Consider the following 54,213-nt stretch of genomic DNA (forward strand, 5'->3'; position numbering starts at 1 on the left):
ATACGCTGCCGGCGAAGCTGCTGTTGAAGAAGCGCTGTCGCGAATTCTCCGTTTCCAAGCAACACACTAGCCTGAACCAGACTTTACGAGTGTGGGCCCTGGGCGTCAAACGACATCCAAGGCCCACACTCGTAAATGGACGGTTCGTGCCCTAAGCTCCGAACCGAATCGCGGTGCCGACCGAAATGCCAACTCGAGTCTGTAGATTTTCATCGACAACAGCAACGGGTTCTGCTGTGGAATCTACGGAAAGCCCAAGCTCCGTAAGCACGTCTTCCTCTGCGCCTGCAAGATCGAGCACGAGCGCCGAGATTGATTCGATCATTGGCGCTTCGAGACCGGCAACAGCGCGGCTAATTGCCGACCGTGTCGCCTGTGTAAGTGGCGCTGTTCCCGTGCCTCGTAAAGCGACGCGCGAGGTCGTGTAGGCGACGCCGTCACCTGATAGCGCTTCGCCGATAACCTGGTCGCCGTCGAGGCGTGCGCGCAGTTCGAGCACGCTACTGGTAGATGCCAATGCCTTCGTGGCGAAGGGGAGGGGAATGCCCGAAGGGGCACCACCGTGATCATGCTGATCAGGTGATGCCCCTCCGAATGAGAACTTCAAATCCATGAAGTCCAGGATACTCCTGGGAGTTACGCGTTTGCTGCGAGAACCTCTGCGAGCTCCGACGCGGGGAGCTCAGGGAATGCCTGTGCAACGCCAACGTTGGTGATGTTGCCCTCGAACGCGTTCAGACCCTTAGCGAGTGCTGCGTCTGCGTTGAGTGCCTTTGCCCAGCCCTTGTCGGCAAGTGCGACAACGTAGGGGAGAGTTGCGTTGGTGAGTGCAGCGGTCGAGGTCTCGGGGACCGCACCGGGCATGTTTGCAACGCAGTAGTAGATCGAGTTGTGAACCTCGAAGGTTGGGTTGTCGTGCGTGGTAGCAACCGAGTTCTCGAAGCAGCCACCCTGGTCGATAGCGATGTCGACGAGGACCGAGCCCTTCTTCATCTGAGCAACCATTGCGTCGGTGACGAGCTTGGGTGCCTTCTCACCGGGGATGAGGACCGAACCGATAACGAGATCGGCTTCCTTGAGTGCCTCGGTGATGTTGTGAGCGTTCGAGGTGCGGGTCTGGATGCGACCGTTGAACTCGTCCTCGAGCTGCTTGAGGCGGGGGAGAGCGATGTCAATAACGGTGACCTCTGCGCCCATACCGTAAGCGATACGTGCAGCCTGCTCACCAGCAGCGCCGCCGCCGATAACGACAACCTTGCCGCGGCGGGTAGCGGTAACGCCACCGAGGAGGATGCCACGGCCGCCGTTTGCCTTCATGAGCGAGTAAGCGCCAACCTGAACCGAGAGACGACCAGCGACCTCAGACATGGGCGAAAGGAGGGGGAGCGCACGGTTAGCGAGCTGAACAGTCTCGTAAGCGATTGCGGTGGTGCCCGACTCGAGGACAGCCTCGGTGAGTGCCTTATCAGCTGCGAGGTGCAGGTAGGTGAAGAGCACCTGACCCTTACGCATCTTGCTGTACTCAGAAGCGATGGGCTCCTTGACCTTGAGGATCATGTCCGACTCGGCCCAGATCTGGTCTGCCGACTCGACGATCTTCGCGCCAGCTGCCGCGTACTCCTCGTCGGTGATAGCCGAACCGAGGCCTGCACCAGCCTGAACGAATACCTCGTGGCCACGGCGAGCGAGCTCGAATACGCCTGCCTCAGTGATGGCAACGCGGTTCTCGTTGTTCTTAATCTCGGTAGGGATACCGACGCGCATGTTTTTCTCCAATTATTCAGAGTTGCTAAGTAGGGAAACGAAGCTTCCACCGGAATTTTAACCCGTATTGTGAATACGCGCTAGATTTCGGAAAAGTTCTCTTCATCGTGAAGTATATTCGATATCGTCGGTGAAGCATCGAATTCTCTGCGAAATCCGCACAAATTGCGGCTTTTGTAGAGTTGGGAAATGTGAAGTGCAAAGGAGGACACGTGTTGGAAGGGTCAAAGCAGACAAGCCGGGCCGCTGATCTTGATGAGGTAGACCTCAAGATCGTGCATGAACTGCAGCTCAACGGGCGCATCACGAATGCAGAATTGGCGGACCGCGTCGGCGTCGCGGCTTCCACCTGTATTGCGCGAGTGCGCAACTTGGTGACGCGTCGCGTGATCACTGGTTTTACCGCAACAGTTGATCCGCGTGCGGTTGGTCTTGATCTCCAAGTGCTTGTGAGTGTGACGGTACGGTCGGGTGCCCGACAGCTCATCATGGAGCTGAGCGATTCGCTTCGCGCTCAGCCCGAGGTCATGCAGCTGTTCTTCCTTGGTGGCACTGAAGACTTCATCATGCATCTTGGAGTACGTGACTCAGATCACGTTCGTGACTTTGTGATGGAGAACCTGTCGACTCACCCCGCAGTTTCTGCGACGCGAACGAGCATCGTATTCAGTCACTTTGCGAACCCAGTATCCATCGGCGCGATTGATTAGGCGGATCGCGTAGACCACAAGGGCGGGTGTAGTTTATCCAGACTGCACCCGCCCTCTATCGTGTGTGTATCTCGGAATTGGGTGCCGAGTGCTGAACGCTTATTTTCCTCAGGCACCAGCTAGTGTTCTGCGGGTGGCGTGAGGCGGTTTTCGTGCGCATCAAGCGCGCGTGACACTTGCTGAAGGGCGCGAGAACTATAGCGGCCAATTGCTCGCTCTTCGAGGAGTGCCGCGCGCTGCGCTTCAAGCGAGACGTTTGCGAGGCGCAGATATGCCTCAGCCGGAGATTCCTGTGTGGACGGGAGATTAGGATCCATCGGGTTCAGCGCTATCGCGAGAGGGGCCAAAGCATTTTTGCTGCTCACTCGCGCACGTTCTGCAATGAACTCCGGGGTAGTGGGGCCACCAGCGGCTGCTTCCTTTTCGATCTCATCGTCGATTGCGTTAATGCCAGAAGTCATCAGGTCGCGGCAGAGTACAGCGAGTTCTGAACGGTCATTGCCTCCCACCCCCTCAGGCCAAAGCCGACGGATCAGCGCAGGCAGTGTGAGACCGTGGAACAGTAAGGTCACTGTCGCAACGATGAACGCGGTCAGGACGATCTGCTCCCGGAATGGGACCTCGGTCGGAATTGACTGTGCAGCAGCGAGCGTGACTACGCCGCGCATGCCTGTCCAAGAGAGGAGCATGCCGTCGCGCCAACCGAGTTGGGCATCACGTTCGTGCGCTGCATCGGCGGCAGAGCGCTGGGCCATTCGCTCTGTGCGGGAGAGCCGCGCGGGGGTCGTAGCTGAATGAACCTGCATACGCTTGACGATGAGGCCCAGTCCGCGGCTACGGTACTCGATGCGGCGAGCAGTGCGTCGCATGATCCAGATGGTCGGCACAACAAAGAGTGCTCGGCACCCGATGAGGACGCCAACGAGCACAAAAGACACGAGGATCACGGTGTCGAGATGGAAATCGGAGTCCCCAACGCGGTCCACGAGGCCGTGTAACTCGAGGCCCATCAACAAGAAGACACCATTGTCTAAGACGAATTGGATGGTTCGCCAGTTCAAGCGCTCGTTCGTGCGCGCTATGGCACTGAACTTCATCGTTGCGTGATGACCGGTGTAGAGACCAGTGACCACGACGGCAAGCACACCAGATGCGCCAAGCTCTTCGGCAGGGATGAACGCGAGGAAGGGCACAGCAAATGAAACCACCGTGTCGTATACGGGGTTCTTGAACTTTGACCGTACCCAAACTGTAATGATGCCAATGCAAAACCCAATGAGCACGGCAGTTGCAACGGAGTAGCTGAACATGCCAACTGCTGGCATGAATGCGAAGCTGCCCGACAGCGCGATCAGCGCTGTTTTCAGCAGCACCAGTGAGGTGGCGTCGTTGACGAGGCTTTCACCTTCAAGAATCGAGACGATTCGGTCAGGCATTCCGAGACGCTTGCCAATTGCGGTTGCCGCGACGGCATCGGTCGGGCTGATCACTGCGCCGAGTGCAAACGCAACGGGAAGTGGCACCTGCGGTACAGCCCAGTGCAGCGTAAGGCCGACAACCAGCGTCGTGATGATCACGAGCACGACAGAGAGGCCGATGACTGGTCTGAAATTTCGTCTGAAGTCGATGAGGGGCACATTGACTGCCGCCGCGTACAGTAGCGGCGGCAGCACGCCAACAAGGATGATCTCAGGTGACACCACAACGCTCGGCATGAACGGGAGATAGCCAATTCCAATGCCGAGGAGTATGAGTATCAGTGGTGCCGCGACGCCGATCCGCGCACCAACAATGGAACCGGTGATCAGCACGATCACGACGATGATTGAAATGAGCCCGATCTCCATTGCTCTAGCCTACGGGCCTACTCCCTAAGCGGAAACAGCACCGACCGTGATTTCACGAGCTTCTTGATCGTGGAACACGCTCCAACGTGCGACATCACGCTCGAGTTCTCGCGCGCTGACTTCATTGCCTGGGAAGGGGAATAGGTAGACGCGCTCGCGCTGTTTGGGGTCCCGCTTCCAAGTAGCAATGGTTTGCCCGTCACGAATAACAGTGCCTGCAAAGACGCCATTCTTGCCGGGTACCACATAGTCAATTCCGCCCGGAATGAGCTGCGGCTCCCGAATGCTGTAGCCAAGCAAATGCTCATCGAATGGTGCAAGAAGCAAAGCTTCGGACGGCGGGGTAATCTCTGCATCGAGAAGCGATGGCGCAAGCCAAGCTTCGCCCGCTGCACCGGGGATAGCTTCGCCGTGCTCATCAGCGAAACGGGCGGTGGCGAGGCGGCCACTCTCAACGGCTGCCGTGAGCCCGCGTTTTACCTCACGCATACCCAAGCCCGACCACCAAGCGATGTCCTTCGCGCGGATGGGCCCACGAGCGACCGGATACCGGGCGGCGAGCTCGAGGAGCGCTTCATCTTCATCAAGCGCCCGAGCGGTTGGCAACCAGCCAGCTGCAAGTACCAGTCTCGGCTCAGCAAGATCTCGCACGGGTCCAAGGGTTGCAAGGCCGTTTTGGCACAGCCACCAGATGAGGTGATACCGCCAGTTTGATTGCCAGACGATTCCTGCTGCTGTCCAGGCATCAGAGAGCTCGTTACGATCGAGGCCTCCAGCGGCAGCAATGCGGAGAGCGTCAAGCGATACCCCGACGAGCTGATCGAGAATTTCGTCACTCATCCCGAGAATCTTGCGACGCTGCGGGGCACTCGCCAATGCCCGCTTGTTTGTTAGAGACTGCAACCAACCAATGTCAGTTGCCGCAACCAAATGAATCGTGCCGCGCATCGGCCAAGAACGCACGAGCTTACCTGCGTTGAGGGCATCTATGACGGACTGCTGCGAGGCCCCGGCTACCCGACGCCCAAGCGCCCATCGTGATGCATGCCAATCTTGTCCCTGCACTGCGAGCATGCGGGCTGCTACAGCACTGACGTCAGAACCCAGGCCGGCATCGGGCGCGTTGAGCCCTTGCGCTTCGGTGCGAAGCGCTCGGACATGCTGTTGCGAAAGAAGTTCAGCCATATCGCAAGTGTAAAACCGGCCAGTGACATTTGGGCGTCCTGCGTTGGTGTGGATCCGCCACAACCGTTGCGGCCTCCCACCAGAAGGCGAAATGTCGGTGGTCTGTGGGAAGGTTATTACGAACATCCCGCGAACGAGTCGCAAGGAGCGCGCATGCATGAGATTCAATGCCCACACTGTGGCAAAGCATTTACCGTCGATGAGGCGGGCTATGCGCAGATCTTGCAGCAGGTGCGTGACACTGAATTCGACCAGCAGCTCCACGAACGTCTCAAGCTGATAGAGCAAGAGAAGCGTCAAGAACTTGAAATCGCGAAGGTCAAAGCTGACGGCGAACTACAACAGGCGACCGCAACGAAAGACGCCGAGATTCAGCGGCTAGAGGCGCTCGTTACCGCCGGAGAATCAACGCAGAAGATTGCCATCGCAGACGCGCTCGCCGCAGTTGAGAAGGAGCGCGACAAGGTCGCGTCTGAGCTTGCTGAAGTAAAGGCGACTCAGGCGGCTCAGGCCGAGCTCGTTGAGGCGCGCTTCTCCGCACAGCTCCAACAGGCAGAGGCAGTGAAAGCCTCTGAGATTGCTGAGCTCAAGGCACAGGTAACGGCCGCGGCCACTGAACAGAAGCTTGCTGTTGCCGAGGCCGTCGGTGAAGTAGCGAAGGAACGCGATGAGTTGCAGGGAGACCTGAAACGGGCAAACCTTGAAAAGGAACTGGCCGAGCGTTCGATTACCGAGCGCTTCGAAGTGCAACTCAAAGACCGTGACGACGCGATTGAGCGGCTCCGCGATATGAAGTCGAAGCTGTCCACCAAGATGATTGGTGAAACGCTTGAACAGCACTGCGAGAATACGTTCAATCAGATCCGTGCGACGGCCTTCCCGAACGCGTACTTCGAGAAAGACAATGATGCTCGTTCTGGGAGCAAGGGCGACTACATCTTCCGTGATTTCGATCCCAGCGAGCTTGAAGTTGTCTCGATCATGTTCGAGATGAAGAACGAAGCAGACACGACCGCGACTAAGCATAAAAACGAAGACTTTCTCAAAGAACTCGATAAAGATCGAAATGAGAAAGGTTGCGAGTATGCGGTACTCGTCTCGATGCTCGAGTCTGACAGTGAGCTTTACAACACTGGTATCGTCGATGTTTCGCATCGATACCCGAAGATGTACGTCGTTCGGCCACAGTTCTTCTTACAAATCATCACCTTGCTGCGCAATGCGGCAATGAACGCAATGAGCTACAAAGCCGAGCTTGAGCTCGTGAAGGCTCAGAACATCGACATCACCACTTTTGAGAGCGAACTCGATGATTTCAAAGGCGCATTTGGGCGTAACTATGATCTTGCATCGAGGCAGTTCCAGGAAGCCATCAAACGGATCGATACCTCGATCGCTGAGATGCAGAAGGTGAAAGATCAGCTGTTGAAATCCGAGAACAACTTGCGCCTGGCAAACGACAAGGCGCAGGGGGTTTCGATTAAGAAACTCACCCGGGGAAACCCGACCATGCAGGCAAAATTTGCGGAGATCGAGCGAGGCAGCGCCTCCTCGGCTGACGCGTAGAAAGCAGGAACAATCCATATGAATCTGGGAGCAGTCCTCGAGAACTCCAAGTTCACCGAGCCAGATGAGATTTTCGCTGCCTTCGAAGCCTGGGCGCTCGAAGAGCGTGGCCTGAGCCTCTACCCTGCCCAGGAAGAAGCAGTGCTGGGCATGACGCTCGGGTCGAACGTGATCCTGGCAACCCCGACCGGTACGGGCAAGTCCATGGTGGCGCTCGGCGCTCACTTCGCGGCGCTCGCTGAGGGGCGCCGTACCGTCTACACGGCGCCGATCAAGGCGCTCGTGAGCGAGAAATTCTTCGACCTGGTCGAGATCTTTGGTCCTGAGCGCGTGGGCATGGTGACCGGTGACGCGGCCATCAACCCTGATGCGCCGATCATCTGCTGCACGGCCGAGATTCTGGCGAATCTCGCGATTCGTGACAAAGACGTCGACAACACTGAAGCTGGCGGCTTCACTCAGGTCGTCATGGACGAGTTCCATTACTACGCAGACTACGACCGCGGCTGGGCATGGCAGGTGCCGTTGTTGCTTATGCACGACGCTCAGTTCTTGCTTATGTCGGCAACGCTCGGTGATGTCACCGACCTGGCCGCTGATCTGGAAGACGCGACCGGTCGCGATGTTGAACTCGTGACAGGCGTTGAGCGCCCAGTGCCCTTGAGCTTCCGCTATGAGGTCGCACCAGCTCAGGAAGTTGTTGAGCAGTTGCTCGCTGATAAAGAGGTGCCTGTGTACCTCGTGCACTTCAATCAATCGCATGCCGTCGAGCAAGCACAAGCCCTGTCGAGCATCAAGATTGTAGACCGCGCAGGTCGCGATGAAATTGCAGCGGCAATTGGTGATTTCCGTTTCTCAGCTGGTTTTGGTCAGACCCTGTCGCGACTTATCCGCTCAGGCATCGGCGTACACCACGCTGGCATGCTCCCCAAGTATCGCCGACTCGTTGAGCAGCTGGCACAGCGCGGCCTGTTGAAAGTCATCTGCGGCACCGACACACTTGGTGTGGGCATTAACGTGCCGATCCGCACCGTACTCATCACCGCGCTCACGAAGTTTGACGGTGAAAAGATGCGCCGCCTGTCCGCTCGTGAGTTCCACCAGATTGCTGGCCGCGCAGGCCGCGCGGGTTACGACACCGAGGGCGACGTCGTTGCCCTTGCTCCCGAGCATGAGATCGAGAACGCGAAGTCTGCAGCGAAGGCGGCTGCGAAGTCAGCCGGTGGTAAAAAGGCGAAGCCAGTCAAGAAGAAGGCTCCGCCTCAGGGCTTCGTCGCTTGGAACGAGCAGACACTTGAGAAGCTCATCGCGTCAGAGCCGGAGCCGCTGGTGAGTCGCATGCGTGTGACTCACGCAATGGTGCTCGGCGTGATCGGACGCGGGGAAACCTGGCAGGGTGAAGCTCTCAACACGATGCAGATGCTCATTTTCGACAGCCATGAACCAAAAGCGAAGCAGTTTGAGCATGCGCGTACTGCGATCAGTATCTTCCGTACGTTGCGCAACAGTGGCATCGTCGAGATCCATGAAGAGAATGGCGAAAAACTGCTGCGCCTCACCGTCGATTTGCAGGCGAACTTCGCGCTCAACCAGCCGCTCTCACCATTTGCAATTGCAGCGATCGAGCTCCTGGAGCCTGAGTCCGAGACATATGCGCTTGATGTCATCTCGGTGATTGAGTCGACCCTTGAAGATCCGCGTGCCATCCTGCGTGCGCAAGAGCACAAGGCGCGCGGCGAGGCAATCGGGGCGATGAAAGCAGATGGGGTTGAGTACGAGGAGCGTATGGAGCTACTCGAAGAGATCACCTACCCGAAGCCGCTCGAAGAGCTGCTTGGTGAGGCCTACGACGCCTACGTCCAGGAAGTCCCGTGGGCGCGTGATTACGAGCTGAAGCCGAAGTCGGTCGTTCGTGACATGATCGAGCGTGCATTTGGGTTCCGTGACCTTGTCTCGTACTACGAGCTCGGCCGTGCGGAAGGCGGCGTACTCCGCTATCTCTCTGACGCGTATCGGACGTTCGAACGCACGATCCCTGAGAGCGCAAAGAACGAGCAGCTTGAAGAGCTCATCGAGTGGCTTGGCGAACTCGTGCGGCAGGTCGACTCGAGTCTTGTCGACGAATGGACAGCCGCGTTCAACCTCGAGCAGGGTGTTGACGCCGCTGCGATTGAGCAGGCCAACGAAGCTCGCGATTCCATCGCGCCGCCCACCGCCCGTAGCCTGCTTGCAAACGAGCGCGCATTCCTCGTGATGGTGCGCAACGCACTATTCCGACGTGTCCAGGCGGCATCGTTTGAGCGCTACAAGGAACTCGCTGAACTCGACGGCTCGCACGGTTTCGGTGAAGAGCAGTGGCGTGACGCACTTGACGCGTACTTCACTGAGTACGACGAGATTCTTATCGATTCGAACGCTCGCAACGCTGCCCTGGTAGAACTCGATCGTGGAGACGACGTTTGGCGCTTCCGACAGGTGCTGCTTGATCCCAACGGCGATCGTGATTGGGGCATCGAAGGCGAAATTGATCTTGCGGAGTCTGAATCGCAAGGCGAGCCAGTGATTATCGTGCGACGCGTTGGCCCGCTGAGCGACGCGGCGTAGCGAAGGCTTCGTGCACCCGGCGGGTGCGCCTCACGAGCTTCGAACAGACAGATGAATAGGATGACGACCATGACGCTGACGCCAGAGCACTTCCTCGCAATCGCCGATCATACGCTTCTTGCGCCCGGTACGACACCGGACGAGCTTGCGGAGTTCATGGCGCAGGCGGTTGGTCTCGGTGTCACTCGTGTGTGCGTGAGCCCGTCATTGCTGCCAGTCGAAAAGCGCGGTCTTGAAATTGTGACGGTGGTGGGTTTCCCATCGGGAGCTCACCATTCATCAATCAAAGCTGCCGAGGCACGCCAGGCGATCGCTGACGGTGCCGACGAGATCGACATGGTTGTGAACGCCGCATTCGCGCACACTGGTGACTGGGCTAGCTTGGAAGCCGAGATCCGGGCAGTTCGCGAGGAGGTGCCGGGGCCGCACGTGCTTAAGGTCATTCTTGAAACTGCAGCGCTTACACCAGATCAGATTCGTGCGGCGTGCAATGCTGCGGCTGCAGCCGGGGCTGACTTCGTGAAGACCTCCACCGGGTTCAGCCCCGCGGGTGGCGCGACCCTCGAGGCGGTACGAATCATGGCGCAAACCGTCGGTGTGGCCGGCGGTGGGGCGCTCGGAGTGAAAGCCTCAGGGGGCATTCGGACAGCCGACGACGCGCGAGCCATGTGGGAAGCCGGGGCTACACGGTTCGGAGTCTCTGCGACCGAGGCAATCATCGCGGGCTGGAGCGCAGGCGACGCAACCGCAACTGAAACACCTGCAGAACGGGCTGGCTACTAAAAGTGAAACTCGTGGTACAGCGCGCAAGCCGAGCGAGCGTCACTGTCGAAGGCGACATACTCGGCAGTTTTGACGAGCAGGGCCTCGTCGTGCTCGTGGGAGCGACCCACGAAGACACGCCTGAGACTGCGGCGCGTCTCGCAGAAAAGGTCTGGAATCTTCGGGTGCTCGACGACGAACAGTCGTGTGCGATGCGCAACGCACCCATCCTCGTCGTGAGCCAGTTCACGCTATACGGTGACGTGCGGAAGGGCACCCGCCCTTCGTGGAGCAAGGCTGCGCCCGGGGCCGTCGCAGAGCCACTCGTCGATGCCTTCGCAGCTGCCCTTCGCGCGCAGGGCGCAACGGTCAACACTGGCCAATTTGGCGCCTACATGCAGGTCGAACTCGTCAACGACGGCCCGATCACCCTCGTGATCGACAGCGACATGTGGAGTGAGCCTCGCCGCTAGGCGATCCGCCCTACCCAGCTAGGCGGTGTCTTCATCGACCCAGTCCATTGACTTCGTTACGGCCTTCCGCCACTGCCTGAGCAGGCGGTCGCGTTCCTCAGCGGGAAGTTGCGGCTCCCAGCGTCGACCCTCCTGCCAGTTGCTGCGTAACTCGTCCGTGCTCTGCCAGAAGCCGACCGCGAGGCCGGCCGCATACGCGGCACCGAGCGCGGTCGTTTCAGCCACTTGCGGCCGCACGACCGGCACCCCGAGCATGTCGGCCTGAAACTGCATGAGGGTATCGTTCGCGATCATGCCACCGTCGACACGCAGCTCAGTGAGCGCGATGCCCCCGGCCGCCAATACATCTGCGTTCACCGCGTCGAGTACGTCACGGGTCTGATACGCGACAGCTTCAAGTGCCGCGCGCGCAATATGGCCGCGATTCGAATACCGGGTCAGACCGACAATAGCCCCGCGAGCATCTGGACGCCAGTATGGGGCAAACAGCCCAGAGAATGCCGGCACGAGATAGACGCCACCGTTGTCTGCCACGGTGCCGGCAAGCGGTTCTATTTCTGACGCGGCGCGGATCAGTCCAAGCTGGTCACGCAGCCACTGCACGAGCGAACCAGTGACGGCGATCGAACCCTCGAGTGCGTAGTGCGCGGGAGCGTCGCCCAGCTTGTAGGCGACCGTCGAGAGGAGGCCGTTGCCAGATTGTACGATCCGCTCGCCGGTCTGGAAAATGAGGAAGCAGCCGGTACCGTAAGTGTTTTTAGACTCACCAGCTGAGAACGCGGCCTGCCCAAAAGTGGCCGCTTGCTGATCTCCGAGAATGCCAGCGATCGGAACGCCCCGGAGCAGCGACGAATCGGCAACCGTGCCGTAGACCTCTGAAGAAGAGCGGATTTCGGGCAGCATGCTGGGCGGAATATCGTACGCCGCAAGCAACTCATCGTCCCATGTGAGGGTCGCGAGATCCATGAGCATGGTGCGCGAGGCATTCGTCACGTCCGTTGCATGTACGCCGCCATTTGCGCCACCGCTGAGGTTCCAGAGCACCCAAGTATCGGTCGTGCCGAACAGCAGCTCGCCTTTCTCCGCGCGCGCCCGAGCGCCAGGAACCGCATCGAGGATCCACGCGATCTTTGACGCCGAGAAGTAGCTGGTGAGGGGGAGCCCGGTTCGTTCGCGGAAACGATCCGCGCCCAATGGTGACTGAGCGGCAAGCGCATCAACGAGCCCCTGTGTGCGAGTGTCTTGCCACACGATTGCGGGGTGAATGGGCTCGCCCGTTGCCCGATCCCAGACCACTGCGGTCTCGCGTTGGTTCGTGATGCCAATGGCTGCAATGTGTGCCTCGTTGAGTTCAGCCTTGCCGAGGGCAGTGCCAATGACCTCTTGCACATTCGCCCAGATCTCGAGTGCATCGTGCTCAACCCATCCCGCCTGTGGCATGTGTTGGGTATGTTCACGCTGGCCAACCGACACGACCTTGCCGGCGTGGTCGAACACGATCGCCCGGCTAGAAGTCGTGCCCTGGTCGATCGCGAGAACGTGCGTGGCCTTCGAATTCACCATTCCGTCATCCTCCCACGCCAGGCTTACCGAGTGTGACTCGGTGCGCGTCCCGCAGTGTCGCGGTAGCGCGTTCGACTTCTTCCCGCTGCGTGTGTTCGTCCCAGCCGAGATCGGCTGCGACCGCGGCCGCAACCTCTGTGAGCGTCTCGGAAGTGACTCCGCCTCGGAACGCGAGTGACGTGCGGCGCAGCAGCAGGTCATCGAGGTGTACGACGTGCTCAGATCGGGCGAGGAACGCGAGCTCCTCGCGGAAGTAGTCCGGGTGCGTGGCAATCGGCGTTGGGTCGCTCGGCAACGCGGCAAGCACCTCGCTTGCGCGCGTGCCGTACCGATCGAGCAGCATTTCGATCGTGAGACGATCATGCTGAGATCCCTGCTTCGCTACCCACAGCTTGCGAGCTGCAGGGCCGGTCGGGAAGCCAGCGCCGCCGCCGATGGGCGTGGTGCGGGTGTGGTTTCGGCGATCCGCACCCAGGAACGCGAGTGTCTCGTCAGCGAGGTGTTCTGCAAGCGCGCGGAACGTTGTCCACTTGCCGCCTACCAGGCTCAGCGTGCGTACCGACCCGAGCCAGCCGTGCTCGATGCGATAGTCGCGCGAGACAAACCCGGGCAGGGTGTCATCGTGACGGGGGAGCGGGCGCACGCCAGAAAAGGTGTAGACAATGTGTGAGCGATCGATGGTAATCGTTGGGAACACGTGAGCAACAAGGTCGAAGAAATAGTCAATTTCGGCGTCGGTGCAGACGTTTGTCGCGTCGGCCTTGGCTTCGATGTCGGTCGTACCTACGAGCACGCGGTCTTTCAGCGGGTAGATCAGGACGATCCGGCCGTCTGAGTGCTCGAAGAAAATCTCGCGACCGGCTGTTGCTTCGAGGAGCTCGGGGTGATCGAGCACGATGTGCGAGCCCTTGGTGCCGCCCATGTACTGCGTCGGTCGGCCCAGTGCGGCGTTGGTGGCGTCAGTCCAGGGCCCGCTCGCGTTTACGATCGTGCGGGCGGTGAAGGAGAATTCGTCGCCCGTGACCGTGTCTCGAAGTATCGCCTTGCCATCTGTAAAGCCTGCAAGCGCGGTGTAATTCGCCGCGCGTGCGGTGGCATCTTCGGCGCCCGTGCCCGCGCCTGAGCCCGTAGTCAATCCGTCGGCCAACACATCGAGTGCGAGCCGCTCGGGGTCGTGCATCGATGCATCGTAGTAACTCGCCGTGTACTTGACGCCTCCGTTCAGGCGAGGGAGCGCGCGGATCGATTGTGAACGACCGTGGAACTTATGGCGCGGAACCTGACCACCGTCACGTGAGAACGTGTCATAGATCAGGAGACCGATCTTGATGAGAACCGCCCCACGCTCGCGCGGCTTTCCGCGACCGTGTGTAATCAGGAGCCTGAACGGCGCAGTGATAATGCCGGAAAATGTCGAAAAGATCGGAATCGTCGTGAGGAGCGGTTTCACGTAGTGTGGGGCGTTCTTGATGAGTCGATTGCGCTCTTGCACTGCCTCGCGTACGAGTCTGAATTCGCCGTTTTCCAGGTAGCGGATCCCGCCATGCACCATGTGACTCGAGGCGGCTGAAGCGCCTGACACGTAGTCATTCTGCTCAACCAGGGCAACATCGATTCCCTGCAGTGCGAGTTCGCGGAAGGTAGCGAGGCCGTTGATGCCACCGCCGATAATGAGAACCTCGGCGTGCGGGCGCGCGCGAAGTGCAGTGAGACGGTCGGAAGAATGCTTGGCAGTCATGGTCAATGATCTCCTCTGCTCGCGACAATGCGGCCGTAGGGCTGCTTTAAGCCTAGCGAGAGATGTCGGTCGTGTGTGGTGCAATAGAGGCATGACGAAAACAGATCCTGCTTGGCGGCACGAAGCATCAATTCTGCACGCCGACATGGACTCATTTTTCGTCTCGGTTGAACTTCTTGAGCGACCTGAATTGATCGGCACACCGGTTGCTTCGGCGTTCGACGGTGAACGATCAGTGGTGTCGAGCGCGAGTTACGAGGCGCGGCGCTTCGGGGTGCGCTCCGCGATGCCGGTTGCGCGTGCAAAACAGTTGTGTCCGCAGATCGTTCTGATTCCGCCAGACATGTCGAAGTACGCGGCGGCTTCAAAGCAGATCATGCAGATTTTCCGCGAGTTCACGCCGCTCGTCGAGCCGATCAGCGTCGATGAAGCCTTTCTCGACGTTGCCGGTTCGGTGCGGTTGTTTGGTTCGCCGGTCGAGATAGCCCGCCAGATCCGTGAACGAGTGCGCGAGCGCACCGGTCTGCCCGTCTCGGTCGGCCTCGCCGGTACGAAATTCATTGCCAAGCTTGCGTCGCAGCGTGCCAAGCCAGACGGTCTGCTTGAAATTCCACCAGCGCGCACTCTCGAGTTCCTACATCCTCTCCCAATTGGCGCCATGTGGGGCGTCGGAGCAGCGACCGAGCGGGCCCTCTCCGGGCGTGCAATCCACACCGTAGGTGAACTTGCCCGCGAGCCGCTTGAATCGCTCCGTCGCATCGTCGGCAACGCCAGCGCTGAAAAGCTGCACGCGCTCGCCAACGGTCGCGATGTGCGTTCGGTAAACACGACGCGTGTGGAGAAAAGCATCGGACACGAAGAGACATTTGCCGTTGACGTTGCCGACCCCGTCGTACTCGAGCGCGAGCTGCTTCGGCTTTCAGCGAAGATCGGTGAGCGACTGCGTGACAAAGCGTTCGTTGCCCGCACAATCGCCATTAAAGTTCGGTGGTCGAGCTTTGAAACTGTCACGCGTTCAAAGACTCTCGCTGATCCGACAGACGCGACTCAGCGCATTTACAGAACCGCGAAAGATCTCTTTGAAGAGTTTGGCGCTGCACGAAGGCCGGTTCGCCTCATCGGTGTGCGCGCAGAACAGCTCTCGCTCGGCGGCGGTGCTTCCACCGCGCTGTGGGACGACGACGAGCAGTGGCGTGCGGTCGATCAGGCGGTCGATGAAGTGCGCGGTAAGTTTGCTGGTCTTGGACTCACCCCGGCAAGACTGCTTGGCGGCCGTGGCAAGGTCGTCGATCCGCGCTCTTTGCGCACCCCTGACAACCTAAATGAGTGAGCGAGTGTGCTGAGTCGCGAACGCTGAGCTCAGCGCTGGCCTACGCCATATGATCTGGCAAATCGTCAGAGACAGTTTCGTTTGCGTCGTCGTCGTGCAACACCTCGACGAGAACAACGATTGACTCGAGCAGACCAGCGAGCCAGTCATAGACCATGACGGTGCCACGGGTCTCTTCGTCATCAATGAGGGTGTCGTGATCTTCCTCTGACTCGATGCCAATGCGAGCCGCAAGGGCAATGCGCAGCGACGTGACCGTGCGGAGCCACGGAAGCAGGGTCGCCTCCGTGATGATGACCTCGATAGATGATTCTGGATCCGCGCGCCCGAGACCAAGATCACCAGTGACCTGCATGGCATCTTGCAGCTTGCGGTTAATAAGGCCTTGCTCGGTGACGCGGCGGAACTGCGCGGCGTCATCGGCGTCCTCAAACGCGTTGGGGAAGAGCGCCGCGAGCGCGGGATCTTCAGGGAGCTCGTCTGATCCGCCAACTTCGAGGCTCGCAAAGAGCGGGTCGGGATCAAGGGTCGTGCTGCTGTGGCTCTGAACAAGGCCAATCAGCTGACCGACGAGGTGGTCGAGCATGCTCGCCTCTTCGGCCTCGAGCATGAGTACCAATTCATCGCCGCTGGTGTACATTCGCATGGGCTAGCCGACCTTCTGAACGGTTGCGGTGAGACCGTAGCCGTGCATTGCTTCGACGTGCATTTCCATGGCTTCGCGACTCCCCTCGGCTACGGCTGCGCGCCCCTCGGTGTGCACCTTCAGCATGAGCTCTTCAGCTTGGTCCTGTGAGAATCCAAAGTAGGAACGAAACACGTAGCTTACGTACGTCATGAGATTGATGGGATCGTCCCAGACGATTGTCTGCCACGGTTGCTCTGGAGTGAGCTGCGCGGAGTCTTGCGTCGACGCGGAACGCTCGGCGATTGCGACCATCTATCCCCACCCCAATTCATGAATTCGTTCTTCGGTGATGCCGTAAAAGTGCGCGATCTCGTGCACGAGTGTGATTCTGATTTCAGCCACGAGTTCATCGAAGTCTGCACAGTGTTCGAGTAAATTCTTGCGGAACAAGATGATGCGGTCTGGTTCTTCACCGTACCCGTATATGCCGCGTTCTGCCACAGAGAAGCCCTCGTAGATGCCGAGAACGTCACTGCCGTCATCTGGTTCGTCCTCGATGAGGAAGATCACGTTGTCGAGTTCGGCCATCATCTCGGGATGGAGAGAATCGAGTCCGTCGGCGACGAGCTCTTCAAACGATTCAGCGGAAACTTCGAGCATGGTCTCACCCTATCGGCGTCGCTCGGGAAGCAGGGGAGCCGCGCTACGGGACAAATTGGCGGGTTCGGCGGCGCCGGCTTCTGCGTTCATTTCGGCGCGGATCGCGCGCACCGCATCGCGCCCGGCACGGTTCGCGCCAACCGTTGATTGGGATGAGCCGTAGCCAATGACGAACAGGTGTGGTTCATCGAGCGAGCGGCCATTGCCGACTCGAATCCCACCTTCGATTGTGCGTAGCTGGAGCGGCTTCAGATGTCGGAGTTCGGCGTGGAAGCCTGTCGCCCACAGGATGACGTCGGCCGGCTCAAGGGAGCCATCTGGCATTCGGACCCCGTGCGGCTCGATGCGCGTGAACATCGGGTGCGCGTTGAGTACGCCGCGCTCTGCTGCCCGAAGCACCCAGGGCGCCTCAAACATGCCAGTTACTGAGGCGACACTGCGCGGGGGAAGCCCTGCGCGCGTGCGCTCTTCCACCTCGTCGAGTGACGCGAGAATCTGCTGCTGCGTGAAATGCGGTACCCATTCTGGCGGGGTGCGAGTCACCCAAAAAGTATCGGTGTACCGCGATACTTCTTCAAGTAGCTGGGTCGCCGAGATGCCGCCACCCACGATGACGACGCGGCGGCCAACGAACGCCTCGGGGGCGACGTAGGTCTGCACGTGTAGCTGCTCGCCCGCAAAGTCAGCGGCGCCTGGATAAAACGGAACGTAGGGTCTGGTCCACGTTCCCGTGGCATTGATGACGTACGCTGCGGACCAGTCGCCTCGCGATGTCTCAATGATGAAGTGGGGTGCGGATCCGGCAGCGCCCCTGCGTACCGATTCCACTCGAACCGGCCGGTGAACGTCAAGATCGAAACGCTGCTCATATGCATCGAAGTATGCGGGAAGCACGGCGTTGCTCCGGGCCTGCGGGGGAGCGGGCGGGACGGGAAAGCCGGGCAGCTCGTAGATGTTGTTGACGGTCGACATCGTGAGCGATTCCCAGCGGTGTTGCCAGGCGCCACCCGGGGTCTCGTTTGCGTCGAGCACCGCAAAGCTGCGCTCATGAGTCTGCGCTCGGCTATCTGGGACAAAGCCGATGCGTTGCAAATGATAGGCGGCAGACAGGCCTGCCTGACCTGCGCCGATGACCAACACGTCAACGTGTGGCATGTAAACCCCCTATGAATGTGAGAACGCCCCCGCTTGATGATCTCAGAGATCACGGGCGGGGGCGCTCAAGTCCGAAATAAATTTCAGACGAGTCTTGGCTGCGAGTTAGGCAGCGCGGACCTGCTTCATAGCTGCGGTCCAAGCAACGAGCTGATCGAGCATGGGGTCAACCGAAGCTGCCTGCATCTCGGTCGGCTTGAAGGTCGAGAAGTTCTCGAAGTCGGTGAAGAGCGAGAACATGCCCTGCTTCTGGACGTGAGCGATCTGCATCTCCGAGAGGATGCCGCGAAGGTGCTCAACTGCGCGGACGCCGAATGCCGAGCCGTAGCCGACGATGCCAGCTGCCTTGTTTGCCCACTCCTGGTTGAGGAAGCTGATTGCGTTGGTGAGTGCAGCGGGAACCGAGTGGTTGTACTCGCCGGTCACGAAGACGAAGCCGTCGAACTCAGCGATCTTTGCAGCGAAGGCCTTGGTGTGCTCCTGCGAGTACTGTGCGTACGCGGCGGGTGCAGCCTCATCGAGGAGGGGGAGGTTGAAGTCTGCGATGTCAACGAGCTCGTACTGAGCGTCGTTGCGGAGGTTTGCGCGCTCAACGAGCCACTCAGCAACGCCAGCGTTAACGCGGCCGGGGCGGGTGGAACCAGTGATGATGGCGATCTTGTTCAAGAGCATTCCTTTTCAGTGAAGAAATCTGTACTCGATGGCGAAGGGAACATCTGTAATGCGTAACGCCTATCGGAAATCGCGGTGACTGCGACAACAGAAACTATGTTTGCATGAAAATAGCTTTCGTGCAAGAGGTTTCTTTGTGAGATATTTCTGTGTATGATTTTTCGTAGATAATGAGTGACTGCCCGTGTGGGTGGCAATGGCTGAGTGGTTGAGGGAGTGACGTGCCGTGGTAGATGATGCGACCGCAGTTGAATTGTGGGGGCGCGTAATTCACGGTTTCCAGGCCACGAATCGTCGCTTGCATGCAGAGATGCGCTACGACTTCGATCTCAATGAAGCAGAAGCCGAGACGCTTCTTGAGCTTCATCGCCAGCCAGAACATCGTGCAAAGCTGAGCTTCTTAGCAAAGGGAGCGGGTTTCTCGACCGGTGGATTCACCAAAATCGCCGACAAGCTCTCAAACCGCGGCCTTGCGGTGCGCGTCGCCTGCGAGGAAGACCGCCGTGTCTCATATCTAGGCCTCACGGAAGGTGGGCTGGAAATGGCGTCGGCATTGACTGCGGCCGTCGCAAACGCCAATCGCCGCCACTTCATTGACGTGCTCGGAGAAGAGCAGGCGTGCCAGGTCGCAACGGCGATGACGTACTTGTACCGCGCAAACTCGGTGTAGATTTCTCGGTCGTTTTCGGCTTAACTCCTCGAGAATGGCCCGTTCTCTCGAGATTGGTGCCCATGCCAGTCGACGATAGCCCACGGTTCGCGGTGCTGCATCTGAGCTCGGATTCGAGTAGACAGTGGCAGTAACTCTGCCGAAGTGCCCCCAAATCTGCCTTTGTTGGCGGAATAAGGCCGCCCGCCCGCGAGGTTGGCCCTATGTGACCTTGACGAATCTTGTCCTGCGCTGGTGGGTGAAACTGGCGCAGAAGTGGCGATGCGGGGGAGTGAGCGCACAGTGAACCCCTCGAAAGGGGCTCGTTCTCCCGAAATAGGCAGTTGAGACCGCTGGCGCCATCTCGAGAGAAACTATCGATCTCGAGAGGTTGACCCCGCAGGTAAAACAAAACAACCCCTGACTCGAAAGTCGGGGGTTGTTTTCTCAGGGTCCCTGCGCAGACAGTCCTCAAACCCTACCCCGAAGCTGAATTCGTTGATTTCTCGCTGGAAACGGGGGGCATGCCGGGTATGGCAGCGGGCCGATAGCACCCCGATTCAAGACGTGCGAGGGCCCTGCGTCAGGAGGATTGGAAAACCTCAAACCTTCCTCACCCCCGCTGAAGTAGACCGCCTGGTCGACGACTACCTCGCTGGTCTCAGCCTCGGATACTTGGCTCAAAAGTATCGTGTGCACCGCGCAACCGTTTCGAATCACATCACCCGAAACAACGTCGTGCGACGTCAGCACGGCCTCACAATCGAGGAAGCCGCAGAGGTAGTAAAACTGCACTGCGGTGGCATCTCGATGCGCGCGATCGCCCGCACACTTGGCATTGACCGAAAGCAGGTGCGCGTGTACCTCGTTACCTCTGGTGCGTTGGGAGATTAAATCAGATCACGAAGTTGTGTCCCCTAATTGTTTGCGAGTTGGATGAGCTTTTCGCGAGCTTGCTTCTCGATCTGACGCACACGTTCTCGCGTCACCCCGAGTTCTTCACCGATAGCGTCTAACGTCATAGGTTCTCGGGGCGCTTCCTTCGTAACATAGAATGGGAGTCCGTGTCGCTTTTGCAGGACTTCTTCTTCGCGACTAGTCAGATTTCGAAGAACAACGTCAACACCAAGACGTAGGTCTTCGACAAGCAGAGCATGGTCTACTCCTTCGTCATGATCGTCGATGGTGGTGTCACCGAATGCGACTTCCTAGACGTGACCCGGCTCAAGGACCAAACTCTTCGATCGATGTTCAACGGTGGCTCATCTAGTTTTAGGAGTGCGGTCAGGTCACGTACCGTCATTTGCAGCTGATTCGCTACGAGTGCGAGCGCAGTGCTCTCATCAGCATGCGCTTCTGCATCCTTCTTGAGACTTTGCGCCTTCTTCAGCTCTTCGACGTTGTGAACTGGGATACGGATTGTGCGAGATGTATCTGCTGTTGCGCGCGTGATGGCTTGCTGCACCCACCACGTTGCGTAGGTGGAAAGCTTAAAACCCTTTCGGAAATCCCATTTCTGTATTGCACGTTCCGCTGCAAAGCTCACCGAGGCCGAGGCCGAGATGTTCTTCACCGTCATCGACAACTGGGTTGCGTTCGCAGACCGCCTCCGAGAAGCACTCGACCAGCTCGATGCCGGTGGCGGGGTGCGCGGCTTCGATGACGAGCTCGACGCCATCGTTCTCAGTGAGCACGTGTTCGAGCCACTCGTCGTCGAGGGGGCCGAGCTCGGTGTTGAGCGTCTCGTATTCAAACCACCGGCGGATCCACTCCCAGTCGTCGCGCACCATTCGTCGTGCGACGGCGCCGCCAGCTGCGCCCTGTGAACCAAGCTGCTCTGCCATGCTCTGAATGTAGCACTGCCGGGCGCTGCGCGCGACGGTCTATGAATCCGCTGCAGCGAGCCAGCTCAGCACCTCGGCGGGGTGCCCTCCCGGATCCGAGATCTCGGTGAAGCGATGCACGATTGCCCCGGCTTCGATTACCAGGGTGGCCCTGCGGTAGAGCCGTGCACCCTGGAACGAGAATGTCGCGAGCCCCAGTGGAGACGCGAGCGCGAGCGCTGAGTCGGAGAGGAGCGGGTATGGAAGATGCAGGCGCGCAGCGGCCTCGGCCTGACAGGCGCGATCTTGCGTCGATAGGCCGAGGAACGCCGTCTCCTGCGCAGCGAATTCGCTGGCCAGGTCTCGGAACGAGCAGGTCTCGGCCGTGCAGCCGCGCGCACCCGGGAGCATCTCCCATCCTGAATGCGCCCCCTCGGGTGGGCTGGTGCGCGGGTAGACGAAGAGCACGCTCCTGCCAGGTAGTGCGCTGAGGTCGATCGCGTCGCCAACCGTAGAAGGGAATGCCCGTTGCGGGACCTTCGTCGTTGCACGCATTTGTACCGCAATAACGTCTCGCGGGCGAAAGCCGCGGTGCCTCGCAGCGTGCGCCCCATCGTATCGATAGCCCCTCGGACCCACGCTCCGGCCGAGGCAGTCTGCCAGTAGACTGGGTGATGTCTTTCGTCGTGTCGCGCTCCGCGACTCGCGGCCCCCTCAGAGATCCGACCGGAAGACGGCGCCCGATCATGCAGCAGCATCCCACCCGAACGGCAGTGACCTGGGAAGAGCGTTGGGGTGCAATCGCCGACGAAGTGGTTGAGCGCGAGCGAGTGGCCAGCACCGAAGCACGTCGTGTTGGTCGATGACAGACTCACCGCAGACAGGGCCATCGGGTTCGCCTCGCAGGGAACAGCGATGCTCTGGCAGAGCGATTTTCACGGTGCAAAGCAGATCTTGAGCGCCATCGGCCGTCGCCTCACGAGGCAGGGCACGAAGACTGGCAAGCGCGGCGCAGCTCCCGCGACCGCGGCGGAGCAGTTCTACCGGATCCGGCATATGCGTGCCCAGCGCTCTCGGGTGCTCTCGCTGATCCTGATTCCCCTTGAGGTGCAGGGTGGCGTCGTGAGCATCCCGCTGCCGCGCGCGCCCGAGGTCGATGCGGCTATCCGGTTCGCCTACGGGGATCTTGGCTTAGGCGGGCAGGAGCGCACAGTTGTCAGCCTTCAGTAACTCGTCGGCGTGCTGAGCGCGCATGAGTGGTATGTGAACGGGGTCGACGTGCCGAGCCTCGGAGTGAGGATCCACCCGCACTATGGCACGTTCATGCCGACGCGCCACGAGTACGTTGACCTCGTCGCTAGCGAGCCACTTCCGGCACACGATCTCGCCTTCGACATAGGCACCGGTACTGGCGTGCACTCGGCAGTGCTCGCGAAGCGGGGCATCAGACGCGTCATCGGCACCGACTTGCAAAGGCGGGCGGTTGACTGCGCGACTGAGAACTTCGAGCTTCTCGGCATCGCGGACGTCGCAGAGGCACGAATCTGCGACATGTTCCCCGACGGCAAAGCCTCGCTTATCGTCTGTAACCCGCCGTGGCTGCCGGGCAGCGCGGCCACCTCGTTCGACGCGGCGATCTACGATCCGGGAAGCCAGATGCTGCTTGACGCGATTGCCCCCGCCGGACTCGAGGTGATCAGCCGTCTCGACACGACGCCGGCCCACTGCCGCGCGTCTGACGCCACGGACGTGCTGCACGCGGCGCGCTCCCGCGAGGTGACCTCGCTGTGGCGGCTCCGCGTCGCGGCGACCGCCGCATCATCGGGGGCTTGCTGACCGTCAGATAGCATTGTGTTGAGCATGAACAAGGAAACGAGGGACATGTCGGAACCATCTCGCGAGGCAGCAGAGCAACCTGACCTCCTGCAGCAGGTACATCTGTCGACCGAGGAGGGGGTTTACGGCCTCATTCTCGTCGCGGGACTCATTGCGGTGGCAGGTTCGACGGGCCAAGGGCCAGTCCAGACGCTCGCGTTCATCGCGATTACTGTCGGCGTCTTCTGGGCGGCTCACGTCTACGCTGGAACAGTTGCTACTCACAGTGGCAACTCGGCTGCGCATGTGTCACTGAGGGCCGCATTCCGGCACTCCCTGACCCGCTCCCGCGGGCTTCTCACAGCGGTCATACCTCCTGCGATTCCGCTGGTACTCAGCGCGCTTGGCGTGTTTGAGGCGCGTACAGCGGATTGGCTCGCACTTTGGGCGATCGTTGGAGTGCTCGCGACCCTTGGCTACCTTGCTTACTCACGGAAGGGTGCGGCGCTTCATGTGCGCCTGATAGGTGCGGCGTCAACTGCGGCATTCGGGATCGTGATCATCCTGGCAAAGGCACTGTTGCACCACTAGCCGCCAGAAGCGGCTACCGGTTCAGCTTGTGTGCGCGGACGGCCTCACGTCGAGTATTGACCCCGAGCTTTCGATAGATCGAACGTTGATGCGAACGAACCGTGTTCACAGAGACGTGAAGCTCTGCCGCGATCTCCTCCGCAGTCATCGTTGTCGCCAGATAACTGAAAATTTCTCGTTCGCGAATCGACAGCTGCGAGGGCGCAGGGGGATCCTGCGTTCCGCCCGGGGGACGGTAGGCGAGCCGAGCCGCGATGAAAGACTCGAACTCAGTTCCCCAAGAAGAGTGATCTGTCAGCAGCTCGCGCCCGATGTCATCGAGGTCAACGAACGGGGCAATAATTCCTTCTCGAGCGGCGACCGCAAGGCTGCGCTCGAGACGTTGGTGTGCAGTCGCGTGGTCACGGCGTGACCACGCGACTGCAGCTTGGGTGAACTGCGCGTGTGCGTAGGTGTATGAGACAACTTCCTGTTTGGTGATGCCCCCGAGCATGGCCGTCACCTGATCGTGTTTCCCGAGTCGCCGGTAAAGCTCAGCCGCGAGCACGAGTGTCGTAGGAATGCTCTGCCAATCGACGATGCTCTCGAGTTCCTTGAGCGCGCCCTCCTGGTCGCCGCGAGCCATTGCGAGATGGGCCGCACCAATCCGACGATAGGCAGGCCACGGCACTCCATGCTTCTCGCTACTCGAGATCTCTCGCAGCATCTTCGCCGCCTCGTCGACCAAGCTGTTGTCGTGCAGCCGTGCAGCTGCGAACGCAAAGTGCACGCGTGCGAGCGCGGAGTACGAGCTGTTATGGCCGCCGTGAGCGTGAAGTTCGCGCCCAAGTCTCACGACTGCATCGAGATCATTTCTCCAAAACGCGATGAGCACCGCGGCGATGACGTCGATGCCGCCGTCGTAGTACTCCCATTCGATGAGGTTCTGAACGCTCAACAACTGTTCTAGCGTCGACTGCGCTTCGGCGAGTCGCCCGCCAACAGCGAGTGCGAGGGACAGGTTCGCTGTCGCACGGTCGGCGAGCACCGCATACCCCGCGTCTCGTGCGCCAGACGCCGCCGACGCGAGCAGGCTAATCGCCAGCGAGGGGTTACTGCGGAGCCGCATTAACGACCAGCCAACGAGAAATACGCCGTGGAGATACTGGCTTGTTGTCATTGGCGCGCTCGTCAGGAGCGCATGCGCGTGTTCAACCGCGGTCTGCAGCCCGGCCTGCTCGTGAATGAGGAAGAGGTCTGCGAAGGCCGCAGTCGAGTGGGCGATCGCTTGCGGGGCGGGAGGATTGAGCCGGAGGGCACTTCTGGCCTGGGCCGCAAGCATCTCGGCGCTGTGCCGGTCCCCGAACGCGTCCAGCACACAGGCGCGGATGAGCTGTAGCGAAGGAACGCTGTCCCACGGGGCGGGGAATTGTGCGCATGCGGAGTTCAGCGTGCCGGCCTGTCCGCCAGTGATGAGTTGCAGCCAGTTTTGCTCGACGATCTGAAGCCCATACTCCGGATCATGAGATTTGAGTGCGTGGTTGACGGCCTCTGCCGGGTAGCGGGTTGAGAGCCACTCGGCAGCACGTCGGTGCAGCTTGGAATACCCACTCGGGTTGTTGCGTGCCTGAATCGCTTGACAGTGGCGTGCGAAAGCCGAGTGCCACCGGTAGACGGTGGTGGAGGTGGCATGCTGAAACCTGTCGAGGAAGAGGCCGAGACTGTGGCATTCCTCAAGCAGCGCGGCGGCGTCTGAGCGGCCCGTGAGGTGCTGCGCGAGGTCGCCCGTGAGCCGGCCGCACGTTGTCGCCTCGACAATGAAGTCACGCAGCGACTCGTCGAGGCCACCGAGCACTGCTGACTCGACGTAGCGAGTGATCGTCTCGGTTTCAGCCGATTCGTGCTTCGGGTAGGCGATCCCGCTCTGCAGCGCGAGCTGGACTGCGACCGGCCACCCCTGTGTCTCGTCCCACAGATCTGCAGCTTGGGGGCTCTGTCCCTCGGGCCCCGCGGATTGAGTCGCGAGCTCCTCGAGCTCGTCGGCTGTAAACGAGAGGCGCTGCGCGTCAATGATGGTGGCGGAACCGTGCGCGAGTTCGCGTGCACACCAGGTACGAATGTTTTGTGAGGCAGCGACGATCAGCCGGAGGCGGCCTCTCCCGTTCGCGATCAGCGGCAGGATCACGGCTTCGAAAGCTGTTGCTGAGGTGAGGTGAGCATCGTCGATGACGAGCACGGTGTCGGGGAAATCGCTCAACACGAGTTCGAGGAGTTCCACCACCGCTGGCTGTGCAAGGATGTCACCGTCTTGCAGCCTGCGCAGCAGTGTGCTCAGCGGCGGTGCATCCGGCGACACCCTCGCGAGCGCCGTGAGCACGCCAGATAGCAATTGTGCCGCCTCGGTGTCGTGGGAAGTCACAGTCAACCACGCGGTTGGCGAGGTTTGAGTACGTGCCCACAGCGACAGTGCGACTGTCTTCCCATATCCCGACGGAGCCTCGACGATAACAGCCGCATGGGTGGCAATGTCGTGCGAGAGAGTGAGGTTCAGCCGCTCGCGCATCATCCACCCGTTGCGGGTGTCCGGGGGCGTCGCAAAAAACCAGGCCGTCGCTGAACGCCCCTGTGACTCTGAACCCCCCATGCTGGGAATTCTATACAGACCTTGGCCTGTGCACAGTCACGACACAGGATCCGGCGGGTTGCTGGGGTGGGGGAGAGTAACCCGCCGGAATCTCGCGTGTAGTGAGTGCCCTTGCGTGCGACCTCCGGCGTTAGCCGGCGTACTTCACGACGGGCGGGACCCGGTACTCGCCGCGGACCATCGCCTCGTCAGCACCGTAGGCCCGCAGTATCACAGTGAACGGACCCTCAGGTGCAGGCAGCCAGTTCGCGCGAAGCGCAGGATCAGTGGGCTCGGAATGGGTAAATGCGAGCGTCAGGCTTCCGTCTTCGCCGTACACGAGGCCGTCGGTCCGATCGCCGATCGAGTAGCGCGAGATCGGGTTCTGGCTCAGGTAACGGATTGGCAGCGTATACATCGTCGCCGACCAGAAGAACCGCGCCTTTGGGAGCTCATTGGCAGCAAACCGCACAGTGTATCCGGGCGACCCCTGAAGGAACTCTCCTGTCGGTTCGACAAGCCAGCCGCCATACCATGATTCCTCGGGCGGCAGCCCGTAGAGCCCAATCTTTGCCCCCTGGTTGCGGTCGTCATACTTGCCAGACATTTCCTCGCGAGTGCCGAAGAGCCCGAGGTTTGACTGCATCGTCTTCTCGCGCGCCGACATCTCCGCGAGCGCCTGTGCCTGGCCCGCGGTGAATGCCGCCGCGGCCTCTGCAGTGAGATGCTTCGTCGCAAAAGTGCCAGTACCGTCGAGACCTATCTCCGCCATTCGAGTGCGGATCTCGGCGTCTTCTGGAAGTACAGGTGAGAGCCCGAGCAGGAAGTCAAGGGTGTCGAAGAACCACAGCCCGGCCGCGCCGTCCTCGTCCCAGACTGGCCACTCAAGTTGCTGAGCTGCGGGAGGGGCCGGCTCGCCTAGGAAGGCGCTCAGCGGTTGAACATCGTACGATGACTGAACGGCGGCGAGGCTAGCGATGCCATCGTTCGTGAGCTCCGTGCGGGTCGCTGACATTGCAAAGTCGGTCGTGACTCTGATCACTCCCGAAATGCCGGCGGGTACTTCGCCGCGCCAATTCGGGCCGGCGACGAGATACGAACCGGCGCCCGAGCCGGTCAGCCGCGTGCCGATGTAGCCAGAGTAAATCGTGTACAGGTCGGCGATCGGGATGATGTAGTACCTGTCGATCTCGGGGACAGTCACGACGGCTGGCTCCGCCCGGAGGTCGAGCCAGATCCAGGAGTACGGCGTGTCGTTGTTCGGGGTGATGACATCGCGACTTTCCGGAGTGGAGGGCTCACGGTAGTGGCGGTACACGCCGAATCCGCCGAGGAAACGTGGATCCGTCGCATCAATTGCCTGCGCGTACATGGTTCTGTAGCTTTCGACCATCGCGTAGCCAAAACGGACCGCGTCTGTGGCGAGTGCAGAGATCTCCGCGCTCGGCATTTCATTCAACATTACGTCTCCTCGGAGATTGAGTCGCGCTTAGCTGCAGGCGAGTGACTTGTCGAGCCCCTGCTTGGCTGTCTCGATGCCAGCGACTTCTTCCTGGAGCGAGGCAACGGCATCAGGGATTGTCATGTTGGGATCGATGTTCGTGACCGCCTTGTCGAAGTCGGCCCAAGCACTTTCGAGCGCCGAGTCCCTGTCTCTGCTCACCTCGACAAGTGCCTCCTGCAGCTTCTCGTACGACCCGCGAACGTCGTCGCGGGCAACGTTGATCTCTTCGATTGTGGACGAGGCGGAAAGTGACGCACGTGCATCATCAACGGTCGTCACGAATGCAGTGTACGCGTCGCATGCTGCGCTCTCGTTCTCTTCTGGGGCGGGGGAGCTGCACGCCGCGAGAGTGAGTGCGAGCGCACCACACGCGAGAAGGGAAACGGAACGGGAGAACGTTGCGGCCATTGAAGTCACTTTCTAATCACACAATGAGGGGTTTCTCCCGTCTATCGTCCGTTGGATCGGCGCCGGCGGCCACCTCTGAAGCGAAACGTCATTAGCAATTGATGAGAGCTTCTAGTCGACCGTGAGGAGAGGCACAGATCCTCAATTTCAGGTGAATCGCAGCCAGAATCGTTTGCCCAGTGCGATCCACTTGGCAGAGTTGACTCGTAGCAGTGTGAGCCTTTGGCGAACGCCCATGGTGACTTGACGACAGACGATGAAGTGAGTAATCCCACGATGAGTAGTTGGCGCGGCCCCCTGCGTGGCGTGACCCGAGAGAATATCGGCCGAGAGATACTCGCGGGAGTGACGCTGCTTGCGATCGCAATTCCGCTGAACATCGGCTATGCCCAAACGGCCGGGCTGCCTGCAACCGCGGGGCTCTATGCACTCGTGTTTCCGGCCATCGCGTACACGTTCGTAGTATCTTCCCGGCAGGTCGTCGTCTCGCCCGACGCGGCGGCGGCGGCACTCGTCTTCTCGTCGCTTACCGCGCTGGGGGTGGCCGGAGAGAACTTTGCCGTGATGGCCGCAGCACAGGCCGTCTTGAGCGGAGCGATGTTCATTGCCGCCTCGCTTCTCAAGCTGGGCTTTCTCGCGAGCTTTCTCTCGAAGCCGATCTTGATCGGCTTCGTCGGTGGTTTGGCGCTCGACATCCTCGTGAGTCAAACGGCCAAGATGCTGGGAATCAGCGTTGCTCGCGGCGGTGAGTTCCTTGAAAAGACGGGAGAGCTCCTCGGTTCGCTCGCAGAGGTCAACCCGTGGTCGCTCGGAATGAGCGTGCTCGCGATCGCGATCCTGCTCGGCGGCAGGCGCTTGGCGCCAATAGCGCCGTGGGCCCTCGTCGTGCTCGTGCTCGGAAGCCTCGCAACATGGTGGCTCAACCTTGAATCACGCGGCGTCGCAGTGCTTGGTGAGGTTACCGCCGGACCACCAACTTTTGCGGTGCCGCATATCAGCGTTGCGGAATGGCTCAGCCTGATCCCCTCTGCGCTCGCTCTCACGATGGTGACCATCGCCGAGGGGCTGCTCGTGTCACGCTCGTATGCTGAGAAGAACGGGTATCGAACGAAGCCCAATCGCGACCTGTTCGCATTCGGTACCGCGAACGTCATTGCTGGCCTGTTTTCGTCTTTCGCCGTGGGATCATCAACGTCCCGAACCGCGGCGATGGATGCCGCGTCGTCGCGCACCCAGCTTCCAACACTGGTGACGGCCTTGGGGGCGCTACTGCTGTTGCTCTTCGGGACGTCGATCCTGGCAACGATACCCGCGCCCGCCATTGGTGCAGTCGTCGCGGTTGCCGTCTTCCGGCTACTCGGCCTCGGAGAACTGAAGGCGCTGTGGGAGCAGTCGCGGTCCGAGTGTCTCGTCGGTGTGTCCTGCTTCCTCGGAGTCTTGGTACTGGGCCCCCTCGGTGGGTTGGGACTCGCGTTTGTGCTCTCACTCGTGAACCTCGCACGTCGAGCCGCGCACCCGCGCATCGACCTGTTGGGGCCAGTGGACGGCTCACCAGAGGGAGCCGAGACTGTGTTCGCCGCGCGGAGTGACCTTGGTGAGACGGCTCCGGGCGTGGTTGTCCTGCGTTTTGCCGCTCCCGTGTTTTTCGCAAATGGGGTAGAGATCGCCGAGGGCGTGAAAGATCGGGTCCGTCTGGCACCCGTTGAGGTATCCGCCGTCGTCCTCGACCTTGAAGGCGTCAGTGACATCGACGTCACGGGCGCTGAAGCCCTGGCAGGCGTTCGAGAGTGGCTTGAGCGTCGCGGCCTCTCTCTCAACTACTCGAGAGTTCGCTCCCAGCTGAGGGGCAGGCTTGCTCACTTCGGACTGACCGAGCGAACCGCGATGTTCGCGACAAACCGCGAAGCCGTCGACAAACTACGCACGGATGCCGAATGCGCGGAGTAAATGACGCCGCGTGCCCGACGGGCTCGCGGCAGGGCTTCTCGCTGGAGTCAACCCAGTCTTCGGCCTCTATGGGTACCTGATCGGAACGATCGGAGGCGCTCTGGCAGCGGGTTCAGTGTTGATGACGGTGCAGGCAACCGGAGCAATGGCCGTCATCATCTCGGACGTACCCCAGACGCAAACAGGAGACGGTGCCGGCATCGTCCTCGCGACGCTCGCGTTTCTGACGGGCCTCACGATGTTCGGGCTGGGGCTTGCCGGCGCGGGAAGACTCGTTCGTTTCATCCCGACAGCGGTGTTCGTCGGCTTTATCAACGCGGTCGCGGTGAGCATCGTGCTTGGGCAACTGGACACTGTCACCGGCTACACGAGTTCGGGGGACAACCGAGTCGCTCGGGCGCTTGACACCGCGCTTCACCTATTTGAATTCGATTGGCTTACCGTACTTGTCGGCCTTGTCACGATAGCCCTGGTGATGGTGCTTGAGCGAACCCCGCTCGGAGCGCTCGGGATGGTCGCCGCAGTGGCGGTGGGCTCGGGGGCTGCGGCCCTTCTTGGTCAGGGCCTCGCAAACCTGGCAACCGGGCTGTTCCAAGGTATGCCGGTCGGAGGCTCGATGTCGGCCACCGCGCTCGTGCGGTCCGCCGGTGGGCGCTCTGCTCTCGCAAACCTCGTTGCCGCGATTGTCATGGCGCTCGTTATCCTTGTGCTTGGCCAAGTCATCGGGTTCATCGCGATGCCCGCGCTCGCCGGGCTGCTCATCCTCGTCGGTATTCGCGCCGTGAAACCACGCGACATCGCCATGGTCATGCGCACTGGTCCGATCCAGCTCACCGTGCTCACCGTGACGTTCGTGCTCACCCTCATCATCCCGCTGCAGTACGCAGTGATCGTTGGGGTTGGCCTTGCGATCGTGCTGCACGTCGCCAGACAATCCAATCGAGTCGTGGTGAAACGTTGGGAGTTCGGCCCGCATGCACATCTCCCGGTGGAGACTGATCCGCCTCGTGTGCTGGCCAAGTCGGAAGTCGTAGTGCTCGTGACCTACGGCAGCCTGTTTTTTGCATCGGCGCCCGTCTTTAGCTCGCAGCTCCCAGAAGCGAGGGGTGACTGCACGGGCACCGTCGTGATTCTTCGGTTGCGCGGGAAAGACGAGCTGGGAAGCACGGTGATCAAGGTGCTCGAGAAGTACGCGGCTGATCTTCGAAGCGCCGGAGGAATGCTCGTGCTCGCCGGGGTGAATCAACGAGTCCACAGACAGCTACGTGACACGAAGGTCCTGGAACAATTGCGGGCCGAGCGTGTCTTGACTGAGAGCCCACAGCTCGGCGAATCGCTCCAGCGCGCACTACGCTACGCCTCAGAGTGGCAGGCTGCACAGCAGGAGGGATCCGAGTAGCTCCGTGTGCACGCGCAGGGACTCCAAGGCGGGTTCATCAATGATTGATGAATTCTCGCCGCTACGCCAGCGTCTGGCTGGTTATCGGAGCCCCGAGGCAGGATGATTTCAGGTGTACATCGCGACACCCCCGTTCGCGCTGCGCCGCTTGTCGCGGGTGATGCGTCAACGGCTTTCTCGCTCTGCTCGCCGAAAGGAATACTGTCTGATGGAACTTCTCGACTCCCTGTGGGACATCGTCCGCATCTTCTTCTGGGGCTTCGTCTTCGTTGCCTCCATCTGGGCACTCTTCGTCGTGATCAGTGACCTCTTCCGCGATAAGCAGCTTAACGGCTGGTGGAAGGCGCTGTGGCTCGTGTTTCTCGTCTTCGTGCCGGTCTTGACGACACTCATTTACATCATCGCGCGCGGCTCGGGGATGGCTGAACGCTCTGCGAAGGAGATAGAGGGCGCAAAGAACGCTACTGACGAGTACATCCGTAGCGTTGCAGTGGCAAGCCCTGCCGAAGAGATCGCTCGGGCGAAGGTACTGCTCGACGACGGCACCATCAGCGCTGACGACTTTGAAGCGCTCAAGCAGCGCGCGCTGAACGGCTAGCCTGTGGGGCAGGTGATCGGCGACATCCTCCCACTCGCGCTGGGTATCGCAATTAGTCCGTTACCAATAATCGCGACGATTCTGATGCTGCTCGCGCCGAACGCGCGCGCTTCGAGTGTCGGATTCATGACGGGCTGGCTCGCGGGCATCGTCGTCGCAGTCGTCGCCTTCACACTGCTGAGCTCAGTTCTTCCGGCCAGTGGCGCGGGCGGCGGCGGCACCGCTACAGCGATCGTGAAAATCATCGTTGGAGCGCTGCTCGTGCTCCTCGCCGTCAAGCAGTGGCGCGGGCGCCCCAAGGACGGTTCCGAACCGGAACTGCCGAAGTGGATGTCTGCACTTGATTCGATGTCCCCAGTTCGCGCGGGCCTCCTCGCGTTCGCGCTCGCCGCGGTGAATCCGAAAAACCTCCTGCTTGCGGTATCTGCCGGGCTCATCATTGGAGCTGGCGTGACACCGGCAGTCCAGATCAGTGGTGTGGTGGTGTTCGTGGTGATCGCGGCCTCAACGGTTGTTGCTCCCGTCGTTGCATTCCTCGTCGCCTCGAAAAAGCTCGCGGCGCCGCTCGAAAGCCTGCGTGTCTGGCTCGTTCACAACAACTCCACTATCATGGCGGTACTGTTGCTTGTCATTGGCTTCTCCGTGATTGGAAAGGGACTGGCCGCGCTGTGATCAGATTTTTGCTGAACCTCGTCTCGCATGTAATTAGCGCCGCGGCGGCGCTCCTTATTGCGAACTGGATCCTGCCGCAGGTGACGGTCCATGCTGCGGGGTTCGTCGTTGCGGTGCTTGTCTTCGCGTTGGCGCAGTCTGTGCTGAGCCCGTTCATCTTTAATCTCGCCAGGCAGTACGCCTCGGCCATTCTCGGCGGGATCGGGCTCGTCTCAACTCTCGTGGCGTTGTGGGTCGCAACCCTGTTCCCAGACGGGCTGACAATCACCGGGCTCGGCTGGGTGCTCGCGCCTCTCGTCGTATGGATTGTGACAGCGCTCGGCGGGTGGATTCTCATGGGCCTCGTGTTCAAGCGGACTCTCCAGAAGCACGAGCAGGGCAAGAAGGCCGCAGCCTAGGCGAGGACGCGGCAGCCGGATGGCATTTACCTCGAGGTTCGCGCTGGCGCGCAGGCGAGCCGAATCGACCCTCCTGCGGCTCCGCATTGTGCGGGCGTTCCTTGCCTACAGCCACCACCGAGGCGGACTCCTGTCAGCCGCAATTACCTTTCGCATGCTGTTCGCGGTCTTCGCTGGCGTCTATCTGGGGTTCTCGTTCGTCTCAAACTATGTCTTATCGAGAGACGACTTCTGGGTAGTCCTCGTCGAGACCGTGAACGCGGTCATCCCGGGGCTTGTTGCCATGGACGGCAGCGCGCTCGTCGACGTGTCTCACCTGCCTGACATTCGATCAAGTTTTGCCGCACCGATACTCTCGACCGCAGTGCTGCTGTGGGCACTGCTTGGGGGTGTTGCGAACGTACGGATGTCGATCCGGTCGATAGCCGCTACCCGTCACGAGCGTTCGAGTGTGGCTCTGACGCGTGCCGTCGACTTACTGTTCGCTCTCTCGCTCGGGGTGCTGATCCTGGTGTCGGCAGCCGTCTCATTTCTTGGGTCGACCTTTGTGGACTCCGTGCTCGATTGGTTCGGCACTTCGGCAGGAGGTAGCGCAGAGATTCTCACCCGACTGGGCACCGTCGCCGTCACGTTCCTGCTCGACGCAGTAATCATCGCGTGGCTGTTTTGGCTGCTCTCGGGCCGCAAAGCGGCAGTCTCCCAGATCGCACCCGGCGCACTGCTCGGCGGTGCAGGGCTTGTCGTGCTGCAACAGCTCTCTGGACTCTTCCTTGGAGGTGTCGACAACAACCCACTTCTTGCGACGTTCTCGTCACTCGTCGCACTGCTGCTCTGGTTCAGCCTTTCGGCTCAGGTTACCCTGGTTGCTTGCGCATATATCGTGATGACCATCGAAGATGCGGAGGAAGGGCCTGAACGGGTACGTCAGGTAACGACGTTCAAGAAGCGCAAGGTCGTGTTCGCCGAACTAGATCTGAGGGTCGCCGAGGAAGCGCTTGAGGCTGCCCGGGTGCTTGAGCGAGATGAGCGCGAGAAAACTGCGCCCGATTCCCGGCCCCGGGCCACCGCAGCAGACTCAGAGTAAAGTTTTAAGCGGAAGTTTTCAGCGGAACCCTGACGTCTCCGCCCGCCTCCTCTGAAAGCCGCTCACCCATCTGGACGATCGTCGCCCGGTCGATAAACCCTCCGGCAAACAGAGCCTGCCCCTGACGGAACTCTTGCGCTCTCGCGACGAGTTCCTCTGGCGCGAATCCGAACACGGCGGCAATCTCGGCGAGGTCTCGCGGAGCGTTGACACGCATGAGCCCGAGGTTGTCGCACTGCGACAGAATGTTCGGGTGGATCTTTGTGGGCTGCTGCGTTGAGAGGAACAACCACAGCCCAAACTTTCGACCCTCAGCGGCGATCTGCATGAGTCTCGCAAGTAGCTCCCGCTCCACCGCGGTTCGCGGTTCTGGCGAGGCGAGATTGTGCGCCTCGTCGATCACGATAAGGAGCGGCCGTCGCGACTCACGTTCTGCCCAGAGCCGCTCGATAACCGCCAGAGCTGCTACTCGAGACTCGTCGGGATGATCAAAGCCGCCGATGTCGAGGACGGTGGCACGCGGGCGTTCAGCGATCACGTCCGTGACAGAAGCGTCCCCTCGCGACCATAGATCCCACTCAAGGACCTGCAGGTTCTCGATCCGGTTTGCGAGCCGCATACGCGCCGCATCTCCGCTCGACCTGAGCGCAGCGACCATTCGTGCGCCATCGAAGGTTCCAGCGTCACCCTCAAAGTGCAACAGCGCGTTGTATTCTTCAGCGTCCGCGATGGGGTCGATCCTGAGCACCGCCGCCTTGGCCGCGGGCGACAGATCAAGGTAGCGCACATGCAGCGGCGCGTCGCTGCTGGCACCGGACCGGAAGACCCGGGTGTCGATCTCACGCCAGCGCTGAGCTGCGTCTGGTGCCGCGCTTGCTCGCGATTCGCGAATGCGGACAAAATCTGCGTTTGAATCAAGAATGAGTGTCGGGAGTTCCGTTTCGAGGAGCAGTTGCTCGAGAACAACGCCAAGCGCGTATGTCTTACCACTCCCGCTCTGACCGCACCAGAATGTGTGGCGGTTGAACTTGCTTGCGTCAAGCAGTGCTGGGGTGCCCGAGATGCCCGACACCTCGCCAATATGTAGTGCAGTCATGTTTCCCTCTCCGGCGCACAAGCGTGCCCATGAATTCTCGCCAACGCAAGCGCGGTTCATCAATAATGGGTGATGCGGAGCGCACTATTCAAGCGAGAGGATTGCTGTATGAACTCTACTCCTGCAATCGTCACTTTCGAGAACTTTGCGCGAGCCGAAAGCGAGCGAATGTTCGCCGGTATCGCTGCGTCAGCCGGCTCGTCAAACGTCTGGAATCACTTCAGAGTTCCCACTCCGATCGATCAGCAGACTGTGATTCGCATGAATCGCGACACGCTCTATAGCGCGGCGATCATCGACGTATCTGAGGGGGCCACGATTACCATCCCCGAGGCTGACGGAAGATACATCTCGGTGATGCTCGTTAACCAGGATCACTACATTAACCGTGTGCTGCACGAGCCAGGGACCTACGAGCTCACGGCGGAAGAGCTCGGCACTGATTTCGTGTGTGCTGCGGGGCGAATCCTTGTGGACCCGGAGAACGCAGCAGATGTGGCCGAGGTGAATCGGCTCCAGGACGGACTGGCCCTCACGTCAAACGGAGGACGCCAGTTTGCGCCGGCCCCCATCGACGAGGCTACTTTCACCGAGACTCGTGAGTCGCTGCTCACGCTATCTCGTGGACTGGGAAGCCTTGAGAAGTGCTTCGGGCGCCGCGAGGACGTCGACCCTGTTCACCACCTGTTGGGAACAGTCGCGGGGTGGGGCGGCCTGCCCGCGGCAGAAGCGAGTTACGCGAACGTTGAACCGCGGCTGCCGGTCGGCGCGTACACGCTGCGAGTGTCCGATGTCCCTGTCGACGGGTTCTGGTCGATCTCGCTCTACAACGCCGAGGGCTTCTTCGAACCGAACGAGCTCGGCGCATATTCGGTGAACAGTGTCACTGGTGTGCGAGATGCCGACGGGGCTATCACTGTGCACTTCGGGGGCGACTCGAGCGCGCCGAACTACCTGCCGCTCCCAGAAGGCTGGAACTACCTTGTGAGGCTGTACCGGCCGCGGCCCGCAGTTCTTGACGGCACCTGGACGTTCCCGACGATCGACGCAAACTAGCGGTTCGCGGCTGCGGGTCAGCTGTCAAACGGGGGAGCGGTCGCGCTGCATGTGACCGCGACGCCAGCTTCGCCGGTCTCGCTGGCGAGCGCTCTCTCGCCGTCGAGCAGGATCCTGCACGTCGCGCGCTGCCCTTCGGCTGCGGTCGCTGTGATTTTTGCCGTATCCCCGACGACAAGGATTGAATCGACCGACCACGTCGCGCTGCCACCATTAGTGCCCGCGGTGGTGACAGTGCCTGCACTCACCGATGTGCGCTCCTCAGTTCGCGAAGGCTGATCGAGGTAGGCGACGTCGCTGAGCATCGCGTTCTCGGGGTCGTCGCCGCCGTCTACGGACAGCTCGTAGGTGACCGCCCAGGCGTCAGCAGTGGATTTCTGGAGCTTGTCGATCGCGCCGCAGCCCGTCAAGGTGATACCGAGTAACGTGGTGGCGGCGAGAACTGCTGAGATGCGGAGCGTGAGGGGGTCGTATGCTTCATACCTTCTACGCTCGCAGCGGCGCTCCTGGCCGGCGTCGCACCAGGGTGCCGTGAGCGTAGTACCTGGGTGTCGAGGTTGGCTGCCCGGGAGGCTCGTTAGCGGCGACTCTAGCCTCTTGAGTATGTGACTGTACCAGTAGTGTTATCCAATGTCGATGGAGGAGAACTATGGTCACTCGTCAGGCGGCAATTGTCTTTTCTGCTCTAGGGCTGCTGTTAGTTGTAGCTCTTGGACTGTTGATTGCGGATCTTCCATATAGCTACCGAGTGTGTGCCGGAGATATCGTGTCAACCGGGTCTGATGCACGTTTAGGTGACATTCTGACCTGACCTACGGTTTGGTTTCCAGTCTTGGTCGCTAGTTTCAGGCGGATGTTAACTGATCCGAGAAGGCGAGATCAAAATTGGTGGGTGTTTGATAACCCAAAGACGAGTGTCTTCGCCTGCGATTGTAGAACACCTCGATGTACTCGAATATCGCGTTCGCGAGCTCAATCCGCGTCTTCCATTTCTTCCGGTTGAGCAGCTCGATCTGCATCGAGGACCAGAACGATTCCATCATCGCGTTGTCGAGCGCATCACCGACGGTCCCGAACGACGGCAGGAGCCCTGCAGAACGGATCTTCTGGGTGAACGCCCACGACGTGAATTGGACTCCGTGGTCAGCGTGGACGATGCCACCTGGGGCTGGTGTTCTTGCGCGGAGCGCCATGTCGAGCGCATTGACCACGAGCGTTGAATCCTGCTTGGAATCGATTGCCCAACCCACGATCTTCCGGCTACACGCGTCAAGCACTGCCGCACAGAACACTTTTCCTTCCCGCGTGGGATGCTCGGTGATATCCGTCACCCAAAGCTCGTTCGGCGACAGTCGGTGGAACTTGCGATGCACGAGATCATCAGCAGTAGCCACGCCTTTCAACCGCTTCACCCGAGTCGGGCCCGGAAGCCCGTACATACCGCTCTTCGTCATCAGTACTGAGACCAGTCGAGTCGAACACGGGATCTCCATCCCGATGGTGAGCTCAGCATGAATGCGCCGGTACCCATAGGTTCCGCGTGAAGCCGTGTGAATTTCACGAATCAGACCCGTGAGCCATTGCCTCCGCAACTGCGTAGCGCTCGTGGGACGTTTCCGATACCGGTAGTAGCCCTGCCGGGAAACACCCAGGAGTCGACAGCAGGTATCTACGGGCGCCCCGGTGTCGACGAGACGGTCGATCACCGGGTGTGCCCTTTTGGGTCGACGCGTTCCTCCTCGGTCAACCATTTCGAGGCGAGTTTCACGATCTTTAGCTCTTGCTCGAGCTGTCTGATCCGGGCTCGTGCTGCGCGCAGAGTCGCGTCTTCGCTGGTGGATCTGCCTGGCCTGCGACCGTGATCGATATCGTCTTGACGGAGCCAGGAGTGCAGGGTGACCTCGTGGATGCCGAGGTCGACTGCGGTTTGTTTGATCTGTCGGCCTTCGCGGACGAGCGCGATTGCGCGTTCACGGAACTCTGGTGGGTAGGGGCGTGGCATGTGGGTGAGCCTTTCATGAAGGCCATCGACTAGCTACCCGTACTGGAAACCAAACCGTAGGTCAGGTCATTCAACATGGCTGGTTTCTGCTGGCCTGGAAAGATGAACCCATACCCCCTCGTTACCCCAAAGAGTTCCGTGACGACGTCGTAAAGATCGCGTTGGATCGCGACCCAGAAGTCACACTCGCGCAGATCGCGAAAGACTTCGGAATCCACGTCGACACGCTCGATAAATGGCCCCGAGAAGAACGCGTCGAACATGGCCAGAAACCCAGTGTCACCCGTTCCGAGAATGCTGAGCTGCGTGAGCGTCGCAAACAGAACAAACTCCTCGAACAAGAAGTGGCAGTGCTCCGCCGTGCGGCCGCGTATCTTTCCCAGGCGCACCTGCCGGGACGGGCTCTCCCCGCTCGTGAAAGAACTCGCCAGCGACGGAATCCACGTCCAGGTGTCGTGCCGGGGATTGAAGCTTTCACGCCAGCCCTACTACCGCTGGCTCCGCAGCCCTGTTACCGGGCGTGACCTCGCGCAGGCGTATCGCGCGAACGCGCTCCACGACACCCATCTTGAAGACCCCGAGTTCGGGTACCGGTTCCTCGCCGACGAAGCGAAGAGCCTCGGCGAGCAGATGGCTAACAGAACTGCGTGGCGGCTCTGCCGTGATCAGCAGTGGTGGTCAGCGTTCGGGAAGAAGAAAACCCGCGGGAAGAGCAGAAAGCCTGGCCCACCCGTGCATGACGACCTGGTGCAGCGCGAGTTCGTAGCGGCTGCTCCGAACGAGCTATGGCTTTCCGATTTCGAAGCCGGAAACTACAGCGCACTCTCACCGGTCACAGGATGGCCGGCTCGAGGGGGCGTGTGGGTGCTGCGGGTGACAACGCGGCGATGGAGTCGTTCTTTAGTCTGCTCCAGCAAAACGTCCTGAACCGAAAGACCTGAACGACTCGGGACGAGCTCCGGTTAGCGATCGTGGCTTGGATCGAGCGCACTTCCTATCGACGCCGCAGACAGGCCCGGTTAGGGCGTTTGACGCCGATCGAGTACGAGACCATCATGAACAAACAGGTCGCACTCGCGGCCTGACCAAATTGTCACCTCAACAAGCATCAGACCCGACCTCGCGACTGAAACGGTCAAGGGACTCACACAGAAAGCCGCGCAGGGTGGCACCACAAATCGAGCACCGATCGGCTACATCAATATCGGTGTGCGCAACGAGTTCGGTCGAGAAAACCGCACCGTGAAAGTAGATGAAGAGCGGACACCTCGTATCACCTGGGCGTTCCAGGCGTACGCGTCAGGCCGTTGGACATTGGCCCAGATTCACCGTGAGCTGATCGCCCGTGGACTCAGGACTCTAGCGACACCAAAACGCCCATCGAAACCGATCGCGATCTCGACGCTGCACCGACTGCTGACGAACCCGTATTCCAAGGGAGACGTGACCTTCAAAGGTGCAACCTGCAAGGGCACACACGAGCCGATTGTGCCGAAAGAAGTCTGGTACCAAGTTCAAGCGTTGCTCGATTCACACAAGTCAGCTGCCGACGCGACCCAGGTGCATGAGCACTATCTGAAGGGCACCGTGTACTGCGGGCAGTGCGGCGAGCGGCTGATCATCACAAACGCGAAGAACCGGCACGGCAACGTCTATCCGTACTTCGTGTGCTCAGGTCGGCACTCCGGTAGGACTGAGCGCACCCGGCAGGCGATGCTCATCGAAAAGTACTACGAGATGATCGAGGTATCACCCGAAATGAGGCAAGACCTCGCTGGGAAAATCCACGCCGACTTTGACCAGCTCATGGCCAACGAAGCAAAGGAACTTTCACGGCTCACGACCAAACGAGACCGGCTCGATGACGAACGCATGAAGCTACTGCAAGCACACTACGCAGGTGCAGTTCCGCTTGACTTGCTCAAGAAAGAACAAGACCGCATCGCGAACCAAATCGGCGATATTCAACACCGACTCGAAGCACACCACGACGAATACGCTTCGGCTAGGGCCCACCTCGACGATTCGCTCGGGCTACTCGCCAACATCGTCGGCATCTACCAGCGAGCAGATGACGCGAACCGGCGACTGTGCAACCAAGCGTTCTTCTATCGAATCTTCATCGAAGAAGAGGGCGACAGCCGCGTCGAATACGAGCGGCCATTCGGTACGCTCTGCGATACGGAGGAGCAGATGAATGCGCTGAACTGGGCAGCCCAGGCAAAGAAAAGGGAGAGATTCAAACCGGACAAAGAGTGGTGACTCTTGTCGAGGGTTTGAACCTCTCCCATTTGGGGTGGACAACGGGACTTGAACCCGCGACCACCGGCACCACAAGCCGGTGCTCTACCAACTGAGCTATGCCCACCATGCTGTCCCGGTGCTGTGCACCTGGCAACCTGATAACTATAACCCACGCCGTCCTACCCTTGTCTAATTGGCGACTGCGCTCGGGAATGTCGCGCGTAATTCCGCCGGTTTTGGTGCTGAGTGCTGATGCTTGGCGAGGGGCGCGTGCTCGTGCCTCACAGTGCGCAATGTGTCGTCATGGCGCTTTCATGGCATCTTCTCGGCGGTATGCTGGGGGAGTGGGCGAACCAAGCGTCGCCACGACGTTACGTCGATTGCCATGGTGGCTCGATGTCGCGTCATGTATGCCTTGGCGGCGTGAAGTTGTCAGGGTGTCCGGCATTGCCATGACGGCACATCAAAGGAGGAGTGTTCAGTGACACGCACCATCAACCTTGCAGTAATTCCCGGTGACGGAATTGGTCAGGAAGTTACTGCGCAGGCAAACCGAGTACTCGACGCAGTGCTCGCAGGCAGCGATGTCGCTCTGAACCGCACCGAGTTCAAGCTTGGCGCAGAGCGTTTCCTTGAAACCGGCGAGACACTTCCCGCAGCTGAGCAGGCAGCCATTGCCGAGAACGACGTCATTCTCTTTGGCGCTGTTGGTGGTGCTCCTGGCGATCCGCGCCTCGCGAATGCGAACATCGAGCGTGGCCTCCTCCTGAAGCTCCGCTTCGATTTTGATCACTACGCAAACGTGCGTCCCTGCACGCTGTTCCCCGGCGTTGATTCGTCGCTGAAGGAGCCTGGCGAGGTTGACTTCGTTGTCGTGCGCGAGGGCACCGAAGGTCCCTACGTTGGCAACGGTGGCCGTCTTCGCGAGGGCACCGTGCACGAGGTCGCAACTGAGGTTTCGGTGAACACCGCGTTCGGCGTGGAGCGCATCGTGCGTCACGCATTCCAGGTTGCTGCTTCGCGTGAACGCAAGAAGCTCACCTGGGTACACAAGACCAACGTGCTCGTGCACGCTGGCGCAATCTGGCAGCGCGTCGTTAAGACCGTTGCTGCGGAATACCCCGAGATCGCGGTCGACTACATGCACGTTGACGCAGCAACGATCCACATGGTTCAGAACCCGTCGCGCTTCGACGTGATCGTGACTGATAACCTGTTCGGAGATATCCTCACTGATTTGGCCGGCGCTATCGGCGGCGGCATCGGCCTCGCAGCCAGCGGCAACATCAATCCCGATGGCACGTTCCCGAGCATGTTCGAGCCCGTCCACGGCTCTGCACCCGATATTGCGGGTCAGCAGATCGCGGATCCCACGGCGGCCATCCTGTCCGTGGCACTGATGCTCGATCACCTCTCGCTCGCAGACGAAGCTGCACGCGTTCGCGCGGCAGTTCGTGCGGACCTCGCAGGCCGCGGCGATGCAGCACGTTCGACCACTGAAGTCGGCGACGCTGTGATTGCCCAGCTTCCTGCGCGAGCATAATCTCACCACCCACTTTTTCACCGCGCCATTGGCGCGAGAAAGCTGACGTCATGACTGACCTCACCTTCACCCTTTCGGAGGCGGTACGCCTCCCCGCAGCCGAGCGCGAAGCGATCCTCGCAAACCCTGGCTTTGGTAACTACTTCACCGATCACATGGTCTCCATCTCGTGGAGCCGTGAAGAGGGTTGGCACGATGCGGCGGTCCTGCCGTACGGTCCGCTCGCGATTGATCCGGGTTCGTCGGTCCTGCACTACGGTCAGGAGATTTTTGAGGGCCTGAAGGCATACCGTCGCGAAGACGGCTCGATCGTCAGCTTCCGCCCCGTTGAGAACGCACGTCGTCTCAACGAGTCGGCTGCGCGACTGGCGCTGCCTGAGCTCCCCGAAGAGCTCTTCGTTGAGGCTTGCCGCCAGCTCGTGCAGATTGACGCTGACTGGGTACCCGGTGGCGAGGACCAGAGCCTCTACCTCCGTCCGTTCATGATCGCTGACGAGAGCTTCCTCGGCGTTCGTGCGGCTGAGAAGGCACGCTTCCTCGTGATCGCGTGCCCCTCCGGCGCATACTTCACCGGTGGCGTGAAGCCCGTTTCGATCTGGCTGTCGCAGGGTCTGTCGCGCGCAGGCAGCGGCGGAACCGGCGCTGCAAAGTGCGGCGGCAACTACGCGGCTTCGCTGCTTCCGCAGCAGGTGGCAGCTGAGAATGGCTGCCAGCAGGTGCTCTTCACCGATGCGCAGGAGGAGGGCCGCATCGACGAGCTCGGCGGCATGAACCTCTTCCTCGTGCGCGCTGACGGCACGCTGCTCACTCCTGAGCTGAATGGCAACATTCTGCCCGGCATCACCCGTCGTAGCCTCATCGAACTCGCAGAAGCTCGCGGCCACAAGGTCGAGGAGCGCGCGGTGACCGTTGCCGAGTGGCGCGCAGGCGCAGCTGACGGCAGCATCGTCGAGGCGTTCGCGTGTGGCACCGCTGCTGTGATCACCCCGATCGGCAAGCTCAAGGCACCCGAGTTCGAGATCGATTTCGGTGAGAACGCTCCCGGCGCGCTCACAATGTCGCTTCGCGAAGAGCTCACTGGCATCCAGACTGGTGCCGTTGCAGACAGCCGCAACTGGCTGACTGAGTTCGTCCCAGCACCTTAATTTCACGGCATCGGAGAGGCGGATCGCATGAAGGTCGCACGCTATGAGTACGAGGGAGAGATCTCCTTTGGCATCCTCGACCAGGCAGAGTCTGGCGACGGCATAGAGGTCGTTGAGCTGTCTTCCGATCCGATGATGGCTGAGTACGACACGACCGGACGGCGCATCCCGTTCGCTGACGTGCGTCTGCTGGCTCCCGTGATTCCGCGTTCGAAGGTGGTGTGCGTTGGCAAGAACTATGCCGACCACGTTGCCGAGATGGCGGAACTCACGGGGCCAGCTCCCACGCCCGATGCGCCCTTGCTGTTCCTGAAGCCGAACACCTCAGTGATTGGCCCTGGCGACCCAATCCTCCTACCTTCGATCTCGAAGCGCGTGGAGCACGAGGGCGAGCTCGCAATCATCATTGGTGCGGTCGCAAAGAACGTCACCGAAGAAGAAGCGCTCTCGGTGGTCTTCGGATTCACCTGCGCGAATGATGTCACGGCGCGCGACATTCAGATCGCCGATGGTCAGTGGATGCGTGGCAAGAGCTTTGACACGTTCTGCCCGATCGGCCCGGTCGTCGAGACCGATCCCGACCTCGCAGACGCGCTCATTACGACCCGCGTGAACGGAGAGCTTCGCCAGGAGGGTCGCACCTCGCAGTTGATTTTCGATTTGGCGCGGATCGTTTCCTATGCATCGCAGGCCTTCACACTGTTGCCTGGCGACATCATCTTGACGGGTACGCCAGCCGGTGTTGGCCCGATTGTCGAGGGTGACACCGTTGAGGTACACATCGAGGGCATCGGCACGCTGCGAAACCCCGTGCGCGCCGCCTAACTTCCTGTCGCGTTTCGACGCTCCCAAGTTGAGATGCGACAATAGTGGGTAATGGATCCCAACAAGCTCAATCACGGCACGGCTGCGGAAGAACCGAAGTTCACTAAGACGCGCCCTCGTTCCGGTGACGCTGCGCCGCGCGCGCAGGTTCGTCCGAAGACTGAGGGCTGGAAGCAGCTCACCTCGGCCGATGGCCGCCCGACCCTGCAGTTCGCTTCGCCGCGCGTGAAGCAGCCTGACACACACCTCGCAGATATGACCCTCGCTGAGCGCGAGGCGAAGATCGTCGAGCTTGGCCTGCCCAAGTTCCGTGCGAAGCAGATCTCGAAGCACTACTTCGAGCATCACACGACCGATCCCGAGCAGATGACTGATCTGCCAAAGGGCCGTCGTGACGAGGTTGCTGCAGCATTCTTCCCGCCGCTGCTCACCGAGGTGAAGCGCCTCGTGACCGATGACGGCGACACGATCAAGTTCCTCTGGCGTCTCTTTGACGGTGCGCTCGTGGAGTCGGTGCTCATGCGCTACCCGGGCCGCATCACGCTGTGCGTGTCGAGCCAGTGTGGCTGCGGCATGAACTGCCCGTTCTGCGCGACCGGCCAGGCTGGCCTGACCCGCAATATGTCGACCGCTGAGATTCTCGATCAGGTCGTGCAGGCGAACCGCGTGATCGCTGAGGGTGGCCTCGGTCGCAAGCGTCGCGCCGGTAACGGTGCTGAGGCTGAGCGCGTGAACAACATCGTGTTTATGGGCATGGGCGAGCCCCTCGCCAACTACAAGCGCGTCATGAACGCTGTGCACCGCATGGTTGCGCCGTCGCCCGAGGGCCTCGGCATGAGCGCACGTGGCATCACGGTGTCGACCGTTGGTCTCGCGCCCGCGATCCGCAAGCTCGCTGATGAGGACCTCCCCATCACCTTCGCGCTGTCGCTGCACGCGCCTGACGATCAGCTGCGCGACGACCTTATCCCGGTGAACAGCCGCTGGAAGGTCGACGAGGTGCTTGACGCCGCGTACCACTACTACGAGAAGACCGGTCGCCGCGTCTCCATCGAGTACGCGCTCATCAAGGACATGAACGACCACGCATGGCGCGCCGATCTGCTCGCAGACCGTCTGAACCAGCGCGGCCGTGGCTGGGTGCACGTCAACCCGATCCCGCTCAACCCGACCCCGGGTTCGATCTGGACCTCGTCGACGAAGCCCGTCACGCGCGAGTTTGTCGACCGCCTGAATGCTGCCGGCATTCCGACGACCCTCCGCGATACGCGCGGCAAGGAGATCGACGGCGCATGCGGTCAGCTGGTTGCGACCCAGCAGGACAAGGACGATGCGGCTGCGGCAGTTGCCGAGTCTGCAGCGCCAGAGATTATCGAGGTTCCCGCAGCCGACTAGTCGCGCAGCGCCTCCGCAAGCATCGAAACGTCCGCATCGGAGTTCCAGACATGGAACGCGATGCGGGCGTTTCCTGCTCTTCCAGACGCGGTGATGCCAGCGGCCTGCATGCGCGCGAGGTCGCAACCATCGGGATCCGCCCACGTCACAATCGCCGAATCACCTGGCGCGAGACCCAGCTCGTGTCGTGCCGCATTTGCGAGGCGCAACACATGGTCGTGGATCGCGTCAGCATCGTGCCCCGCAAAGTACTCGAGCGCACGTTCGGTTCCCGTGAGCGCTGGCCACACTGGCGACAGATCGAAGCGGCGCGCGGTTTCCGACAGTGGAGTGTGACCAGCGTAGGTCGCCGTCCATGGGTCGTCTGAGGAACACCAGCCTGCCGCGACAGGGGTGGCATCGTGCATACGCTCGCGGCGGACGGTCATGAATGCCGTACCGCGTGGCGCGCACAGCCATTTGTAGGCGTGGCAGACGGTGTAGTCAAAGGATTCGGCGCCGATGGGCAGCCAGCCGAGCGACTGGGTGAGGTCGACGCAGGTGCGCGCGCCATGAGCTGCGGCGGCAGCGCTGATGGCTTCGTGATCCGCCACCTCGCCTGTTGCCGATTGCACGAGCGAGAAAGCGACGAGCGCGGTCTCCGGGCGGATAGCCGCTGCCAGCTCGGCGAGCGGGGCGTATCGGACGGTGACGTCGCGATCCGCCAACTGCTCGAACGGGTGCGTCAGCGAGGAGAAATCGCCAGCGGCGCACAGTACCTCGGCGCCATCTGGTACCGCGGTCGCGATGACGGAAACCAGCTGCGAGGTTTGTGAGCCGATCGCCACCTCATCGGGGGAGACGCCAGCGATGCGCGCGAACAGGGCGCGGGAGCGCTCGGCCGAGGCGCCCAGTGCGACAGCATCGAGGCCCCCGCGGGACCAATCTGCAAGGAACTCCTGCATCGCGGCGGTCGTGGCGCGCGTCGGCACACCCACGGTGCACGCTGAGAGGTAGCCGGGTGCTGCGTCGAAATCGTCGCTGAATGTGGTGCTCATGGTGCCACGATACGGCCGCGCGTGAAATAAGAAAACTGAATGTTTCTTATCAAACCCTTCCAGTGGGGTTATGATGTGCGTGTGAATACGCAGCGCATTACCGGAGACCCGCTCGGCACGATCGATTCGACCGAGCTTCGCATCTTGCACACGCTCGCGGTGACGGGATCGCTCACCTCGACGGCAGGTGTGCTCGGGCTCAGTCAGCCTGCCATTAGCCAGCGCATCAAGCGCGTGGAGACGCGTCTCGCTGTGCCGCTTATTGAGCGCTCCGGTCGCGGTATTCGCCTGACGAACGCAGGCCAGATCCTCGCAGAGCACGGCCGCACGGTCGTAGCCGAGATCGACGCTGCCCTCGCGGCGATCGATGACCTCCGAGGTGAACGAGCCGGAACGCTGCGCCTTGTTGGCTTCCCATCGTCGTCTGCGACGATCGTGCCCGAACTCATGCGCAAGCTTGCCATCGAGGCGCCCGACGTCTCGCTGCAGTACCGCGAGGCGGAGCCGCCCGAGGCCGCTGCGATGCTGCGTGACGGCGAGGTCGATTGTGCGTTGATCTTCGACTATGAGGGCGCGGTTGGCCTACCAGCAGGTAGCGCGTTTCTCCCTATGTGGCGGGAGGACGTCTACCTCGTCGTCTCAGACCGTCACAACGTCCCCGCGAGTGGATCGGCCGACCTCGCTGACTATGCATCAGAGCACTGGATCGCCGGTTGTGAAAAGTGTCGTGGCCACTTGCTCGCTGCCGCTGCCGACCACGGCTTCGAGCCTGACATCATTCAGGAGACTGACAACGTCCCGGCAATGCTCGCAATGGCGGCCGCCGGTGGCGCCGTCGTGCTCGTCGCTGGCCTCGCGCTTGCTGCTGCGCCCTCGCTCCCTGAGGGGGCCGTAGCGCTGACGCTCGATCCGCCTCGCTACCGCCGCATTGGCCTTGTGTCGATGGCAACCGCAAACGAAAGCCCCCAGGTGCGCCTGGCGAAGCGCCTCCTTGCGCAGGTTGATGGCTCGCCGTGGGGAATCCTTCCGGTGAGCGGTGACGTGCAGTGAGCACGCTTGAAATCCGCCGCACGATCCAGCGGCGCACGGTGGCGATCCTCGCGATCGCTACCATTCTGGGAGGCCTCGGCATCGGGGCCTCCTTCTCAGCCGGCGCGCTCCTCATCGCCGACATCACCGGCAACCCGGCAATCTCTGGCCTCGCGTCAACGCTGAGCACTGCCGGCGCAGCGGCGGCCGGTATCCCGCTTGCGCGCCTTGCCATGCGCAAGGGGCGGCGGATCGCCCTCGCCACCGGCAATCTCATCGCCCTCTGTGGTGCGATCACCGTCATCCTGGCTGCGGCACTGCCTGCGGCGAGCTTGTTGTTCATAGGCCTGATGCTGCTCGGTGTTGGTTCTGCGGTGCAGCTGCAGTCGCGGTTTGCTGCTGCCGACCTTGCGACTAAGAAGACGCGCTCACGAGATCTTTCGCTCGTGGTGTGGTCAATCACGATCGGTGCGGTGACCGGACCGAACCTGCTCGCGCCGGGTGCTTGGCTCGGCGAACGCATTGGAATCCCTGAGCTCAGCGGTGTCTTTGTGTTTGCTGCGGTCGCTCAGCTGCTCGCCGGGCTCGTGGTGTGGATTATGCTGCGGCCTGATCCGCTGCTCACCGCGCAGGCATCGGTCGCCTCCACCGGCGTCGATACCGGAGCGACGGTACTGCAGACGGCCGCGTTGCGACGTGAGGCGTCGATCCGTCAGTTTGCTGTGATCACCGCGATCGCGATGGCGCACGCGACAATGGTGGGTCTTATGGCCATGACGCCGCTGCATCTGCGCGATCATGGCGCCTCAGTGACGTTCATTGGCTTCACGATTAGCCTGCACATTGCTGGCATGTACGCGCTGTCGCCGCTCGCTGGCTTGCTTGCGGGCAAGATTGGCGCGCGACCGGTGATGGTACTGGGGTTCGTGATCCTCGGTATTTCTGCGGTGGGCACCGCGACCGCAGGCGAGAATTCAACCTTGATTCAAATCGCGCTGACGCTCGTGGGACTTGGCTGGTGCGCAGTGACTGTCGCGGGCGCATCGTTGCTCACAGAGCTGACCCCGAACTCAATCCGCCCAAAGCGTCAGGGACAGTCAGACACGATCATGAATATCGCTGGCGCGGCATTCGGTGCGGTGTCCGGATTGTTCTTCTCTGCTGGCGGATTCCCGCTCCTTTCGGTCATCGCAGGCGCACTCATGGTGGTCGGCGTTGTGGCGACGATCCGCTCCGGTTCGACGGCCACAAACGCAGGGAACGACCGCGCGCCTGTGGAGTAACGCCCCACTTCTGGTAAACGGGTCTAGAATGGTGATGATGTCTCACAGCGATGCACCCCAGTTCTCGCAGGCCACCGGCACTGATGTCCGTGTGCGCTTCTGCCCATCTCCGACCGGAACGCCGCACGTCGGCATGGTTCGTACTGCCCTGTTTAACTGGGCATACGCGCGCCACACCGGCGGCAAGTTCGTCTTCCGTATCGAAGACACCGATGCTGCGCGCGATAGCGAAGAAAGCTACGCGCAGATCCTCGACTCCCTGCGTTGGCTCGGTCTTGACTGGGACGAGGGAATCGACGCGGGTGGCGAGCACGGTCCGTACCGTCAGTCGCAGCGTGGCGAGATCTACCAGGGCATCATCGAGAAGCTTCGCGAGGGCGGGTACCTCTACGAGAGCTACTCGACCGCAGAAGAGATCGACGCTCGCAACATCGCGGCCGGCCGCCCCAAGCAGCTCGGCTACGACAACTACGACCGCGACCTGACGGACGAGCAGATTGCTGCGTTCCGTGCAGAGGGCCGTCAGCCCGCACTGCGCTTCCGCGTGCCCGACACTGATCTTTCGTTCGACGACCTTGTTCGTGGCGACGTGACCTTCCCCGCTGGCTCGACCATTGACTTCGTCGTGGTTCGCCCGAACGGCGCTCCGCTCTACACGCTCGTCAACCCCGTTGATGATGCGCTCATGGGCATCACCCATGTGCTTCGTGGTGAAGACCTGCTCTCGTCGACCCCGCGCCAGATTGCGCTGCATAGCGCACTCGTCGAGCTGGGCCTCGAGCCCGCAATCCCGCGCTTCGGCCACCTGCCGTACGTCATGGGTGAGGGTAACAAGAAGCTGTCGAAGCGTGACCCTGAGTCGAACCTGCTGCTCCACCGTGAGCGCGGCTTCATCCCCGAGGGCCTCATCAACTACCTGTCGCTGCTCGGCTGGTCGTTCTCGGCAGACCGTGACGTCTTCACCCGTGACGAGATGGTCGAGGCATTCGACATCGTCAACGTGAACCCGAACCCGGCCCGCTTCGACCAGAAGAAGGCTGACTCAATCAACGCAGACCACATCCGTCTGCTGACCGAAGACGATTTCTTCGACCGCATCGTGCCGTACCTCATCGCAGGTGGCGCACTGCCCGTCGAGCCGAGTGCTGAGAAGCTTGACATTGTTCGTCGCGCAGTGCCGCTCGTGCAGAGCCGTATTGTCGTGCTCTCCGAGGTCGTTGGCATGCTCGGCTTCCTCTTCACGACCGCAGCTCAGTTGCAGTACGACGAAGACGGCCTGAAGTCGCTGCGCGCTGATTCGCCGCAGGCACTTTCGGCAGGTTCGGCAGCACTCTCGGCTATCGCAGAGACTGACTGGAACACCGAAAATATTCAGAACGCTCTGCAGGACGCGCTGACCGACCCTGAAAAGGGTCTCGGTCTGAAGCCCCGCGTTGCATTCGGCGCACTCCGTGTTGCAGCTTCGGGCCGCCGCGTTTCGCCGCCGCTCTTCGAGTCGTTCGAGCTCCTCGGCAAGGACGAGACGCTTGCGCGTCTCGAGCGCCTGCTCGATCACCTCGCACAGAACGCAGAACCCAAGGAGTAACGCATGGCTGGGGTCGTCGAACCCGCACCGCAAATCGATGATTCGAAGCCGTTTGGCGTCGTCATCATTGGTGGTGGTCCCGCCGGACTTTCTGCAGGCCTGCAGCTCGTCCGGGCGAACCGCCGAATTGCGATCATCGATAGTAACCGACCCCGCCACGCTGCAACCTTGCAGTCGCACGGGTTCCTCACCAGAGACGGCGCATCTCCACTCGAGCTGCGCCGCCTCGGCCGTGAGGAATTCGAGGCGTACCCCACTGCGCGTTTCGCGCAGGCGGTCACCCACTCGGTTGAGCGGCTGAGCGAAGCTGATGCGATCGCTGTCGGCTTCCCCGACGGCATCGGCTTCCGGGTGCAGGCAAAGGGCGTGCGAGGTGCGGCCGACGTCGAGTTCATTACTCGTCGCGTGCTCGTCACTGCTGGCCTGACCGAAGAGCTCCCGAAGTTCCCGATGGTGCGCGCCTACTACGGCACCGCGCTGCACTCGTGTGTCGAGTGTGACGGCTTCGAAAAGTCAGACCGTCCGCTCGTGCTCATTGGTGAAACCAGTGACCTGTTTGCGCGTGCGCTGCTGATTAGCCGCTTTAGCTCTGACCTGATCGTGTTCACCAACGGTGCAGACACGATCCGCCCAGAACAAGAAGCGCAACTTGCAGCGATCGGCATTCGCGTCGAACGCCGTGAAATTGCAGACATCGTCGGTGAAAAAGCCGACATGACCGGCGTCCGACTGGTCGATGGCGAGGTTATTCCGCGCGTAGGCGGCTTCCTCCGCCCGCGCTGGCACGCACCCATCGAATTCCTCGGCGACCTCGACCTCGATCGTGACGATTGGGGACTCGTGCAAGTCAACGACAAGGGCGAAACCTCGCAGCGCGGCGTCTTCGCCGCGGGCGACATCGTGCCGCCCGGCCCCCAGCAGCTCATCATCGCGGCCGGCAACGGTGCGCGGGTGGCAGCTAAGCTGAACATGGACATGATCCGCGGTGCACTCGGTGTGGGCGTGATCGATGAATAATCTGGACGTGACTGTGGCCCCCGAAAACACCACTGGTGAGGCGAATAAGTATGTGACCCCTGGTGCGCGAGCCGCATCGGCTGGCGCACGGTACGCAACGATCTCTGCAGCGTTCGTTGGTATTTTGCTCATCTCGAATGTGGTCGCAGTCAAGCCGATCACATTTGGTGAGATCTCATTCGGTGCGTTCTCGCTGCCGATGATCTTTGACGGGGGAGTGTTCCTCTTCCCGCTCGCCTACATCTTGGGTGATGTGCTCGCCGAGGTCTACGGCCTCAAAGCCGCACGCCGTGCGATCTTCACGGCGTTTGCGCTCGCGGTGGTCGCCTCGCTCACGATTCTGCTGGTGCAGATCTCGCCGCCAGCTGATGGCTGGGAGAACCAGGAGGCCTTTGCGGCTGTCCTTGGCTTTGTCCCGCGCATTGTGGCCGCGAGCCTTGTGGCTTTCCTCATCGGCCAGTTGCTGAACGCCTGGGTGCTTGACAAGATGCGCCAGCGCACTGCCGGTCGATACCTGCGTACCCGCCTGATCGTTTCGACTATGGCCGGCCAGCTGCTCGACACCGTCGTATTCTGCACCATCGCGTTCGCCGGAATCATCACCGGCGTTGACTTCATCATGTACATCGTGCTCGGCTACGTCGTGAAGGTCCTGGCCGAGATCGTGCTGTTGCCAATTACGACCCGCATCATCAGCGCGGTACGTCGCGCTGAGACCGCACAGATCAAGTAGCGCGGATCGCGGCGCAGGCGCCGCAGTCCTCCACGCAACGAAGGAGGCGGTGAATCTGGAAATCCAGACTCACCGCCTCCTTCGTGTTCTCCCGGCTAGTCCTGCTTGGACTTCTTCGGGTAGAGACGGCCGAGCGTCTCGTCGCGGAACTCAGCAAACGTACCGTCAATCATCGACTCGCGGATCTGATCCACCAGTCGAACGATGAAACGCTCGTTGTGGATAGTCGCGAGCGTTGACGACACCATTTCCTTCGCCTTGAAGAGGTGGTGCAGGTATGCGCCGGTGTAGTTCTCGCAGGTGTAGCAATCGCAGTTGTCATCGATCGGGCCGAAGTTGCGACGCTGGGTCGCAGCCTTTGCGTTGATGCGACCACGACTCGAGTACATCGTGCCGCCACGCGCCTGGCGCGAGGGAGCGACACAGTCGAACGTGTCGGCACCGGCGGCGACCGCTGCGAAGAGGTCATCAGGCTCGGAGATACCGAGCAAGTGACGAGGCTTATTCTCGGGAAGCTCGTCAGTCACCCAGCCACAGATTTCACCGAGCTGGCTCTTCTCGATCGCGCCACCGATGCCGAAGCCGTCAAACATCTGGCCCTCGGCGTCTGCACCGGTCATCGTTGCGAGACCGCTTGCCGCCTTGCGGCGGAGATCCTCATACTGCGCGCCCTGCACAACACCAAACAGCGCCTGGTAAGGACGGTGAGTGCGCTCTTCCGTCTGGCGTGCGTGTTCATCGAGGCAACGAACCGCCCAACGCGCGGTGCGATCGACCGAATCCTCTTGGTAGCGGCGCGTGTTCATGAGCGTGGTGAGCTCGTCGAACGCAAACATAATGTCAGCACCGAGCTGGTGCTGAATCTGCATCGAAATCTCGGGGGTGAAGCGGTGACGGTCGCCGTTGATGAACGACTTGAAGGTGACGCCGTCCTCGTCCACGTGCGCGAGACGCTCCTTGTTCTTCGCGATCACGGCGTCGGACTCGTGCATGTTCTCAGTCATCGAGATGACCTTCTTGAAGCCAACGCCGAGTGACATGACCTGGAACCCACCCGAGTCAGTAAACGTCGGTCCGTCCCAGTTCATGAATTTGCCGAGGCCGCCGGCCTCATCAACGATGTCGCTACCAGGCTGCAGGAACAGATGGTACGCGTTCGACAGAACCGCCTGGCCACCGAGCTCGCGCACGGTCGCGGGAAGCAGCGACTTCACCGTCGCCTTGGTTCCGACCGGAATGAAGGCCGGCGTCTGAATCTCACCGTGCGGAGTGCGGATCGTTCCCGTACGGCCCAGCGGGCGGCCATCAGAACCATGCTCGCCATCATTCTCGAGCCGATGCTCGACCGTGAAGCCGAAATCGGCGGGCGACGGGGGAGGACTGAGTGGCTCGTTGGCCGGGACTGAATTGTTCACGGATCCATCTAAGCAGCTTCAGCTGTGGTGCGTGCTCGCGTGGGGCTCTCCCTTGCGGCTGTCTTCGCTCACTACCTTGTCGAGAAGGGACTGTTTTAGCGAGATTGCCCCTTTCTTGCGCAAGTAACCCCTGTTTTTGTTGGGAACTATCGTTTTCGAGGGGTTGACGTTGGCTGTTGGCCGTGGTTTTTCGGGTGCGGGGCGCGGATCATTCCAAGCTGTGGTCGGGTGTTGCTTTTGCGGGTTTTCTGGTGGTGGCTTGGGGGAGTGGTGGGGGCGCGCCCGGGATGTGGTCTGGGTTTGCGCTGGGGTGTGGATCGGCGTAATGTATTCCTTTGTCGCCGCAACGCAGCCGGGCAGCATCGCTGGCCTGGTTGATTCGCTTGCGGTTAACCGAAACCTACGGGTTTTGGTTGTTGGACTGCTTTTCGGAAGGCCATTGGTTTGGTCGGTACGGGGAGTGTCTGGTCCTTGAGAACTCAATAGTGTGCACTTGATTGTCAAATGCCAATTTTTTATCCCTGGCATGAACCGTTTGGTTTGTGTTGGAGATTCCTTTTTTGGATGAATAATTCAGTGACATTTTTTATGTCAGTGTTTCTATTTGTCAGGTCAAACTCGCATCTTGTCTGCCTTATTCCGGTGGATGGGTGCTTTTTGT

General features: G+C 60.8%; 54 protein-coding genes, 1 tRNA gene and 1 pseudogene (1 of these 56 cut by a window edge). 30 read left to right on the forward strand and 26 right to left on the reverse strand.

The annotated features are described in order from the left end of the window. A protein-coding gene (locus ICL81_RS02395; protein WP_188033361.1) for an aminotransferase class I/II-fold pyridoxal phosphate-dependent enzyme crosses the window boundary here: on the forward strand, positions 1 to 70 show its 3' end. 1,166 nt of this gene lie to the left of the window's left edge; the window shows 70 of its 1,236 coding nt (coding positions 1,167–1,236); its start codon lies off the left edge, out of view; its stop codon occupies positions 68 to 70. An 81-nt stretch (positions 71 to 151) separates the two neighbouring features. Here ICL81_RS02395 and ICL81_RS02400 read toward each other — a convergent pair whose 3' ends face one another. Further along, positions 152 to 613, reverse strand: coding sequence for a hypothetical protein (locus ICL81_RS02400; protein ID WP_188033362.1), 462 nt, complete (start codon positions 611 to 613; stop codon positions 152 to 154). A 23-nt stretch (positions 614 to 636) separates the two neighbouring features. Next, positions 637 to 1,764 (reverse strand): alanine dehydrogenase, encoded by a 1,128-nt coding sequence (gene ald / locus ICL81_RS02405; protein WP_188033440.1) that lies wholly within the window; start codon positions 1,762 to 1,764, stop codon positions 637 to 639. A gap of 212 nt (positions 1,765 to 1,976) precedes the next feature. On the opposite strand from ald, the gene ICL81_RS02410 reads away from it, so the two are divergent. Continuing rightward, positions 1,977 to 2,474 carry an Lrp/AsnC family transcriptional regulator gene (locus ICL81_RS02410; protein ID WP_188033363.1) on the forward strand — a complete coding sequence of 166 codons (498 nt, stop codon included), beginning with the start codon at positions 1,977 to 1,979 and terminating at the stop codon, positions 2,472 to 2,474. Positions 2,475 to 2,593: 119 nt separating this feature from the next. Here the strand turns inward: ICL81_RS02410 and ICL81_RS02415 are convergent, their stop codons facing one another. Continuing rightward, complete coding sequence (locus ICL81_RS02415; protein ID WP_188033364.1) at positions 2,594 to 4,321, reverse strand: sodium:proton antiporter; 1,728 nt, start codon at positions 4,319 to 4,321, stop codon at positions 2,594 to 2,596. A gap of 24 nt (positions 4,322 to 4,345) precedes the next feature. Continuing rightward, positions 4,346 to 5,506 carry a winged helix DNA-binding domain-containing protein gene (locus ICL81_RS02420; protein WP_188033365.1) on the reverse strand — a complete coding sequence of 387 codons (1,161 nt, stop codon included), beginning with the start codon at positions 5,504 to 5,506 and terminating at the stop codon, positions 4,346 to 4,348. A gap of 153 nt (positions 5,507 to 5,659) precedes the next feature. Between ICL81_RS02420 and ICL81_RS02425 the strand changes: the two genes are divergently transcribed. Genes ICL81_RS02425 through dtd form a run of 4 tightly spaced genes read left to right on the forward strand, consistent with a single transcriptional unit; the run spans position 5,660 to position 10,911 of the window. After that, on the forward strand, positions 5,660 to 7,072 hold the full coding sequence (locus tag ICL81_RS02425) for a DUF2130 domain-containing protein (protein ID WP_188033366.1): 1,413 nt from the start codon (positions 5,660 to 5,662) through the stop codon (positions 7,070 to 7,072). Positions 7,073 to 7,090: 18 nt separating this feature from the next. Continuing rightward, positions 7,091 to 9,676 carry an RNA helicase gene (locus ICL81_RS02430; protein ID WP_188033367.1) on the forward strand — a complete coding sequence of 862 codons (2,586 nt, stop codon included), beginning with the start codon at positions 7,091 to 7,093 and terminating at the stop codon, positions 9,674 to 9,676. A 60-nt stretch (positions 9,677 to 9,736) separates the two neighbouring features. Then, entirely contained in the window at positions 9,737 to 10,459 is a 723-nt protein-coding gene (gene deoC, locus ICL81_RS02435; RefSeq protein ID WP_370566818.1) for a deoxyribose-phosphate aldolase, read from the forward strand. 2 nt (positions 10,460 to 10,461) lie between these two features. Continuing rightward, positions 10,462 to 10,911, forward strand: coding sequence for a D-aminoacyl-tRNA deacylase (gene dtd / locus ICL81_RS02440; protein WP_188033369.1), 450 nt, complete (start codon positions 10,462 to 10,464; stop codon positions 10,909 to 10,911). An 18-nt stretch (positions 10,912 to 10,929) separates the two neighbouring features. Here the strand turns inward: dtd and glpK are convergent, their stop codons facing one another. Both glpK and ICL81_RS02450 read right to left on the reverse strand, forming a co-directional pair. Continuing rightward, a complete protein-coding gene (gene glpK, locus ICL81_RS02445) occupies positions 10,930 to 12,474 on the reverse strand; it encodes a glycerol kinase GlpK (RefSeq protein ID WP_188033370.1) in 1,545 nt (514 codons plus the stop codon). A 4-nt stretch (positions 12,475 to 12,478) separates the two neighbouring features. Further along, a complete protein-coding gene (locus ICL81_RS02450) occupies positions 12,479 to 14,212 on the reverse strand; it encodes a glycerol-3-phosphate dehydrogenase/oxidase (protein ID WP_188033371.1) in 1,734 nt (577 codons plus the stop codon). 91 nt (positions 14,213 to 14,303) lie between these two features. On the opposite strand from ICL81_RS02450, the gene dinB reads away from it, so the two are divergent. Then, positions 14,304 to 15,542: a DNA polymerase IV gene (gene dinB, locus ICL81_RS02455; protein ID WP_188033372.1), complete on the forward strand. Its 1,239-nt coding sequence runs from the start codon at positions 14,304 to 14,306 to the stop codon at positions 15,540 to 15,542. 40 nt (positions 15,543 to 15,582) lie between these two features. Here the strand turns inward: dinB and ICL81_RS02460 are convergent, their stop codons facing one another. The 5 genes from ICL81_RS02460 to ICL81_RS02480 form a co-directional block, all read right to left on the reverse strand. After that, complete coding sequence (locus tag ICL81_RS02460; RefSeq protein ID WP_188033373.1) at positions 15,583 to 16,188, reverse strand: DUF2017 family protein; 606 nt, start codon at positions 16,186 to 16,188, stop codon at positions 15,583 to 15,585. Positions 16,189 to 16,191: 3 nt separating this feature from the next. Next, complete coding sequence (clpS, locus tag ICL81_RS02465) at positions 16,192 to 16,482, reverse strand: ATP-dependent Clp protease adapter ClpS (protein WP_188033374.1); 291 nt, start codon at positions 16,480 to 16,482, stop codon at positions 16,192 to 16,194. Further along, the gene (locus tag ICL81_RS02470) at positions 16,483 to 16,830 is read right to left on the reverse strand and encodes a metallopeptidase family protein (RefSeq protein WP_188033375.1); all 348 of its coding nucleotides are present in this window, start codon (positions 16,828 to 16,830) and stop codon (positions 16,483 to 16,485) included. It lies immediately after the preceding gene. 9 nt (positions 16,831 to 16,839) lie between these two features. Continuing rightward, positions 16,840 to 17,985 carry an NAD(P)-binding domain-containing protein gene (locus ICL81_RS02475; protein ID WP_188033376.1) on the reverse strand — a complete coding sequence of 382 codons (1,146 nt, stop codon included), beginning with the start codon at positions 17,983 to 17,985 and terminating at the stop codon, positions 16,840 to 16,842. A gap of 105 nt (positions 17,986 to 18,090) precedes the next feature. Further along, positions 18,091 to 18,651: an NADPH-dependent FMN reductase gene (locus tag ICL81_RS02480; RefSeq protein ID WP_188033377.1), complete on the reverse strand. Its 561-nt coding sequence runs from the start codon at positions 18,649 to 18,651 to the stop codon at positions 18,091 to 18,093. Positions 18,652 to 18,883: 232 nt separating this feature from the next. On the opposite strand from ICL81_RS02480, the gene ICL81_RS02485 reads away from it, so the two are divergent. Beyond that, positions 18,884 to 19,327 (forward strand): MarR family transcriptional regulator, encoded by a 444-nt coding sequence (locus ICL81_RS02485; protein ID WP_353055391.1) that lies wholly within the window; start codon positions 18,884 to 18,886, stop codon positions 19,325 to 19,327. 654 nt (positions 19,328 to 19,981) lie between these two features. Beyond that, on the forward strand, positions 19,982 to 20,200 hold the full coding sequence (locus tag ICL81_RS02490; RefSeq protein WP_223160512.1) for a hypothetical protein: 219 nt from the start codon (positions 19,982 to 19,984) through the stop codon (positions 20,198 to 20,200). A 23-nt stretch (positions 20,201 to 20,223) separates the two neighbouring features. Here ICL81_RS02490 and ICL81_RS02495 read toward each other — a convergent pair whose 3' ends face one another. The 4 genes from ICL81_RS02495 to ICL81_RS02505 are packed head-to-tail and all read right to left on the reverse strand — an operon-like array spanning position 20,224 to position 21,684. Next, on the reverse strand, positions 20,224 to 20,490 hold the full coding sequence (locus tag ICL81_RS02495) for a sigma factor-like helix-turn-helix DNA-binding protein (RefSeq protein WP_188033442.1): 267 nt from the start codon (positions 20,488 to 20,490) through the stop codon (positions 20,224 to 20,226). Further along, positions 20,466 to 20,885, reverse strand: coding sequence for a sigma factor (locus ICL81_RS02500; RefSeq protein ID WP_251381617.1), 420 nt, complete (start codon positions 20,883 to 20,885; stop codon positions 20,466 to 20,468). The genes ICL81_RS02495 and ICL81_RS02500 overlap by 25 nt, the downstream gene beginning before the upstream one ends. After that, a complete protein-coding gene (locus ICL81_RS11895; RefSeq protein WP_251381619.1) occupies positions 20,797 to 21,150 on the reverse strand; it encodes a hypothetical protein in 354 nt (117 codons plus the stop codon). Before ICL81_RS11895 ends, ICL81_RS02500 begins: the two co-directional genes overlap by 89 nt. Before the next feature lie 39 nt (positions 21,151 to 21,189). Beyond that, a complete protein-coding gene (locus tag ICL81_RS02505) occupies positions 21,190 to 21,684 on the reverse strand; it encodes a peroxiredoxin (RefSeq protein ID WP_188033379.1) in 495 nt (164 codons plus the stop codon). A gap of 360 nt (positions 21,685 to 22,044) precedes the next feature. Here ICL81_RS02505 and ICL81_RS11900 point away from each other — a divergent pair, with 360 nt between their 5' ends. From ICL81_RS11900 to ICL81_RS02515, 3 genes are read left to right on the forward strand one after another with little or no spacing between them, the layout of a single operon-like run. After that, a complete protein-coding gene (locus tag ICL81_RS11900) occupies positions 22,045 to 22,359 on the forward strand; it encodes a hypothetical protein (protein ID WP_251381621.1) in 315 nt (104 codons plus the stop codon). A gap of 9 nt (positions 22,360 to 22,368) precedes the next feature. After that, positions 22,369 to 22,965, forward strand: coding sequence for a class I SAM-dependent methyltransferase (locus ICL81_RS11905; RefSeq protein WP_353055392.1), 597 nt, complete (start codon positions 22,369 to 22,371; stop codon positions 22,963 to 22,965). A 45-nt stretch (positions 22,966 to 23,010) separates the two neighbouring features. After that, on the forward strand, positions 23,011 to 23,535 hold the full coding sequence (locus ICL81_RS02515) for a hypothetical protein (RefSeq protein WP_188033380.1): 525 nt from the start codon (positions 23,011 to 23,013) through the stop codon (positions 23,533 to 23,535). Between the two features lie 13 nt (positions 23,536 to 23,548). Here the strand turns inward: ICL81_RS02515 and ICL81_RS02520 are convergent, their stop codons facing one another. From ICL81_RS02520 to ICL81_RS02530, 3 genes are all read right to left on the reverse strand, one after another. After that, positions 23,549 to 26,158, reverse strand: a complete 2,610-nt coding sequence (locus ICL81_RS02520; RefSeq protein ID WP_188033381.1) for a LuxR C-terminal-related transcriptional regulator — start codon at positions 26,156 to 26,158, stop codon at positions 23,549 to 23,551. Between the two features lie 130 nt (positions 26,159 to 26,288). Beyond that, on the reverse strand, positions 26,289 to 27,599 hold the full coding sequence (locus ICL81_RS02525; protein ID WP_215394729.1) for a DUF1254 domain-containing protein: 1,311 nt from the start codon (positions 27,597 to 27,599) through the stop codon (positions 26,289 to 26,291). 27 nt (positions 27,600 to 27,626) lie between these two features. Next, positions 27,627 to 28,049: a hypothetical protein gene (locus tag ICL81_RS02530; protein WP_215394730.1), complete on the reverse strand. Its 423-nt coding sequence runs from the start codon at positions 28,047 to 28,049 to the stop codon at positions 27,627 to 27,629. A 261-nt stretch (positions 28,050 to 28,310) separates the two neighbouring features. On the opposite strand from ICL81_RS02530, the gene ICL81_RS02535 reads away from it, so the two are divergent. The 6 genes from ICL81_RS02535 to ICL81_RS02560 all read left to right on the forward strand — a co-directional run bounded on the left by ICL81_RS02535 (position 28,311) and on the right by ICL81_RS02560 (position 34,147). Then, entirely contained in the window at positions 28,311 to 29,996 is a 1,686-nt protein-coding gene (locus ICL81_RS02535) for a SulP family inorganic anion transporter (RefSeq protein WP_353055393.1), read from the forward strand. A 10-nt stretch (positions 29,997 to 30,006) separates the two neighbouring features. After that, positions 30,007 to 31,395: a SulP family inorganic anion transporter gene (locus ICL81_RS12135; RefSeq protein WP_188033383.1), complete on the forward strand. Its 1,389-nt coding sequence runs from the start codon at positions 30,007 to 30,009 to the stop codon at positions 31,393 to 31,395. A 208-nt stretch (positions 31,396 to 31,603) separates the two neighbouring features. Beyond that, on the forward strand, positions 31,604 to 31,993 hold the full coding sequence (locus ICL81_RS02545) for a PLDc N-terminal domain-containing protein (RefSeq protein ID WP_188033384.1): 390 nt from the start codon (positions 31,604 to 31,606) through the stop codon (positions 31,991 to 31,993). A gap of 12 nt (positions 31,994 to 32,005) precedes the next feature. After that, complete coding sequence (locus ICL81_RS02550) at positions 32,006 to 32,665, forward strand: GAP family protein (protein ID WP_353055394.1); 660 nt, start codon at positions 32,006 to 32,008, stop codon at positions 32,663 to 32,665. After that, complete coding sequence (locus tag ICL81_RS02555; protein ID WP_188033386.1) at positions 32,662 to 33,063, forward strand: phage holin family protein; 402 nt, start codon at positions 32,662 to 32,664, stop codon at positions 33,061 to 33,063. The genes ICL81_RS02550 and ICL81_RS02555 overlap by 4 nt, the downstream gene beginning before the upstream one ends. Before the next feature lie 19 nt (positions 33,064 to 33,082). Beyond that, complete coding sequence (locus tag ICL81_RS02560) at positions 33,083 to 34,147, forward strand: YihY/virulence factor BrkB family protein (protein WP_188033387.1); 1,065 nt, start codon at positions 33,083 to 33,085, stop codon at positions 34,145 to 34,147. A gap of 4 nt (positions 34,148 to 34,151) precedes the next feature. On the opposite strand, the gene ICL81_RS02565 is transcribed toward ICL81_RS02560, so the two are convergent. Further along, entirely contained in the window at positions 34,152 to 35,243 is a 1,092-nt protein-coding gene (locus tag ICL81_RS02565) for an ATP-binding protein (protein ID WP_188033388.1), read from the reverse strand. Positions 35,244 to 35,351: 108 nt separating this feature from the next. On the opposite strand from ICL81_RS02565, the gene ICL81_RS02570 reads away from it, so the two are divergent. Beyond that, entirely contained in the window at positions 35,352 to 36,299 is a 948-nt protein-coding gene (locus ICL81_RS02570; protein ID WP_251381622.1) for a DUF1214 domain-containing protein, read from the forward strand. Positions 36,300 to 36,316: 17 nt separating this feature from the next. Here ICL81_RS02570 and ICL81_RS02575 read toward each other — a convergent pair whose 3' ends face one another. The 4 genes from ICL81_RS02575 to ICL81_RS11925 all read right to left on the reverse strand — a co-directional run bounded on the left by ICL81_RS02575 (position 36,317) and on the right by ICL81_RS11925 (position 38,564). Continuing rightward, positions 36,317 to 36,709, reverse strand: coding sequence for a hypothetical protein (locus ICL81_RS02575; protein ID WP_188033389.1), 393 nt, complete (start codon positions 36,707 to 36,709; stop codon positions 36,317 to 36,319). A 435-nt stretch (positions 36,710 to 37,144) separates the two neighbouring features. Continuing rightward, positions 37,145 to 38,050, reverse strand: a complete 906-nt coding sequence (locus ICL81_RS02580; RefSeq protein WP_251381624.1) for an IS3 family transposase — start codon at positions 38,048 to 38,050, stop codon at positions 37,145 to 37,147. Then, positions 38,002 to 38,301 (reverse strand): transposase, encoded by a 300-nt coding sequence (locus ICL81_RS11920; RefSeq protein WP_251381626.1) that lies wholly within the window; start codon positions 38,299 to 38,301, stop codon positions 38,002 to 38,004. Before ICL81_RS11920 ends, ICL81_RS02580 begins: the two co-directional genes overlap by 49 nt. 29 nt (positions 38,302 to 38,330) lie before the next feature. Beyond that, the gene (locus ICL81_RS11925) at positions 38,331 to 38,564 is read right to left on the reverse strand and encodes a hypothetical protein (RefSeq protein ID WP_251381709.1); all 234 of its coding nucleotides are present in this window, start codon (positions 38,562 to 38,564) and stop codon (positions 38,331 to 38,333) included. Here ICL81_RS11925 and ICL81_RS02585 point away from each other — a divergent pair. Together ICL81_RS02585 and ICL81_RS02590 are read left to right on the forward strand one after the other, a co-directional pair. Then, a pseudogene (locus ICL81_RS02585) lies at positions 38,457 to 39,386 on the forward strand (integrase core domain-containing protein). The gene ICL81_RS11925 and the pseudogene ICL81_RS02585 overlap by 108 nt on opposite strands. Before the next feature lie 157 nt (positions 39,387 to 39,543). Next, positions 39,544 to 40,563, forward strand: coding sequence for a recombinase family protein (locus ICL81_RS02590; RefSeq protein WP_353055395.1), 1,020 nt, complete (start codon positions 39,544 to 39,546; stop codon positions 40,561 to 40,563). A 30-nt stretch (positions 40,564 to 40,593) separates the two neighbouring features. Here the strand turns inward: ICL81_RS02590 and ICL81_RS02595 are convergent. Then, a tRNA-His gene (locus tag ICL81_RS02595) sits at positions 40,594 to 40,669 on the reverse strand. A gap of 357 nt (positions 40,670 to 41,026) precedes the next feature. On the opposite strand from ICL81_RS02595, the gene ICL81_RS02600 reads away from it, so the two are divergent. From ICL81_RS02600 to rlmN, 4 genes are read left to right on the forward strand one after another with little or no spacing between them, the layout of a single operon-like run. Continuing rightward, complete coding sequence (locus tag ICL81_RS02600; RefSeq protein ID WP_188024910.1) at positions 41,027 to 42,088, forward strand: 3-isopropylmalate dehydrogenase; 1,062 nt, start codon at positions 41,027 to 41,029, stop codon at positions 42,086 to 42,088. A 50-nt stretch (positions 42,089 to 42,138) separates the two neighbouring features. After that, positions 42,139 to 43,233 carry a branched-chain amino acid aminotransferase gene (locus tag ICL81_RS02605; RefSeq protein ID WP_188033391.1) on the forward strand — a complete coding sequence of 365 codons (1,095 nt, stop codon included), beginning with the start codon at positions 42,139 to 42,141 and terminating at the stop codon, positions 43,231 to 43,233. Positions 43,234 to 43,260: 27 nt separating this feature from the next. Further along, the gene (locus ICL81_RS02610; RefSeq protein WP_188033392.1) at positions 43,261 to 44,058 is read left to right on the forward strand and encodes a fumarylacetoacetate hydrolase family protein; all 798 of its coding nucleotides are present in this window, start codon (positions 43,261 to 43,263) and stop codon (positions 44,056 to 44,058) included. A 51-nt stretch (positions 44,059 to 44,109) separates the two neighbouring features. After that, positions 44,110 to 45,453: a 23S rRNA (adenine(2503)-C(2))-methyltransferase RlmN gene (gene rlmN, locus ICL81_RS02615; protein WP_188033393.1), complete on the forward strand. Its 1,344-nt coding sequence runs from the start codon at positions 44,110 to 44,112 to the stop codon at positions 45,451 to 45,453. On the opposite strand, the gene ICL81_RS02620 is transcribed toward rlmN, so the two are convergent. After that, positions 45,450 to 46,490 (reverse strand): aminotransferase class V-fold PLP-dependent enzyme, encoded by a 1,041-nt coding sequence (locus ICL81_RS02620; protein ID WP_188033394.1) that lies wholly within the window; start codon positions 46,488 to 46,490, stop codon positions 45,450 to 45,452. The two genes, rlmN and ICL81_RS02620, sit on opposite strands and share 4 nt — an antisense overlap. A gap of 39 nt (positions 46,491 to 46,529) precedes the next feature. Between ICL81_RS02620 and ICL81_RS02625 the strand changes: the two genes are divergently transcribed. From ICL81_RS02625 to ICL81_RS02645, 5 genes are read left to right on the forward strand one after another with little or no spacing between them, the layout of a single operon-like run. Continuing rightward, a complete protein-coding gene (locus ICL81_RS02625; RefSeq protein ID WP_223160513.1) occupies positions 46,530 to 47,540 on the forward strand; it encodes a LysR family transcriptional regulator in 1,011 nt (336 codons plus the stop codon). After that, a complete protein-coding gene (locus tag ICL81_RS02630) occupies positions 47,537 to 48,802 on the forward strand; it encodes an MFS transporter (protein WP_188033395.1) in 1,266 nt (421 codons plus the stop codon). Before ICL81_RS02625 ends, ICL81_RS02630 begins: the two co-directional genes overlap by 4 nt. A 37-nt stretch (positions 48,803 to 48,839) precedes the next feature. Beyond that, complete coding sequence (gene gltX / locus ICL81_RS02635) at positions 48,840 to 50,387, forward strand: glutamate--tRNA ligase (RefSeq protein WP_188033396.1); 1,548 nt, start codon at positions 48,840 to 48,842, stop codon at positions 50,385 to 50,387. A gap of 3 nt (positions 50,388 to 50,390) precedes the next feature. Then, the gene (locus tag ICL81_RS02640) at positions 50,391 to 51,404 is read left to right on the forward strand and encodes an NAD(P)/FAD-dependent oxidoreductase (protein ID WP_188033397.1); all 1,014 of its coding nucleotides are present in this window, start codon (positions 50,391 to 50,393) and stop codon (positions 51,402 to 51,404) included. Continuing rightward, positions 51,397 to 52,137, forward strand: a complete 741-nt coding sequence (locus ICL81_RS02645) for a queuosine precursor transporter (protein WP_188033398.1) — start codon at positions 51,397 to 51,399, stop codon at positions 52,135 to 52,137. Before ICL81_RS02640 ends, ICL81_RS02645 begins: the two co-directional genes overlap by 8 nt. A 95-nt stretch (positions 52,138 to 52,232) precedes the next feature. Here ICL81_RS02645 and tgt read toward each other — a convergent pair whose 3' ends face one another. After that, entirely contained in the window at positions 52,233 to 53,552 is a 1,320-nt protein-coding gene (gene tgt / locus ICL81_RS02650) for a tRNA guanosine(34) transglycosylase Tgt (protein ID WP_188033399.1), read from the reverse strand. Positions 53,553 to 54,213 lie beyond the last annotated feature (661 nt).

Source organism: Leucobacter sp. cx-328 (genome assembly GCF_014530035.1).
In the GTDB taxonomy this organism is placed as follows: domain Bacteria; phylum Actinomycetota; class Actinomycetes; order Actinomycetales; family Microbacteriaceae; genus Leucobacter.

Bases quoted from the DNA above. Each gene is read 5' to 3' on its own strand.
- clpS (WP_188033374.1), bottom strand. From the start codon at position 16,482: ATGGTCGCAATCGCCGAGCGTTCCGCGTCGACGCAAGACTCCGCGCAG.
- ICL81_RS02640 (WP_188033397.1), top strand. From the start codon at position 50,391: ATGGCTGGGGTCGTCGAACCCGCACCGCAAATCGATGATTCGAAGCCG.
- ICL81_RS02570 (WP_251381622.1), top strand. From the start codon at position 35,352: ATGAACTCTACTCCTGCAATCGTCACTTTCGAGAACTTTGCGCGAGCC.
- ICL81_RS02475 (WP_188033376.1), bottom strand. From the start codon at position 17,985: ATGCCACACGTTGACGTGTTGGTCATCGGCGCAGGTCAGGCAGGCCTG.
- ald (WP_188033440.1), bottom strand. From the start codon at position 1,764: ATGCGCGTCGGTATCCCTACCGAGATTAAGAACAACGAGAACCGCGTT.
- ICL81_RS02610 (WP_188033392.1), top strand. From the start codon at position 43,261: ATGAAGGTCGCACGCTATGAGTACGAGGGAGAGATCTCCTTTGGCATC.
- ICL81_RS02400 (WP_188033362.1), bottom strand. From the start codon at position 613: ATGGATTTGAAGTTCTCATTCGGAGGGGCATCACCTGATCAGCATGAT.
- ICL81_RS02430 (WP_188033367.1), top strand. From the start codon at position 7,091: ATGAATCTGGGAGCAGTCCTCGAGAACTCCAAGTTCACCGAGCCAGAT.
- ICL81_RS02605 (WP_188033391.1), top strand. From the start codon at position 42,139: ATGACTGACCTCACCTTCACCCTTTCGGAGGCGGTACGCCTCCCCGCA.
- ICL81_RS02470 (WP_188033375.1), bottom strand. From the start codon at position 16,830: ATGCTCGAAGTTTCCGCTGAATCGTTTGAAGAGCTCGTCGCCGACGGA.
- ICL81_RS02580 (WP_251381624.1), bottom strand. From the start codon at position 38,050: ATGGTTGACCGAGGAGGAACGCGTCGACCCAAAAGGGCACACCCGGTG.
- ICL81_RS02460 (WP_188033373.1), bottom strand. From the start codon at position 16,188: ATGCGAATGTACACCAGCGGCGATGAATTGGTACTCATGCTCGAGGCC.
- ICL81_RS02625 (WP_223160513.1), top strand. From the start codon at position 46,530: ATGTTTCTTATCAAACCCTTCCAGTGGGGTTATGATGTGCGTGTGAAT.
- ICL81_RS02565 (WP_188033388.1), bottom strand. From the start codon at position 35,243: ATGACTGCACTACATATTGGCGAGGTGTCGGGCATCTCGGGCACCCCA.
- ICL81_RS02500 (WP_251381617.1), bottom strand. From the start codon at position 20,885: ATGACGGTGAAGAACATCTCGGCCTCGGCCTCGGTGAGCTTTGCAGCG.
- ICL81_RS02425 (WP_188033366.1), top strand. From the start codon at position 5,660: ATGCATGAGATTCAATGCCCACACTGTGGCAAAGCATTTACCGTCGAT.
- ICL81_RS11920 (WP_251381626.1), bottom strand. From the start codon at position 38,301: ATGCCACGCCCCTACCCACCAGAGTTCCGTGAACGCGCAATCGCGCTC.
- ICL81_RS02515 (WP_188033380.1), top strand. From the start codon at position 23,011: ATGTCGGAACCATCTCGCGAGGCAGCAGAGCAACCTGACCTCCTGCAG.
- ICL81_RS02545 (WP_188033384.1), top strand. From the start codon at position 31,604: ATGGAACTTCTCGACTCCCTGTGGGACATCGTCCGCATCTTCTTCTGG.
- ICL81_RS02525 (WP_215394729.1), bottom strand. From the start codon at position 27,599: ATGTTGAATGAAATGCCGAGCGCGGAGATCTCTGCACTCGCCACAGAC.
- glpK (WP_188033370.1), bottom strand. From the start codon at position 12,474: ATGGTGAATTCGAAGGCCACGCACGTTCTCGCGATCGACCAGGGCACG.
- ICL81_RS02645 (WP_188033398.1), top strand. From the start codon at position 51,397: ATGAATAATCTGGACGTGACTGTGGCCCCCGAAAACACCACTGGTGAG.
- deoC (WP_370566818.1), top strand. From the start codon at position 9,737: ATGACGACCATGACGCTGACGCCAGAGCACTTCCTCGCAATCGCCGAT.
- ICL81_RS02415 (WP_188033364.1), bottom strand. From the start codon at position 4,321: ATGGAGATCGGGCTCATTTCAATCATCGTCGTGATCGTGCTGATCACC.
- ICL81_RS02420 (WP_188033365.1), bottom strand. From the start codon at position 5,506: ATGGCTGAACTTCTTTCGCAACAGCATGTCCGAGCGCTTCGCACCGAA.
- ICL81_RS02450 (WP_188033371.1), bottom strand. From the start codon at position 14,212: ATGACTGCCAAGCATTCTTCCGACCGTCTCACTGCACTTCGCGCGCGC.
- ICL81_RS02560 (WP_188033387.1), top strand. From the start codon at position 33,083: ATGGCATTTACCTCGAGGTTCGCGCTGGCGCGCAGGCGAGCCGAATCG.
- dinB (WP_188033372.1), top strand. From the start codon at position 14,304: ATGACGAAAACAGATCCTGCTTGGCGGCACGAAGCATCAATTCTGCAC.
- ICL81_RS02530 (WP_215394730.1), bottom strand. From the start codon at position 28,049: ATGGCCGCAACGTTCTCCCGTTCCGTTTCCCTTCTCGCGTGTGGTGCG.
- gltX (WP_188033396.1), top strand. From the start codon at position 48,840: ATGTCTCACAGCGATGCACCCCAGTTCTCGCAGGCCACCGGCACTGAT.
- ICL81_RS02505 (WP_188033379.1), bottom strand. From the start codon at position 21,684: ATGCGTGCAACGACGAAGGTCCCGCAACGGGCATTCCCTTCTACGGTT.
- ICL81_RS11895 (WP_251381619.1), bottom strand. From the start codon at position 21,150: ATGGCAGAGCAGCTTGGTTCACAGGGCGCAGCTGGCGGCGCCGTCGCA.
- ICL81_RS02620 (WP_188033394.1), bottom strand. From the start codon at position 46,490: ATGAGCACCACATTCAGCGACGATTTCGACGCAGCACCCGGCTACCTC.
- ICL81_RS11925 (WP_251381709.1), bottom strand. From the start codon at position 38,564: ATGTTCGACGCGTTCTTCTCGGGGCCATTTATCGAGCGTGTCGACGTG.
- rlmN (WP_188033393.1), top strand. From the start codon at position 44,110: ATGGATCCCAACAAGCTCAATCACGGCACGGCTGCGGAAGAACCGAAG.
- ICL81_RS11900 (WP_251381621.1), top strand. From the start codon at position 22,045: ATGCTCTGGCAGAGCGATTTTCACGGTGCAAAGCAGATCTTGAGCGCC.
- ICL81_RS02520 (WP_188033381.1), bottom strand. From the start codon at position 26,158: ATGGGGGGTTCAGAGTCACAGGGGCGTTCAGCGACGGCCTGGTTTTTT.